This window comes from Ensifer sp. Root954, assembly GCF_001429005.1.
In the GTDB taxonomy this organism is placed as follows: Bacteria; Pseudomonadota; Alphaproteobacteria; order Rhizobiales; family Rhizobiaceae; genus Ensifer; species Ensifer adhaerens.
The window spans coordinates 363-43964 of sequence record NZ_LMJM01000018.1 but is presented as its reverse complement, the minus strand read 5'-3'; the positions used below and the strand labels follow the sequence as shown (position 1 = coordinate 43964).

Genomic DNA, 43602 nt, shown 5'->3' with positions numbered 1-43602 from the left:
AGCCGGCATGGTGATGGTCAACCTGCCGACGGCGGGCGTCGATTTCCACGTGCCCTTCGGCGGGCGCAAGGGCTCGTCCCACGGCTCACGCGAGCAGGGGCGCTACGCCGCCGAGTTTTACACCACCGTCAAGACGGCCTACACGCTCGCTTAAATGTGAGACAAGCCCCGGCGTCCAACATCCATCTCGGTGTTGGGCGGCGGGGCTGTTTCGATTTACAGATCAGGTCCGCAAGGATAATTGCCGAGGCCGCCAGCTCAGGAGGTCGCGATTTTCTCTCAGAGAACCGGATAGAGGCCTCGCGAAGACACCACGTACTGGATCGCCCCAAGCAGGATCGCGACCACAACGATCACACCGATACGCAACGTTCTTTCAAGGAAAGTTTCCTGGCCCTGCATCGTCAAACCTCGTTCTGAAACAGGTGTATCGACAATCGGCAAGGTCAGAGTATCAGGCGCGCGAGCGCGAGCACAGACCGCAATGACAAGTCGCAGAACGGGAACGACCTTTAAAAACCCGTCCGCCGCTTCAGATCAGAGACGGACGGGGGCCCCGGTGAGAAGAAGCGGCCTAGAAAGCAGCTCGCCTGTCGTATCTCGCGAGACGGGCAAGCAGATAATCCACTTCCGCCCGCGCTGTCGGGGTCAGCATCTGGGCTGGCTTGCGTTGCGCGTCGGTGGCGATAACGCCGCGACGCTTCAGAACGTGCTTGCGAATGGCAAGGCCAATCCCGAGCTGCTGCTCGTAACGGATCAACGGCAGGTGCGCGTCGAATAGATCGTGCGCTTCATCCCTTTTCCCGGCCGCAGAAAGCTCCATCAGTTCGGTAAGCATGTCCGGAAAACCGTAGCCGGTCATGGCACCATCGGCACCGCGCTCCGGCTCAAAGTCGAGGAAGAGGCCGCCATTGCCGCACAGGATGGAAAATTCGCGAAGTTCGCCCGCCTTCTGCATGGCGCGCAACTTTGATATTTTCTCAAGACCGGGCCAGTCCTCGTGCTTCAGCATCAGGCAGGACGAATGGTTGGTGATGATCTTCGCGATGACGCCAGGCGCCATGACAACCGTGAGGGTCAGCGGATAGTCCTGCAAAACCCACGGCACATCTTGGCCGACCGCTTCCACCGCACCTGCGAAATAGTTGACGATCTGATCATCCGTGCGCAGCGCAGGTGGCGGAGCGATCATGACGCCGGCGGCACCCATCTCCATCGAGTCACGCGCCAGCGAGCGCATGCTGGCAAAACCTGGAGCGGATACACCGACGATGACAGGAATCTTCGACCGGGAGACCACCCGCTTGACGATGGCTCTGCTTTCCTCCGGTTCGAGCTTCGGGGCCTCGCCCATGATCCCAAGGATCGTGACGCCGGTGCAACCGCTCTCCTCATAAAAGTCTGTCAACTTGTCGATCGAATTGAAATCGATCGAGCCGTCCTCGAAGAACGGTGTCGTCGCGATGGCGTAGACGCCCTTGGATTGCGTGCTGAACGTCATTTCTGGCTTTCCTTCCACGCCTCGTACCGGGCCTTCGTTTCAGCGTTCATCGGGTAAAGACCGGGAAGCGGCACGCCCCGATCCACTTCAGTCATGATCCAGGCTTCCATACGCTCCTGCTCGGGTGCCTCAGCGAGCACCTCTTCGAGAAGCGCGGCCGGGATCAGGACTGCGCCGTCGTCGTCGACGACGACAATATCATCAGGCAGAACGGCGACGCCGCCGCAATTGATTGGCTCCTGCCATCCAACGAAGGTCAAGCCTGCGACTGAAGGCGGTGCCGCAACACCATTGCACCACACCTTCATGCCGCTCGCCAGCACCCCCTCGGCGTCCCGCATCACGCCGTCGGTAACGAGGCCGGCAACTTTGCGTTTCGCCATGCGGGCACACAGGATGTCGCCGAAGATGCCGGCATCACTGACGCCCACTGCATCGGCGACGGCGATGCAGCCCTCTGGCATCGCTTCGATCGCCGCCCGCGTGGAGATTGGCGACGCCCAGCTCGCAGGCGTGGCGAGGTCTTCCCGGGCAGGAATGAAGCGCAGCGTAAAGGCCTTGCCGACAACCCGTCCCTGGCCGGGCTTCAGTGGTTTCGTGCCGCGCAGCCAGATGTTGCGAAGCCCTTTTTTGAGGAGAACCGTAGTGAGCGTCGCGGTGGAGACGCTCTTCAGAGTTTCAACGACGTGAGGCTCAAGTGTCATTAGAAACCTCGCACATCAGATGCTGTTGATCAGCCCGCCATCGACACGGATGACTGAGCCGGTGATATAGGATGCGCGGGGGCTCGCAAGGAAGCTGACGGTGTCGCCATATTCCTTCGGATCGCCGTAGCGGCCGACCGGGATCGACCCGGTGCTTTCAGCCGTGACATCGGCGACGGGGCGCTTCTCGCGCTTGGCCTTCTGTTCGTCCAGAAAGACGATCCGCCCGGTGGCAATACGCCCCGGCAGTACGATGTTTGCGGTGATACCGTCGCGACCAACCTCACGCGCCAGGGTCTTCGACCAGCCGACCAAGGCCAGGCGCAGGCTGTTCGATATCCCGAGATTTGCAATCGGCGCGACGACGCCGGAGGACGTCGAGGTAATGATGCGTCCCCATTTGCGCTCGCGCATACCCGGAAGCACCGCATCGGTGACCGCGATCACCGAGCGAACCATGAGGTCGAAATATTTCGACCAATCGTCGGGCGACTGTCCGGCGGCGGGCGTTGGCGGCGGCCCCCCGGTGTTGTTGACAAGGATGTCGACCGGTCCGAACGCAGCTTTTCTGGCATCGAGCTTCTGACCGATCAGGGAAAGGTCGCCGATGTCCCAAACGAGCGGAATGGCCTTGCCGCCTGCGCCGCTGATTGCCTCTGCCGTCGCCGTGGCGCTTTCCTCGTGGATGTCGGCGACAACGACGGAAACGCCTTCGGCCGCGAGCGACCTGGCGATCGCGCCGCCAAGCCCACCACCGGCGCCGAATACGAGCGCCGTCTTGCTGTTCAACTGAAGATCCAACTCTTCCTCCTGTTGTTTGACGGCACTATGCCAAGGCGGAAACGGAAGAAAAACCTTCCTTTTTATCCCTTCAGACGATAGTAAAACTAAGGATGGAAACGCGCTTTCTCGAAACCTTTCTGGCGGTGGTCCAGCATGGCTCGCTCGCCGAGGCGTCACGCCGCATGGGCGTCACGCCAGCGGCGGTCGCGCAACGGATCCAGGCGTTGGAAGACGAGATCGGACTGCCTCTTCTTGCGCGATCAGGCCGGCGGGTGAAGCCAACCGAAGCGGGCGTCGCAATCCTGGAAAAGAGCCGGCGCGTTCTGGCCGAAGTCAGGCAGCTGAAAGGCTTGGCGCGCGACGACCAGGCATTCGGAGAACTCCGTCTGGGCGCCATCTCGACGGTTCTGACCGGCCTGCTTCCGAACGCCTTGCGGAGGGTTTTCGACAGGACGCCGGGCGTCGACATCTTCCTGCTGCCGGGCACGTCGGCCGAACTCTATAACAGTGTCGCTGAAGAGAAGATCGACGCGGCAATCCTTGTCAAACCGCCCTTCCCCATTCCAAAGACGCTCAACTGGGACCTCATCCGGTCGGAACGGTTCGTACTCCTGGCCCCCCCGGACCTTTCAGAGACCCCCGTCGATCGCCTGCTTCGCGAGCAACCGTTCATTCGATACGACAGAAGCAACTGGGGTGGCCGACTGGCCGATACCTACCTTCAAACCCAGCGAATTCTCCCTCGAGAGTGGCTGGAGCTTGATTCACTTGAAGCCATATCGATGATGGTTGAGGCTGGACTTGGCGTGTCGCTGATGCCCGACTGGCGCTCGCCGCTCTTCGACAAGCTGCGCGTCGCCCGGCTACCGCTGCCGAACGCGCCGAGCCGTGAGATCGGTTTGCTCAGGCCACGCAACGCACCGTCAGGCCGACTGATACAGACCATCCTCGACGCCATCCGATCATAGAAAACGAGGGGCACGTCGGCGGTCGAGTTCTAGGAGATTTGCTCTACGCAGCGGCCTGCCGCCGGAACCGAGGCCGGCGATCCGGCAACGCGAGCACAGATTATTCGCCAACTCCGAAATAACATTTCTGTCCGTGACGGATTATCGGACCGGGCTGCACGGCACTATCGTCACTCTTGGTCGATCCGGGCTCCTAGATGAGTATGTACCTCGATCGGCCCACGGCATTTCAAACCCGTTCACACCGCACCAACCCGCAGAACCACCCCCGAGATCGTTCGCACCAGCGCCCGACGAAAGGAACCGTCATGACCACAGAAAAGGTAATCTCCATCGCGATTTTGAAGGCCAAACCGCACCAACGCGAGGCCCTCCGGCAAGGCCTGCTTGGTCTCATCGCTCCAACGCGGGCAGAACCCGGCAACCTCGACTATGTCTTGTTCGAGCTGCGGGATGAGCCCGGTACCTTCTACATGCGCGAAGCTTTCGCCGACCAGCTTGCGCTCGACGCGCACTTCGCGACACCCCATTTTCAAGCCTTCGCGACCGAAATCGATACCCTCCTTGAAGAACCTCTGCGCCTGATTTTCCTGGATCAGGTCTCCCCGTGAGCCGCGGTGACGATCTCGAACTTGCGGGCGGTATCGCCGGAGCAACTGGTTAGGAGGCGAAATTGCGCTTGTAGGTCGACGCGATCAACGCTGCAGCGCGTTCGAATGCCTTGTCCTCGTCGCGTTCTTCGATCGCGACGAGGATCGCCTCATGCTGGGCCAGGGATTGGCCGAAACCGCCTGTAGCCGCCATCGTCTTCGGGATGCTGATGGAGAGCGCTGCCCGAATGACGGAAGCAACCGGCAAGAGGAAGCGGTTGTGGGCGGATTGAAAGATGTTGAGGTGAAAGGCGATATCAGCCTCGATCGCGTCTTCGACACGAGCGTCGCCTTCCGCCATTCGTGCGAAAGCGGCCCGAATCTCTGCATGCTCGGCCGCAGATCCGCGTCTGGCGGCAAGGCGTGCAGCAAGCGGTTCGATCGACAGGCGGAGCTCGAACAGTTCTTCGGCAAGCGTTGCCTGATCCTCCGCGTCACTTTGCCACGAAAGCACGACGGGATCGAGGGTGTTCCAGTGTTCGGCCGCCCGCACGCGTGTCCCGAGCCGGGGCTTTGCCTCAATGAAGCCCTTGGTCGACAGGATCTTCAGCGCTTCGCGCAACGTCGTGCGGCTGACGCCGAGCGTCGCCAGCATGTCGGCTTCCTTCGGCAGGGTATCGCCAACCTTCAGCTCGCCGAGCGTGATGCGGCGGCCAATATCGCCTGCGATGCGAGCAGGCAGGCCGCGATCCTCCCGAGCGATTGCCTTCATGCCCACTCTCTCCATTGCATCTCCGCCCCGTTCATAGCCGGTCGCCCCGATCAGGAAAAGCCACCCATCGCGGCCGCGTAGCGGCGGGTCATCTCGATGCCAATCGCGGTCGGTCGCATGGCCGGCGCACGGTCGTGGATGGTTATGCCCGCCCGTTCGCCGAAAAGGCGCTTCCCGTAATAAAGCAGCGTCTCGATGCCCTGCATGGTGAAGACCACGCCGGGCAGCATCTGCCGATAAGCCTCTTGCGCGTGCTCGTCCCAACCGTCTGAAAAGAACTCGTAGGCGCGCACGGCATAGTCGATCGAATCTGGCGCAAGGATCAGGCCGTGGCAACCGATGCGCAGGTTCTCGAGCAGCTCAAGGCCCGCACGACCGTTAAATACCGGCAGCCGGCCCTCGGTAACCTCGATGAGATGGGCGATGTCGACGACAGGCCCCTCGCCCTTCACCAGCCGAATGTTGGGGTGTTGGCGCACCAGCTCGCGGATATCGGCGGCCGTCAGCCCTCGTCCCATCAGGGCCGGGGCGTTCTGAATGGCAAGCGGCAGCTCGGTCTGATCGGCGACACGGCCGAAGAAGCGGATGTACTCGGCGGCCGAGAACTGGCCGACCATCGGCGGCTGGAGGATCAGCCAGTCGGCGCCGGCCCGTGCCGCATGGCGCGCCTGGCGCACCTGTTCCTCGACCGACGCGCCAAAGATCGTCAGGGCGACCGGTACCTGCCCGGCCGTATCCTCGACCAGCCACTCCATGATTGCCATGCGCTCGGCCTCGTCGAGCTTGGAGGCCTCGGTCGCAAGGCCAAGCCCTGCCATGCCGTGCACGCCGCTTGCCAGGCAGATCTCCGTCTGGCGGCGCATGGCGGCGCGATCGAGCTTTTCGTCCTTGTCGAAAAGCGCGTAGAGGATGGCGTGGATGCCATGAAGGCTTTCGATGCGGAAGTCGTCCACCGTCGCCTCCTCAATGGCTTTCGCGCGGAACTGCGTGGCCGCGGCCGCCGACAAGAAAATCGAGATCCGCGCCGGTGTCGGCCTGCATCACGCGCTCGACATAGAGGCCCTGATAGCCACCGACCATTTCCGGGGGTGGCGCGGTCCAGGCGGTTTTTCGGCGCGCCAGTTCCTCGTCGCTCACGTCGAGGTGGAGGCGGCGGCCGGCAACGTCGAGCTCAATCCAGTCGCCATCCCTTACCAGGGCCAGCGGGCCGCCAACCGCAGCTTCGGGTGCCGTGTGCAGGACGACGGTGCCAAAGGCCGTCCCCGACATACGGGCATCCGAGATCCTCACCATGTCGCGCACGCCCTTTTCCAGGAGCTTCTGCGGGAGAGCCATGTTGCCGACCTCGGCCATGCCCGGATAGCCCTTCGGGCCGCAGTTCTTCAGCACCATGATCGAGGTCTCGTCGATGTTAAGATCCGGGTCATCGATCCGCGCCTTGTAGTGGTCGATGGTTTCGAACACGACAGCGCGGCCGCGGTGCTGCATCAGCGCCGGGGTCGCCGCGGAAGGCTTGATGATCGCGCCGTCAGGCGCAAGGTTGCCGCGCAGCACGGCGATGCCGCCACTCGACGTCAGGGCCCGATCGAGCGGCAGGATGACGTCGTCGTTGTAGTTCTCGACAGACTCGATGTTGGCGCCGACGCTTTGGCCGGTCACCGTCAGGGCACTGAGTTCCAGAAGCGCAGCAATCTCCTTCATGACGGCGGGCAGCCCGCCGGCATAGTGGAAATCCTCCATCAGATAGCGCCCCGAAGGCATGAGGTTGAGGATGGTCGGAATATCGCGGCCGAGCCGGTCCCAGTCGTCGAGAGAGAGCTTCGTGCCAATCCGCCCGGCGATTGCCAGGAGATGCACAACGGCGTTGGTGGAGCCGCCGATCGCACCGTTGACGCGGATGGCATTGGCTAAGGCGTCACGGGTCAGGATCTTCGACAGGCGCAGGTCCTCGGCAACCATTTCGACGATCCGCCGCCCGGTCAGCCGCGCCAGCCGGGCGCGGCCCGCATCAACCGCCGGACAGGCGGCATTGCCGGGCAGCGCAAGCCCGAGCGCTTCAACCATGGACGCCATGGTCGAGGCGGTGCCCATCGTCATGCAATGGCCTGGCGAGCGCGACATGGCGCTTTCGGCCGCCATGAAATCCTGTTGCGACATGACACCGGCACGCACGTCTTCGGAAAACTTCCAGACATCGGTGCCTGAGCCGATCGTGCGACCCTTGAAGCGGCCGTTCAACATCGGCCCGCCGGAGATGACAATCGAAGGAAGATCGCAGGAGGCGGCCCCCATCACCAGCGACGGCGTGGTCTTGTCGCAGCCCGCCATGAGCACGACGCCGTCGATAGGGTTGCCGCGGATCGCCTCCTCTACGTCCATCGAGGCAAGGTTGCGGAAGAGCATGGCAGTCGGCCGCAGATTGGACTCGCCGCAGGAAAACACCGGGAACTCCAGCGGCAGGCCACCGGCCTCGAGCACGCCTGCCTTGATGTGTTCGACCAGCGCGCGGAAATGCGCATTGCAGGGCGTCAGCTCCGAGAAAGTGTTGCAGATGCCGATCACCGGCCGCCCGTCGAAGACGTCGTCGGGCAACCCGTTGTTCTTCATCCAGCTGCGATGAATGAAGGCGTCCTTGTCCAGTCCGCCAAACCAATGCTGCGATCTTAATTTCCTGGACATGTGTCCTCCCCGATTACCTCGAGCGCTCGCGCTCTTTTCATTTCTCATATAATCGGAGTTATTGCAGGTCAAGCGATGACCGGCCTGACGTGAAGGCAAAGAAAAACCTCCGGCTGGTGAGGCCGGAGGTCGAAAAAAGTGGAGGGAAGCTGTCGAAGTGGCCCTTCAGGGATGGTGCAGCACGCTCATACCGCCATCGACCGTCAGGCAGGTGGCGTTCATGAACGGGCATTCGTCCGAGATCATGAAGAGTGCAGCCTTGGCGATTTCCTCCGGTGTTGCGATGCGGCCGCCGGGATGGAGCTTCATGGTATCGGCCTCGGCGGCGACCGGATCGGGGAAACTGTTCCAGTATTCCACGGCCTTCTGCGTGCGGACATAACCCGGCGCCAGCGCATTCACGCGCACGCCCTGCCCGGCATATTCGAGCCCCAGCGCCTTGGTCATGCCGAGAAGCGCATGTTTGGCGACCGGATAGGGGAAGGTGTGCGGGATGATGGTGAAGGCGTGGGTCGAGGCAATATTGAGGATGACGCCGCCGCCCGCCTCGATCATGCCCGGCAGCACAGCCTTGCTGCAATTCCACGCACCCTTGAGATTGATGTCGAAGCAGCGCTGCCAATCGGCATCCGAGAGTTTCAACGGCTCGAAGAAGACGTTGACGCCGGCATTGTTGACGAGCGCATTCGGCTGACCGATCTCACGGGCGGCGGCAACAACGACCTGCTCGATGGCATCGGCATCGGTGATATCGGCCGTGGCGTAGCCGACCTTCCCGCCCGACATACGCAGGCGCTCGGCTTCGCTCGCCAAGAGGTCGCCATCACGGTCGATGAGGAAGAGGCCCGCCCCCTCGCCAAGGAAGGCTTCAGCGATCGCGAGGCCGATGCCTTGCGCTGCGCCGGTGACAACGACGCGTTTTCCCTCAAGACGACCCGCCATACCCGCGCTCCCTACCACTCGGCTACGCTGCCATCGGCGTGGCGCCAAATCGGGTTGCGCCAGCGATGGCCCTCCTTTGCGCGCTCGATGACATATTGCTCATCCACCTCGATGCCGAGGCCAGGGCCTTGCGGGATAGACACGAAGCCGTCCGCGTAGTGGAACACCTCCTTGTTGGAGATGTAGTCGAGAATGTCGTTGGCCTCGTTGTAGTGGATGCCGAGGCTCTGTTCCTGAATGAAGGCGTTGTAGCTGACGGCATCGACCTGAAGGCAGGCGGCAAGCGCGATCGGTCCCAGCGGGCAATGCGGTGCCAGCGCCACGTCGTAGGCCTCCGCCATCGCAGCAATCTTGCGGCATTCGGTGATGCCGCCGGCATGCGACAGGTCCGGCTGGAGGATATCGACATAGCCGTCGGCCAGCACCGACTTGAAGTCCCAACGCGAATAGAGCCGCTCACCGAGCGCGATCGGCGTCGAGCAATGGTTGGCAATTTCCTTCAGCGCCTCGCGGTTTTCCGAAAGCACCGGTTCTTCGATAAACATCAGGTTGAAGGGCTGAAGTTCCTTCGCCAGGACCTTCGCCATCGGCCGGTGCACGCGACCGTGGAAATCGACGCCGATGCCGATATGCAGGCCGATCGCCTCGCGGATCGTCGCAATGGTTTCGACCGCCTTTTCCACCTTCTCCCAGGTGTCGACGATCTGCATCTCCTCGCAGCCATTGAGCTTGATGGCCTTGAAGCCGCGGGCGACGACGTCGCGGGCATTTTTGGCGACATCGGACGGACGGTCACCGCCGATCCAGGAATAGACCTTGATGCGGTCGCGCACCTGGCCGCCAAGCAGCGCATGCACCGGTTGGCCATAGGCCTTGCCCTTGATGTCCCAGAGCGCCTGGTCGATGCCAGCAATCGCCGACATGTGGACCGCACCGCCGCGGTAGAAGCCGCCGCGATACATCACCTGCCAGTGGTCCTCAATCAGCAGCGGATCCTTGCCGATCAGATAGTCCGCAAGCTCGTTGACGGCGGCTTCCACGGTCAGGGCGCGGCCTTCGACAACCGGCTCACCCCAGCCGACGATGCCCTCGTCGGTCTCGATCTTCAGAAACAGCCAGCGCGGCGGAACGATGTAGGTGGTGAGCTTGGTGATCTTCATGGTGCGATATCCGCTGGGTCAAACAAGGCGACGACGTCGGCCGCCGGGAAGGGGTTTCAGCGCGCCGACGGGGCGGGCCGGTGACGTTCTACGGCAAGCTTGAGGTCGCGGGCGGCAAGATCCAGCATGCGCGTGGAACAGTCGCGCGCCCTCGCCTTGTCGCGCAGACGCAGTGCCTCGACCAGTTCGCCATGGATATCGATTGCTTCGTCACGACGTTCGGCAACTTCATTGGAGGCATACAGCGAGAACTTCAGCGCCGCCTGGATGATGCCGACGAGTTGCAGGAAGACCTGGTTATGGCTGGCCTTGAGCAGGCAGGTATGAAAGGCGACGTCGGCATCGGTGAAGCCGACGACATCGCGCTCGCCGTCACGCATCGCCTGCCAGGCGCGCTCGAGGTCGGCAATTTCCTGGACGGTCGCGCGTTCGGCCGCAAACTCAGCGGCCGCCGGCTCGATCGCGCGGCGCGCCTCCAGAACGCAGTTCAAAAGATCGAATTCAAAGATGCGCTCGCCGATCCATTCGAGCACCTGGGAATCGAGGATGTTCCACTCGTCCTTGTTGCAGACGATCGTGCCCACCCGGGAACGGCCGCGGACCATGCCCTTCGATTCCAGCACCTTCAAGGTTTCGCGGATGACGGTCCGGCTGACGCCATAACGTTCGCAAAGGTCGTTTTCGCGCGGCAGGAAGGAGCCGACCGGAAAGACGTCGGCGCAGATGTCCGAGGCGATGGCGCGCGTCACATTCTTTTGAACGCGAGGGCGACGCTGGCCGCGCTCCTGCGCGCCGTTGCTGTAGTCCTGCTCTTCCACCGCCATTTTCCTCCCGCTCCCGTCTCCCTGTCGCTCCATAGCGCAGACGCTTGGAGGCGACAACGCAACGAAGCACACTATCGTTATACATCACTATCTCATTCATCATACAAAGGCAATTGACGAATATGATGATTCATCATACACAAATGCTCACTGCAGGAGGCAGTTCACCAGGGAGAGACATCATGCGCTTTATCAAGGCAGCCATTCTGGCTGGTACCGTCGCCGTGTTTGCGGCAACCTCGGCGTTCGCTGCCGACGTCAAAATCGGCTTCATCGTCAAGCAGCCGGAAGAGCCGTGGTTCCAGGACGAATGGAAGTTCGCCGACGTCGCCGCTAAGGAAAAGGGCTTCACGCTGGTCAAGATCGGTGCGGAAGACGGCGAGAAGGTTCAGTCGGCAATCGACAATCTCGGCGCCCAGGGCGCGCAGGGCTTCATCGTCTGCACCCCTGACGTCAAGCTCGGCCCCGGCATCGTCGCGAAAGCGGCCGCCAACGACCTCAAGTTGATGACGGTCGACGACCGTTTGGTCAACGCCGACGGCAGCCCGATCGAAGACGTGCCCCACATGGGCATTTCGGCGACGAAAATCGGCGAAGCTGTTGGTCAAGCCCTGGTCGACGAAATCAAGAAGCGTGGCTGGGACATGAAGGACGTCGGCGCGATCCGCGTTTCCTACGACCAGCTCCCGACGGCGGTCGACCGCGTTGAGGGCGCGCTTTCGGTTCTCAAGGCCAACGGCTTCCCGGAAGCCAACATCTTCGACGCGCCGCAGGCCAAGACCGATACGGAGGCAGCACTTAACGCCTCGACGATCGTGCTCAATAAGAACGCCGGCATCAAGAAGTGGGTTGCGATCGGCCTCAATGACGAAGCGGTACTCGGCGCCGTGCGCGCAACCGAGACGGTCGGCATTGCTCCCGACAGCATGATCGGCGTCGGCATTGGCGGCGCGGACTCGGCGATCAACGAGTTCAAGAAGCCTGCGGCGACCGGCTTCTTCGGCACCGTCATCATCTCGCCGAAGCGCCACGGCTACGAGACCGCACTCAACATGTATGAGTGGATCGCCAACGGCAAGGAACCGGAAAAGCTGACCCTGACCGCCGGCCAGCTTGCGCTGCGCGACAACTACGAGGCCGTACGCAAGGATCTCGGCATCGAGTAATCGCTGCTTGCGACACGAGATCACGATTGTTTGGGTCGGACCGACCCAAACAATCAACGTGATCGATTCTGGTAGTTTAGAGCGGGATGCGGGCGGAAAACCGCGCACACTTTCCGCATCCCGCTCTATCGGCCCGGCGGCTCGGCTGCCTGGCGTTCCGTATCGGAGCCGCATATGCAAGACTTCCTTGAATTCCAATCGATCTCCAAGGGCTATCCCGGCGTCCAGGCGCTGTCGGATGTCTCGTTTTCTGTGCGCAAGGGCGCCGTCCATGGCCTCATGGGCGAGAACGGCGCGGGCAAGTCGACGCTTATCCGCCTGCTCTCGGGCGACCAGTCCGCCGATAACGGCGAGATCCGTATTGAAGGCGAAGCACAAGGCTATCGCTCCGTGCGCGATGCGTTTCGCGCCGGTGTTATCGTCATCCACCAGGAACTGCAGCTCGTTCCGGAACTGACGGTCGCCGAAAACCTCTGGCTCGGCCACTTCCCCGGCAAGGGCGGGGTCATCGATCGACGCCAGTTGCTTCGCGTCGTCGGCGAGAAGCTTGCGGAAATCGGCATTGACGTCGATCCGTCCGCCAAGATCGCCTCGCTCTCGATCGGCGAGCGCCAGATGGTCGAGATCGCCAAGGCCGTCATGCTTGATGCGCGCGTCATCGCGCTCGACGAGCCGACCTCGTCGCTGTCGTCCCGCGAAAGCGAAATCCTCTTTGCCCTGATCGAACGCTTGCGCTCGAATGGCACCGTGATCCTCTATGTCTCCCACCGGCTCGACGAGATCTTCCGGCTTTGCGACAGCCTGACTGTGCTGCGCGACGGCAAGCTTGCCGCCCATCATCCTGACATTTCCAAGGTCACGCGCGACCAAATCATCGCCGAGATGGTCGGACGCGAGATCTCAAACATCTGGGGCTGGCGGGGCCGCGATCTCGGCGCGGAACGTCTGCGCGTCGACGCGATCTGCGGTCCGAAGCTGAAGACACCCTTGAGCTTCTCGGTCCGGCGCGGCGAGATCCTTGGCTTTTTCGGCCTGATCGGCGCTGGCCGCAGCGAGATGACCCGGCTGGTCTATGGCGCAGACAGACGCCACCAGGGAACCGTGACGATCGACGGCGCGATCGTGCCGGCCGACAACCCGCCACAATCGATCCGCGCCGGCATGGTCCTGTGCCCAGAGGACCGCAAGTTCGACGGCATCGTTCAGGGGCGCAACATCGAAGAAAACATGGCGATTTCGTCGCGCCGGCACTTTTCGCCCTTCGGCATCCTCAACCGCAAGAAGGAAGCGGAACTGGCGGACCGCTTCATCGCCAAACTTCGGGTGCGCACGCCGTCCCGCAAGCAGGACATCATCAATCTCTCCGGCGGCAACCAGCAGAAGGTCATCCTTGGCCGCTGGCTCTCCGAACAGGGCGTGAAGGTGCTGATCATCGATGAGCCGACGCGCGGCATCGATGTCGGCGCCAAGTCGGAGATCTACGAAATCCTCTACGAACTCGCCGGTCAGGGCATGGCGATCGTCGTCATCTCCAGCGAATTGCCCGAGGTGATGGGCATTACCGACCGTATCCTCGTCATGTGCCAGGGCCGGATCGCCGCCGATTTCGCGCGCACCGATTTCGACGAACGACGCATCCTCGCCGCCGCCCTTCCCGATGTTCCAACCGAGCAGGTTCAGCCGTCATGACTTCCTTGAAAAAACTTCTTCTCGGCGAACAGGGTCTGGTCGTCATCTTGGCCGTCGCCTTCGCCATCGTGGCGCTGACGGTTCCGAACTTCTTGACCGAGCGCAACATGCTCGGCCTGCTGCAGTCGGTCGTCACCATCGGCATCGTCGCCTGCACGATGATGTTCTGCCTGGCCTCGCGTGACTTCGACCTCTCGGTCGGCTCGACCGTCGCCTTCTCGGGCATGGCCGCCGTCATGGCATCGAACGCCTCGGGTTCGATCCTCGTCGGCCTGATTGCGGCACTCCTGTGCGGCGGCTTCGTCGGCCTCGTCAACGGCGTGGTGATTGCGCATTTCCGCATCAACGCGCTGATCACGACGCTTGCTACAATGCAGATCGTGCGCGGTTTCGCGCTGATTGCGTCTGACGGTCGCGCCGTCGGCATCAACGACCCGAGCTTCTATCAGTTGGCACTGTCGAAGTTCCTGGGCATCCCTACGCCAATCTGGGTGATGGGTTGCTTCTTCCTCGTCTTCGGTTTCGTGCTGAACCGCACTGTCTTCGGCAAGAACACGCTCGCGATCGGCGGCAACCCGGAAGCCTCACGCCTCGCCGGCGTCAATGTCTCCAACATGCGCATATGGATCTTCGCACTGCAGGGCCTCGTCTGCGCTGTTGCCGGCGTGCTGCTCGCCTCGCGCATCACGTCAGGCCAGCCGAATGCGGCAACCGGTCTCGAACTCTCGGTCATTTCGGCCTGTGTGCTCGGCGGCGTCTCGCTTGCCGGCGGCAGGGCGGCGATGACCGGCGTGATCGTCGGTGTTCTCATCATGGGCATTGCCGAAAACGTCATGAACCTGCTCAACATCCAGGCCTTCTACCAGTATGTCGTGCGCGGCCTGATCCTTCTGCTCGCAGTGCTGCTCGACAATCTGCGTTCGGCCGCCGCCGGTCGTCGCAGTTAGGGCATGACGGAAGACATCGTCCTCCTCGAAAACGAAGAAGGGCTCACTGTCGAGGTGAGCCCGCTTGGCGGCGCGATCCTGTCGGCCCGCTGGCGCGGTATTCCTTTACTGGCGCCGACGTCGGCACCGGGGCTTGCCTCGCAAGTGTTCGGCGCCGAGGCCTGCTTTCCGCTGGTGCCCTTTGGCAACCGCATTGAGGCCAATGGCTTCCAATTCGACGGTCGCGACTACAGGCTGGAAAGAAACACCACCGATCCGCTCGTTTTGCACGGAGACGGCTGGCTTGGACGCTGGTCAATCCTGCAGCGCGACCGGCAATCGCTCGCCCTTCGCTTGGACCAGGAGGCAAGCGTTGCCACACCCTTTGCCTATGAAGCGATAGAGACGATCGCCATCGACGGACCGCGCCTGATCCTCTCGCTCTCCATCACCAACCGCGCCGACCAGGCCCTGCCCTACGGACTGGGCTTCCATCCATACTTTCCGCGCACGCCTGAAACGCGCCTCATCGTCCGTTCCGACCGATACTGGAGCGAACGGGAAGGTCATCTGCCAGACCGCCCCGGCCCCATCCCCCAGAACATGAACTTTGCATCCGGTTCCCCCTTGCCCCCGAACTGGCTGAACAATGCCTTCGACGGCTGGGATGGACGAGCCCGCATCGAATGGCCGGAAACGGGGCTTGCCGCTTCGCTCGAGGCCGATGGGCATTTTCGGTTCTTCGTTCTCTACTCGCCGTCGGCGACAAGCAGCTTCTTTTGCTTCGAGCCGATGAGCCATCGGCCGAACGCGCACCGCGATCAACGCGACGGCGGCCTCGTCCGCCTGCAGCCTCTCCAGACTGTGACCGGAACGATCGCGCTCAGCGTCGAGGAACTGGCGAGCGGGTAACAGTTCGCAAAGAGCGGTTTCGCATCCAGCAATCGTTTACAAGTAACCCTGGGTGAAATTGCCTTAAGCGAAAATTATTGGTTGCTACCGCGGGGTCCTCGCGCCTGTGCGAACAGCCGGTGCCAGCGCGCCACAGGCGGGATAGCTGCGATCGACCGCCCGGTCGCGGGTCTCCGGTAGAGATTGTGCAGGCATTGGGGACGAAGGCGAAAAGATCAAAGACTTCGCAAGATTGCTTATACCAATGATTCCGTGGAACTTTTTTGAGCAGGCTCCGTTTAGAAGCCGCCACGACCGCCCCGGTCGGTGGCGAGACTGAACAGGAGATATGCATGAATTATTTGACCACCGCCGCGCTTTCCCTTGCCCTCGTTTCCAGCGCCGCCTTCGCGCAAGAACCCGCAGCAAACGGCGCAGATGCGATGCTGGTCGGCCCCGGCATCACGATGGGTACCGCCGCAACGATGCCGCTGAAATATGTGGAAATCAAAGACACCGATATCGTCAATTCGCAGCTCATCGGCGTCGATATCTATAACAAGCAGAACGAGACGATCGGCGAGATTTCCGACGTTGTCATCGGCGACGGCAAGTCCGTCATCGGTATCGTCGCAAGCGTCGGCGGTTTCCTCGGCCTGGGCGAGAGCTATGTCGTCATCGACCCGGCGTCAATTGCGCTTGCCAACGACAACGGCACTTGGAAGGCCTATGTCGACACCAACAAGGATGACCTCTCCAAGGCACCAAAATTCGATTACGGCAAGCTGAAGAAATAGTGACCGGCCCTGCCGCGCGCGTTCGCTTCTCCGGCGAACGCGTTTTCGTCTTCGGGCGCCTGCACATCCGCCACCGAATAACCGCATTCAGAATGCGCGAAAGCATTCCATTTTCTGCGACAAATAACGCCAGGGCTTAGTTTTCTATTCTCACAATGTGGACATTTCTGCACGAGTGTGCCAAAAGACTATCGGATGCGACATGATGTCGTATTTGCGCAGGCCTTTCTGGTCGTGCGCTTTTCCGTTTCGCTGATCGTTTCATCAGCCTTTCAAACACAAAGGAGAGTGCCCCGCTTCCGGAGCCGGGCCCAGAACATATGGCATTTCAAACTGAGAGCGACCGCTCGGCCGACGAGCAACCGGTCAAGATCAGTATCAAGAACGTTTTCAAGGTTTTTGGCGAGCGGCCGGACGAGGCGCTGAGCCTTCTTAAAGCCGGCAGCACGAAGGCGCAGATCCACGCCGAGACGGGTTGCACCATCGGCGTCAACAACGCGACCTTCGACATTCGGGCCGGCGAGATCTTCGTGATCATGGGGCTTTCGGGTTCCGGCAAGTCGACGATGCTGCGCCTCCTCAACCGCCTGATCGAACCGACCTCCGGTTCTATCGAGATCGATGGCAAAGACGTAGCACGCTTGCCGCGCAGCGAACTGATCGCCTTGCGCCGCCGCGACATAAGCATGGTCTTTCAGTCCTTCGCGCTGCTGCCGAACCGCAGCGTTATCGACAACGCGGCTTTTGGCCTCGAGGTCGCTGGCGTCGGCGAGGCCGAGCGCAAGGCCCGCGCCCGGACGGCTCTGCACGCTGTCGGGCTGGAAGGATACGACGACAGCCGTCCCGACCAGCTCTCCGGCGGCATGAAGCAGCGCGTCGGCCTTGCGCGAGCGCTCGCCGCCGAGCCCTCCGTGCTCCTCATGGACGAAGCCTTCTCTGCCCTTGATCCGCTGATCCGCACCGAGATGCAGGACGAACTTGTCCGCCTTCAGGCCGAACACAGTCGGACCATCGTCTTCGTCAGCCATGATCTCGACGAAGCCATGCGGATCGGCGACCGCATCTGCATCATGCAAAATGGTGAGGTCGTGCAGGTGGGCACCCCGGACGAAATCGTATTGAAGCCCGCCAACGACTATGTGCGGTCGTTCTTCCGCAATGTCGATGTCTCTCAGGTCTTCCGCGCCGGCGACGTGGCCCGCAAGACGCAGGTAACGATCATCGAGCGACAGGGTGTTTCGGCCGCAGCTGCACTTGAGCGCATGGAACACTACGATCGCGAGGTCGCCATCATTCTCGGCCGCGACAAGACCTATCACGGCATGATCAGCCGGTCTTCGTTGATCGCAACCGCCCGCGACGGCGCCGCCGACCCCTATCGGCGCGCCTTCCTGCCGGATATCGAGCCGATCCCGGCGTCGGAAAGCTTGTCCAACGTGCTTGGGAAGGTGGCTGCAAGCGCGTTCCCAATGCCTGTCATCGACGAAGCCAACCGCTACCTCGGCTCGATCAGCAAATCCGCGCTACTCGAAACGCTCGATCGCACCGCCTGATCCAGTCCTTCGGAGACAATTCATGACTTTCGATATCGGTGACGGCGTCGACAGCGCCGTCAACTACATCCTCGACAATTTCGCACCGCTGCTCGATCTGATCGCTGCCGCCATCGGCACCGTGACCAACAGCATCCAGGCGGCACTTCTCGCCGCCCCCTTGGCCCTCGGGCTCGCGATCTTCGTGCTTTTGTCGCTATGGCGCGTCGGCTTCGGCTTTGCGGTCTTTACCGCCCTTTCACTGATGCTGGTCGAACACATGGGCCTTTGGTCCGCGATGATGGAAACCCTGTCGCTCGTCATCGCATCGACGCTCGTTGCCATGCTCATCGGCCTGCCGCTTGGCATCGCCATGGCGCGCAGCGATCGCGTCGCGGCATCCGTGCGGCCCATGCTGGACCTCATGCAAACCATGCCGGCCTTCGTCTACCTCATCCCGGCGGCGATGTTCTTCGGCCTTGGCGCCGTGCCCGGGACGATCGCAACGGTGATCTTCTCGATGCCGCCGGTCGTGCGGCTCACCAATCTCGGCATCCGTCAGGTGCATGTGGAGTTCATCGAGGCCGGCAACGCCTTCGGCTGCACCGCCTGGCAGCTGCTCGTGAAGGTGCAACTGCCGAACGCCATGCCTTCGATCATGGCCGGCATCAACCAGACGATCATGCTTTCTCTCTCCATGGTGGTGATCGCCTCGATGATCGGTGCGGGCGGCATCGGCAACACGGTCCTGACCGGCATCCAGCGTCTCGACGTCGGAACCGGTTTCGAAGGCGGTCTCGCTGTCGTCATTCTCGCCGTCATTCTCGACCGGATCACCCAGAGCTTCGGCAAGGAGCGCGCCAGCCCGTGGCGCGTCCTGTTCCGCCGGCGACAGGAACAACCCCGGACCTCCCCCGTCACTGCCTGACGCTGCGGACTTTCCCATCCATCTGGCAGCGTTCGTGCTGTCGCTTGCAAACGTTCAAGAAAGGAACATCCATGTTCAAGACCCTTGCGACCATCAGCCTTGCGGCCAGCATTGCCGCCGGTACGTTTGGCGCGGCTGCCGCAGAGGAAAAGCCACCCGTCAGGATCGGTTGGGCCGCCTGGTCGGACGCCGAGTTCGTCACCAAGCTCGCCGCAAAACTGATCAAGGACGAGCTCGGCCAGGAGGTCGAACTGGTCCAAACGGACATCGCTCCGCTTTACCAGGGTGTCAGCCGCGGCGACCTCGATGCCATGATGATGGCTTGGCTGCCGGAAACCCACGCCGACTACTTCGCCAAGGTGAAGGGCAAGGTAACGACCCTCGGGACCGTTTACGACGGCGCCAGGCTCGGCTGGGTGGTTCCGAAATACATTCCCGAAGACGCAATCGCCTCGATCGACGACCTCAAGAAGGGCGATGTGAAGGAGAAGCTCAATGGCAGGATCGAGGGCATCGATCCCGGCGCGGGCCTTACGCGTCTGTCCGAGCAGGCAGTCAAGAACTACGCGCTCGACGGATACAAGCTGCAGATCTCCAGTGAGGCCGGCATGCTGACGACCATTGACCGCGCGATGCGCAAGAAGGATTGGTTTGTCGCCACGGCCTGGAGCCCGCATTGGATGTTCGGCAAGTACGAGCTTCGCTATATAGCGGATCCGAAGAACGCGCTCGGCAAGGCCGAACGTGTGGACGTGCTGGCACGCAAGGACATCGAAAAAGACAACCCCGAAGTCTCAGGCCTGCTGTCGCGCATGAAGCTGCCGATCGCCGATCTTGAAGCCGCGATGTTTAACGCCCAGCAGACCTCCTACGAAAAGGCTGTCGACCAGTACATCGCGGATCATCCCGACCAGATCAAAGCCTGGCTCGCCAAGGACGGTGGCTAAGCTCTGCCGCTCGCGTCCACAACCGACGCCCGCGATCTCGTTGCGGGCGTACCTCCCGACAGAAGGATCATCGACATCATGAACGACATGCTTGCACCCCGCGCCACGGCCGACGCCACCGACGACACGATCGGTGGCCGCATTTCGCTTGCCCGCGATGCCATCAAGCTTTCGATCGAAGAGATATCGGCAATCGCGGGTGTTACCGAAGAGACCTGGATCAGCTGGGAAAACGACCGCGCAGAACCGAGGGCCAACCGCCTCGACATGATGGCCGGCATCCTGCAGGTCAACATCGCCTGGCTTCTCGATGGGCGCGGAACAGGACCAGTGGAGGCGAGGTAGTCCGCAAGGACTGCCCCGTTCGGCGCGCTCAGGAAGAACACCAACACCATCACAGGCGATCGTCGCTGCGGTCGCAGCCGCCTACCTTTCGCCGATCGGGGCCGAGACGGATCCGACCCTTCTCAAGCCCCCGATGACGTTCCTTGGTCGCCCACCTTAAACGGAGGCGGCTTCCAGGCGGACGCCGTCAAAACGCGCGTTCATCGCAACGATCGATCCGGCATCAGGCATCAGGCATGCAGCCGTCGCCAGCGCGTCGGCGATGGCAGCGGATGATGCCGACACCGAGACAGAGCGCCAGTTTGCTGGCGCGGGCATTCCGGTCAGGGGGTCGAGAATATGTCCGTCTCTGGCTGCTTGATCGAAGGTCGTGCCGAGAGGGGCGGAGGTGGCGACCGCCCGCTGGCGCAGCGGCAGGCGCTCGCCTGATTCCAGCCGGACGGGCCATCCGCCGCCGCCCGGTCGTCCCCCCAGCGCACGGAACTCGCCGGTATCGATCAGAATGTCCGTCAGTCCCTCAGCTTCAAGCATTGCTGCTACGCGGTCGGCGACATACCCCTGGCCGATGCCGTTCAACGTCAGCGCCATGCCCGGATGCAACGTGATCGCTGCTGCATCGAGCTTGACCTTGCCCCAGCCGACGTTGCCACGCACGCGATCAACGTCCGCCGGGCCGGGTCGCGTGCCGTTTGCAGCCGATTGAGCCCAGAGCGTCCAGAGCGGCTGTACCGTCGGATCGAAGCGCCCGCCGCTTGCCAGGTGGACTGCGTCGGCCAGTGACAGACATTCCAAAAGCTCGAATGGCGGGTCTTGAAGATGACCGTCGCGGTTCAACCGGCAAAGCGCGCTGTTGGCACGGTAGAGGCTAAGGATGTTTTCCAGACGGTCGATCTCCGCCATGACCCTGGAGACGATCGTCTCGGCCTCGGGGTGCGCAATCCGGATCGAGGCACGCGCGCCAAGAGCCTGACCTGTCCAGAAGCGGGTTGCCGCGTTGGCGTGGGCGATGGCGGGCGCCGTTGCGAGAACTGCAGAAATTGCAATCAAGCGGCGTCGGGTCAGCAGCATGGGGTCAACCTCCGGCTGGATGGGGCAATGCGCGCAGACGGCCGAGATAGTCTTCGTCGTCCGCTCGCGGTTCCGAGCCGGTCTCCACCGGCGTCAAAACCATGGCATCGGTAATATCGGCGAGCGCAAGCACCTGGCCGCCCTCGGCAAGAACGAAGGCCGCAGCCTCGTCGCGGCTTGAAAACGGCACGGCTTCGGGCGCACCCATGCCGCCTCGCCGGGCAGAGCCGACCACGTAGAACGCCTTGTCGGCGGCGATCCAGTTGCCGTCACCGGGCTGGTCCCACGTTGCCCCCGCAGCCCCCATGTCATTGACATAGATGACGAGGATCGGCGCAATCTGCTCCGGCCCACGCGCATAGGCGATCGCATCGCGCACCTGACTGAAGAAGAGCGGCGCGGGGCTTCCTTCCAGAAAGATCTGGGCCTTCGGGCCGGGGTGCTCCAGAAGGTTCATCTGGCAGTAATGACCGAGGGTCTCGGGCGTCATGTCCTGCGGCACGATGCTTTGGGCGACGTCCTCCTTGCAGGCGGAGAGCAGCGCCAGAGCGGCCGCGACGAGCACGAAGCGAAGTCGGGTCCTCATGGGGTCACCTTTCGGAAGGCTGCGGCGGCAAGGGCTATGGCGGCGAGTGGCCAGGCGAGAAGGGAGGCTGCCGATTGCCAGAGCGGGATCGTGCCGGCGGCGCCACCCAGTCCGCCTGCGGCAGAAACGGCTTGTGCGGCCGAGAGGTTAAAGACGCGAAAGGCGTCGGCAGGGTTGGCAAGCAGCGCAACGGGCAATGCGTGTGTGGTGAAGGCACCGCCTCCATCCGTCACGATTAACGCCAACAGGGCGAGGTCGTAGAGCACCACCGCCACCAGCCAGAGCGCGATGGCCAAGCCCGCCGCCCCCGACGGCCGTCGCGCCAAAGCCGAAAGCGCATAGCCGGTGCCAAGAAAGGTCGCACCCAGCAGCACAGAGGACCAGATCAGCCGCCATAGGGCGCCAAGCCCCGCGGTTGCTCCAGGATCGAACCAGACGGCTGCGAGCGCCGCCGCGCCGTAGCCAAGCGTCACGGCAAGACCGAGGATTGCGAGATGCGCCAGCAGTTTGCCGAGCAGAATCTGCAGGCGTGAGACGGGATAGGTGAGAAGCAGTGGCAGCGTGCCGCGTTCCACTTCGCCAGCCACCGCATCGAAACTCATCAGCAATGCCAAAAGCGGAACCAGATAGACCGCAAGCGAAGTCAGCGAGGCGACCGTTACGGAGAGCCGGTCGACGCCGACATCGCCCGTCGGGGCAGAGCCGGCGGCGGCCAGCACCAGGGCGAACAGCACCATCATGCCGGTGGCGATAGAGACCCAACGATTGCGCAATGCGATACGGAATTCGCTGACGGCGGTGGCAAGGATGCGGTTCATTGCCCGTCCCTCCGGCTGAAGTGGCTGTAGATGTCCTCGAGGCTGGGCGGGATGACATCGAGATCGGCAATGGCGCTCCCAAGCGCCGCAATGCGGGCAAGGAGCGGCAGTTTTTCCGACTGCGAACCGCGAAGGCGCAAGAGACCGTCCTCCCCTTCCACACCCTCGGGAAAGGTCGCTGCCAGCGCCGACGCATGACCAGGTGCGGGGCGAACGGAAAAGGCGACCGGAAGTGCCGCGCGGGTCCGAAGATCGGCAAGCGTACCTTCTGCCACCAGTTCCCCACCGGAAAGGATGAGGATGCTGTCGGTGCGGGCCTCCACCTCGGTCAACACGTGGGAGGAGAGCAGGATGGCGGTTCCTTCTGCGGCCAACCCGTCGAGCAGGTCATAGAAGTCCCGTCGCGACACCGGGTCCAGGCCAGAGGTCGGTTCGTCCAGCACCAGGAGACGGGGGCGGCCGATCAGCGTCTGGGCCAGACCCACCCGCTGGCGCATGCCCTTGGAATAGGTACCGATCCGACGCCGCGCCGCGTGGCCAAGTCCGACCCTCGCAAGAAGCTCTGTGGCCTGCTTCGGGTTTTCGCCACGCAGTGCGAGATAGTGGCGAAGCTGTTCTTCTCCCGTCAAAGCCGGGTGAAAGGCGACATTTTCCGGCAGATACGCCACCTGGGTCCGCGCGGCGGGCGAACCGGGCGCCGAGCCGCAAACCGAAACCTCGCCGCTGTCGAAGGGGATGAGGCCAAGCACGATCTTCATCATCGTCGACTTGCCCGCACCGTTATGGCCGAGCAGTGCCGCGCGCCGTCCCGGCTCCAGCGCAAGGCACACGGACTTGAGCGCTTCCACCGATTGGAAACGCTTAGTGAGCCTGGAGATTGTCAGCGTCGGTGTCATCGTAATTTCCTTCAGTCCAGCGCCCTGCGGCCTCGGCCTCATAGGCAAGGATTTCGAGCGGGACAGGGATGGTCAGGGGGCGCATCAGCGGCGCGCTGTCGCGCACGCCTCCAGGCAGCGTGGCGGGAAAATCCCGCTGGCTCCAGCGAACGATCTGCACGGCCGGCGAGCCGGTGAGCAGGCTTGCCGCGGGCTGCGACCAGAGGATCTGGTCCATCAGGTCGTTGGGGCGGTAGAAACTGTCGGCAACGCCGTCGCCGTTGAGGTCGAAGGCCGGATGATCGGACCAGAAATTGCCCCGGCCTTCATGGCTCCATTCCATATTGCGGGTGCCGACGTATTTGACCTGCTCGCGGTTGGCGATGAAGGCGTTGCCTGTCAGCACATTCTTTTCCGAACCGGCGGTGAAATGTATGCCAATGCCGCAGCTCTCGAAGCGATTTCCCCAGACCAGGTTCTTGTGGGCGTTGTAGATGAACAGGCATTTCTTCGTGCCCCCGCGCACCAGATTGCCTGACACGTCGGCATTGTTGGCATAGTTCAGCATCAGCCCATGCTCGCGGTCGCCGAGGCTGAGATTGTTCAGGATCTTGGCGCGGTTGGAGAACATGATCGCAAAGCCCAGATGGTTTCCGATCGAGATGTTGTCGGAAACCTCGGTGTTGCGGGTGTACATGAAGTGCACGGCAAAGCGCAGGTCGCGCATGATGTTGCGGCGATAGATGCTGTCGGCGCTGGCGTTCGAAAAGATGCCGTCGCGACCGTAGCGGATAATATTGTCTTGAAGCAGCGTACCGGGGCTGTTCCAGACATAGATGCCGTTACCGCGCTCGTTCATGCGGGCGCTGCGCGTGCCGGTGATCTCGTTGCCGGAGACAATCGTGTCGCGGCCGCCATGGACGTCGATGCCGTGCATGTTGTCGGTGACGAGCAGCTTTTCGACACGGGCGCGATCGGCGCCTTGAACGATTTTGACCCCGGCGTCGAGATCCTGGTTGATACGACCCGAACCGGTGACGGTGAACCCCGTCAAGGCGACGTCCGACGCGGCAATCGTCACCACGCTACCCTGCTTAAGCCCATTCACCACCGCTCCACGCGGACCGGTGATGGTCAGTGGCCGATCGATGGAGACGGGGCCGTCATAGGCCCCGTCGGTCAACACCAGCACATCGCCGGGTTGAGCCCCGGCGATGGCTGCGGCAAGACTGCCCGCACCCGGCATGACTGCGCGCTCCGCCGCTAAGAGCGGAGAGGCGAGAAGAAAGCCGATCAGGAGAACGGACAGCCGCATCGATCAGGCGCCCTTCGGTTCCACGAACATGCGGCCGCGCATTTCCATGTGCAGGGCATGGCAGAACCATTGGCAATAGTACCAGTAGACGCCAGGATTGGCCGCAACGAAGGTAACGGAGCTCGTCTGTTGCGGGCCGACCTCCATCGCCACGCCGTGATTGCCCATGGTGAAGCCATGGGTAAGGTCATCGATTTCATCGAGATTGGTGACGATGACCGTGACTTCGTCGCCCTCCTTCACCGTAAAGCTCGGCTGGCTGAAGCTGGGTGCGACCGAGGTCATGTAGACGCGAACCTTGTTGCCGTCGCGGATCACGGCCTCGGTCCATTCGTCGATGTCGACCTCATCGGCCTCGGCCTGCTTGCGGGTTTCGGCCCACAGCGGATCCTTGCGATCCCAGACCGAGCGGATGTTCGGCAGGATCGAGGGGGAGACGGCGATGGCGTCATGCGGCTCGGCGAAGGTCGGGCCGTCATGGACCAGCACCATCTTGTCACCGGAAATGTCGATCAACTGATCGTTTTCCGGCTTCAGCGGGCCGACATTCAGGAACCGGTCCTTGGAGAATTTGCACAGGCAAACGAGCCAGTCGTTGGCGGCATCGAGCGTTTCACCCATCACCGTCTTCAAGTGGCCGGGTTGATACTGAACGTCGAGCTTGTCCTTGATCGGGTTGATCTTCTCACCGGCGTAGGCGCGGATGGCCTCATCGATGTTCCACTTTACCACCTGGCTGTCGAGGAACAGCGAGGTATAGGCGTTGCCGCGCCCGTCGAAGGCGGTGTGCAATGGGCCAAGGCCCAGTTCCGGCTCCGCAACAACCGCGCTGCGCGGCTCGGCATTGTCGTAGAACAGGGCATCGAACTTCGTCACGTCCAGCACGGTGACGGTTGGCGAAAGCTTGCCGGCAACGCACAGATGCTTCCTGTCCGGCGCCATGTTGCAGCCGTGCGGGTTGTTGGCGATCGGGATGTAGCGCGTGAAGAGCGACTTTGCTTCCTTACGCCCGTCCACCACCTTGACGCCGTTGATCTCCTCATATTGGCCGGCCTTAATGGCCTTCTCGATTTCGGCAATGTTGAAGACGACGATATGATCCATCTCGGACTTGGTCATCTCCTCCAGCGTCATGCCCATTTCCGAGTTGTAGCTGGTGGAGAACGCCCACTTGCCCTCGTAGTCGGCATCGCAATTGTCGAGGTTGCCCGAGACCTTCACCTGCCAGGCCACTTCCCACTTGTCGGCATCGACGGCGGTGAAGATGTTCACGTAGGTCGCCACGTCCGTCATCGTCGAGCCGTCGTTGACGAGCGGGGCCTCGTCCTCGCCGTTGCAGAACACATAGTTTGAACGCGGCCATTTCTGCGGACGCATGCCGTGGATGCCCTTGGCGTTGGGGATCTCCAGGATGGCGTCGGTCTTCATCACGTCGCAGCGCACGCGCGCCACGCGCGTATTGGCCTTGTCGTTCATGAACAGGTAGCGACCGTCATATTTACCGTCGGTGAAGGACATATGGACGTGATGCAGGTCGCCGTTGTCGTGGATTTTCTTGCCGTTGGCGGCAAGCTGCTTCTTCGTCTTTTCCGTCATCGTGCGCTGATGGATCCGGATCGATTCATTGGTCTGCCCCCAACCGGTGGCCGAGCAACGGTTGAACACCGGCACGCGCATCAGTTCGCGCATCGAGGGAATGCCGAGAATGCGCATCTCGCCGGTCTGACCGGAGGACCAGAAGCCGTAGTAATCGTCGAGCTTGCCCGGTGCGACCGAGCCGTCGGCACCCGTGGCCGCACGGGCCGGTGTCGCCAATCCTGCAGCGCCGAGGCTGAGTGCGGCCGGCCCTACAGTGCCCGCCAGAATGGCGCTGCCTGCAGTCGCGCTGAAAAGTGCTCGCCGGCTTAGTCCCTTGTGTTCCTTTGATTCCATGATCTGGTTCCTTTTTGCTTGAACCTTGGCTTCGATTAAACTTTGGCTGCGGGTTGATGGGTCGGCACGCCGCCCGGGCTTGCCGCAAGCTTCGCCCGCGACTTCATCTTCTTGATCACGACGGGGCAGACGGTTTCGGACTGGTAGAGCACCTGGCAGTGCAGGCAGTTGATGCACTCGTTCGGATTGATCTCGCCGGTCCGGTGGATCGCCTGCACCGGACATTGGTGGGCGCAGGTCTGGCAGGGGTTGCCGCATTCATGGTAGCGCTTGAGCCAGTCGAACATGCGTATGCGCGCAGGGATCGCGAGCGCCGCACCGAGCGGGCAGAGGTAGCGGCAATAGAACCTCTCGACGAAGAGCCCGGCGACGAGAAGTGCGACTGCATAGGCCACGAACGGCCAGGCGCGGATGAACTTCAGGATGATCGCTGTCTTGAATGGCTCGATCTCGGCCAGATGCTCTGCCTGCTCGACGCTCATCAGAGAGACCCCGAAAAGGCCGAGGAAGATCATGTATTTGATCGGCCAGAGCCGCTCGTGCAGGCCCCACGGCAATGTCCATTGCGGGATATGCAGCTTGCGTGCGATCTGGTTGGTCAGCTCCTGCAGTGCGCCGAAGGGGCAGAGCCAGCCGCAATAGGCTCCTCGTCCCCAGAACAGGAGTGCCGCGGCAACGGCAAACCACAGGATGAAGGTGAGCGGATCGAGCAGGAAAGCCTGCCAGCTGAACCCGTTGACGAGACTGCCGAAGAGCGCCATCAGATTGACGACAGAAAGCTGCGCGTTGGCATACCAGCCAAGAAAGACCAGCGTTACCGTCAGGAAGATGATGCGAAAGATGTAGAACGCTCGCGCGTTCCTGACCGCATAGGTCTGGAAGAAGAACACGCCCGTCAGCACGACCAACATGGCGCCGAGCACGACAATCTTCAGCTTCGAGTCGTCCCAGATGCGTTTCCACAGGTCGGACTGTGCAGTCCCCTCGTCACGATCAGCAACGGCTGGAACGTCCTTCACCGGTGGTGGCGCGACAGCACGCAGATACTTCTGCGGAAGCTGGTAACCCAGATCGAAGGTATGAAAGACTTTTTCGACCGGTCCAACCTCACGTTGGGCCAGGAGCTGTATGCGGAAAGGTTTTGTCGGGTCGAAGCCGAGGCCTGCTTTAATGCGGAACAGGTCCATCTCGTTGTATTCCGGCGCACCGGCAAGCGAGATTGCGCCCAGGCGACGGTGGTCGCGATCACGAAAGCGAACGGAAACATCGTCCTGGATGAGCACGATGCGATCAAAGATGCCGCCGCGCACATAGCCTGATCCCTTGAAGGAATAGAGCCCGCGTCCGACCACGGCGATCGCGTGTTCGCCTTCGCCAAGCCAAGCCTGAAGGTTTTTCTCTTCGGCTGCCCCGAGAAAGGCCTTGCCGATGGAAGGTACCGAGACCAGTGCCGCCTGCATCTCGATGAATGTCGTTTCCGGCGCTTGCGCAATCGCGCGCTCGCGGGCGCGCTCATCGGGATGGCCGGCGAAAGCAGCATTGACCTGCGCAACGTCGAGCGACAGGCGGCGCAGCGTGCCGTCACCTTCTGCCTCGACCCAGTCGGCCGGCGCGGTAGCCGCGGGATCGATTTCGAAGCGCGGGCCGGCATTGTCCGCTTCCGGTGTCAATCCGCCAAGCCCGAGCGCGCGCGCAACCTTTAGCCCGGACCGGACGATCGAATCGTCGATGACCATGACGGTCACCGTCGCGCCCGAGATGATATCTACCTCGTGGGTTGTGCCGCCGGATTTCGCCTCGGCGACGAGATCAAGGCCTGCGTAGCCGGCAACAAGCGCCTTTACCTTGGCGTCGGGAATACCGATGAGGACGATGGGTTCCGAATGTTTCACCAGCCGGACGCCGACGATCTTCGCATCCTTGTCCACCGCCACGAGCGTATGGATGGGTTTGCCGGAATAGCCGGTCGTTCCGACGAAATCCGAGGTCACGAAAACCCACGCCACCGTCTGGCCGCCCTTCAGCACCGGGGCCGCCGCCACATCATCACGCACAGCGCCAAAACCGTCCGCTCCTGGCACAAGATCGGAGGCTGTGGTGGTCGGCAAAAACGCCTGAAGCACCGATGCTGCGCTGGCGGATACAGCGCCCCACAGGCTGAGGCAGAGAAGAAGGACAAGACGGAAGAGTTTCATTCCAGGGTGTTTTCCCGCAAATCGTTGCCGGAGCATTGAAACTTTGGCGCGGGACATTCTTTGATCTAGCTCAAACAAAGACAGCTTCGTTGATTGCAATCCTTGATTGTCGCATGTCGTGCACGGATTGATGCTCAGGTGGAGCTGGGGAAAGGACTTCGCGTCAAGCCGGCGGCCGACCGGCGCAAGAACAATACCTTTGAAGTCGGATCGCCCGGCCCGTGGCCTGCCCTCCCCGCGATATCTGCCAGGGGACGGCAGGCAGCCCGCCACCCACAACTACTGCGCGTCGTGCGAATAAATTCCGCCCTGTGAGCTCGACTCGCGAAGAGCAAATTGATCGCCGCGGTGCCTCGTGGGGGCACGTCGGCGCCAGCTCAAAACAGTGAAAGTGTGCCCGGCGCTAAGCGCCGGGTAGGGTTGCGTGCAAAGAGATGTGTGAAGCTCCGCCTCCTCCCGTTGGGCAAAGCGATGCCGGAAAGACCTGTCAGGGCCTCACCCCGCAGAACGCGCTGCTGGCGAGAGAGCGGAACCCTCAAATGCATCAATGCCAGCGAACCGCGGAAACAGAACGCTGTTTTCCAGATGCATATGTGTAACGAGATCGTCGCAGAATTTTTGAACTCCGACATAGAGCGCCGTCCAGGACCTGCAGGCCCCGTCGGGAAGCGTAAAACCATGCGTCAAATGCTCGATCACGGCGAGGCTCCGGCTCTCGCATGCATGATCGTCCCGCATGCCGGCAATCAGATGTCGGATGTCCGGATCGGGCTCATGGCGCATCATCGGAAAGAGCGCAAGCTCTTCCCGCGCCATGTGGGGAAGAAGGTGGTCCTTGAGCTCGGCCAGCGCGTCGGCAAGACCAAGTGGCGCGGAGCGATGAGCACCGTGGACGTGCTCCACCTTTTGGGCAAGCGGGATCAACCATTCCAGATCGGTGCGGTGGGTCTGGTGATAACGCTCCAGAATATGAGCGATAAGCTCGCCTGTAGCATCCGGAGCCTCGCGTCTTGCGGCAAGCTCCAACGCCTGAAGCCGATCGAGCAGATCAGCGGCCTCTATGCCGGCATCCGCGGCCGCTTGCGCAAGCGGTACATCGCCACCACAGCAAAATCCGATACCGTGCTGTCTGAAGAGTTCCGCGGCACCGGGAAGCTCGCACGCAATCACTCCGACGGCTGTGTCCAATGTGTATTCGGTCAATGTGCTCTCCTTGGCGCCTAAAAGGTCATGATCCGCAATCGATTTCAAAGCGGGGCGATCCATGATCGTTGTTCAAGGGAGAAGCTGGGGCAGTTCTTCCGATCGTTCTTTGTCGAAACGCAACTTTATTCCGGAAGGATCGCAATCGTTGAAGATCTGAATGACCGTTAAGGGCCCTTGCCGCTGGTGCCGTGGCGACGGCGCCAGTTCGCCAAGCGCTCGCGATCGAACGTGAAGACTTCATCGATCACCGTACCATCGGAAGATACGGTTGCATTCCAGAGACGCCCGCCGCACCGAAGCGTCAACCGGAATGTGCCCAGGTGCTCCCCTTGACCGATCTCAACCTGGCTCTTGACTTCTCCCCGGTCGAGGCGATTTCTAAGCTCAGTCGGGGGCAGACGCAGCGCCGACGACATGGTCGCCGCCGGCACGGAGAAATCGCCACTGGCGTCGCGCTCGACGCGCAAAACTCGTCGGTTTGTCAGTGTCAGCATAGAGCTTTTCTTTCGGATGACGTGTCGTCCCTCGCGCGCGGATGAGGCCGCGTCAGACGGTCCCGTGATGCCTCAAGGCGAACGCTAAGAAGATCGAGCAAAAAGCCGTCGTCAATGCCAGCAGCCGGGATGCTGGCAAACAGTTCAGCAACCTCAATCGTGCAATCGCATAACGTTAGATCCCTCTGTTCCATCTCGACCATGATTTGAGCCCTCCAATGTGCTCGATCCGCGAAACCCGGCTGCTCCTTGCTAGATGTTTGGCGTCAGGCCTCGTTGCGCTAACGCAAGCTTTCGACGCGGTCGTCAAATTCCTCGCCATCATCGACATCCCGGTATCGCATCGGATCAAGCACGTCGGCTACTGACTACTCGACTTAAGTATTCTGCCGCAAAGCCGATACCGATGCCGGCTCCGCGCGGAGCTTGCTTGGTCTCTTGGAATGGCGATCCGTCGTCTAAAAGCGCATAGACTTGAAACCTGCTCTGATCTCCTCGACGAAGATTTCGGGCTCCTCCCAGGCGGCGAAGTGCCCACCCTTTAAGGCGCGGTTGTAGTAGACGAGCTTTGGATAAGCCTTTGACAGCCATTGTCTCGGTGGCCGATAGACCTCGCCCGGAAAGACGGTGACGGCCACAGGAACCTTGGCTGGCGTGAGCTTCGCGCCTGCCTTGACGTTCTCCCAATAGATACGCCCGCTTGAGGGCCCTGAGTTGGTCAGCCAATACAAGGTGATATTGTCGAGGATGGCGTCCTTGCCGAGCGCCTGTTCCGCATCGCCACGCGTGAACACCCAGTCGGCGATCTTGTCCAAGAGCCAGGCTGCAAGCCCCACCGGTGAATCGGCAAGGCCGTAGCCGATCGTTTCCGGGCGCGTACTGAGGATCGAGGCGTAGCCGAAACCATTGTTCAGGAAGTCGCGAGCCTCGTCAAAAACCTTCTTTTCATCGGCAGACATGGTCTCGGGAGCCGGCCCGCCGTTCTTCAACGCCTTGGCAGCGTCCGCTGGAAGCGTCGTCGAACGCTCCACCCTGTTGACGTGGATGCCAAGCAGTCCGGCTGGCGCCTGACGCGCCAGGGCATCGCTGATGATTGCGCCCCAATCACCGCCTTGCGAGACATAGCTGTTATAGCCGAGTCGCTTCATGAGGGCGTCCCAGGCACGGGCGATCCGTTGCGCCTCCCAACCGGTCGTGTCTGGTTTTTGCGAAAAGCCGAAGCCTGGGATTGAAGGGATGACGAGATGGAAGGCGTCTTCGGCCTTGCCGCCATGTGCAGTCGGATCCGTCAGCGGATCAATGACGTCAAGCAGTTCAAAGATCGAACCCGGCCACCCGTGGGTCATAATCAGCGGAAGAGCGTTCTCATGGCGGGAGCGTACGTGGATGAAATGGATGTCGAGCCCGTCGATCTTCGTCAGGAATTGGGGAAACGCGTTCAGCTTGCGCTCTGCCCGGCGCCAATCATAGGAGGACTGCCAATACTGCGCGAGTTCACCAAGCTTGCGCTGCTGGACGCCCTGGGACCGATCCGAGACGGTCGCGCTGTCCGGCCAACGGGTTGCGACCAGGCGCCGTCTGAGGTCAATGAGGGCATTTTCAGGAATGTCGACGTTGAATGGTTGGATGGCATCGCCCGTCGCCGTCGCTTTCACGATGTCGGCTGCGATGCCGGTTCCGGGCATCACCGCGGCGGCTACACCGATCGCAGCGCCCCGAAACAGAAACGAGCGTCGCGTGAGCGGCCCGTCACCAACCTTGTTTTCCAGGTTCATTTCAAAAAACTCCTGTCCGCTAATCCAGAAGGCGCATTGGAGAGATCCGCGCAGAGCTCTTGTTCAAAAGATGCGCGGAAACAGGTCGAGCGGGGGGCTCGCTCCGCGCGACGGCCCCCGCACTCCATTGATCATCAAACCTCGTCGGGGCCTTTGCGGTAGACGAGAAACTTGTTGCCTTCGGGATCTCGGAAATAGGCACAATAGGGGTCACCGCCGTCCGGGCCTCTCGGGCCGGGAGCACCCTCGTCGGAACCTCCTGCTTCCAGTGCCGTGGCATGAGCCTGATCGACCTGGGCTCGAGAGCGCGCTTCAAAGGCGACCATGGTGCCATTGCCGGCAACCGCTGTCTCTCCGTTGAAGGGCTTCGTCACACCAAATTCGAGGGTACGGTGGCCGTAATAGACAGCGCGTCCGGGCTGGACGAGCACGCGGCCGATGCCAAAGACGGCAAGGAGCTTGTCATAATAAGCTGCTGCGGCATCGAGGTCGTTCGTGCCGACGGTAGAGTGGCCGGCGAGCGCTCTTGTCTTTTCCGCGATCTCCTTGTGCGGGGAGGCCGTGATGTCGTTCATTTTCCTCAGTCCTTTCGTCGCGAGTGACGGTCTCGTCTCGCTGCTTCGTTCGGGATCGTCGCTAAACCCGGCGATCCATGAATGACGGGAATCTACGGATCGCACCTGCTGCCCGGTACTGAGCAAATCTGAGAGCCATCCTCTCGCTTGAATGCACTGGCGTCCACTCGAGAGCGAATTTGCCCGAGTTCAAGAGGGTGCCTCTCAAAAACTGCATCTGCCGACGGACTGCTCGATGCCCGATGCTCTGGTCACACTCACCATTCAGAGACCGGAAGGACTTAAAGACATGGCATCGCTCAAGACCGTCGTCGCAACAGCTTCTGCGATCATGGCATCGACCGCACCAGGACACGCGGGCCCAATCGGCTCCGCAACGCCCCTGAAAATCGACTTCATCACGATCGACGAGAACATAACGCTCCGACGAATGGTTTCCCGTCAGGGCAATCCGAACGGCACGGTTCTCTTCCTGCACGGCTTTCCCGAGACGCTGGGCGTCTGGACGAAGATCACGGAAACTATGGGCGCACAGTACGAAGTGCATGCGTTCGATTGGCCTGGCTATGGCCAGTCGTCGCGTCCTTCCCCGGAGCGGTTCTCCTATTCACCAAGAGACTACGCCAAGGTTCTCAAAGCCTATATCGACAGATCGGGCATCGACCGATTGAATTTGGTGATCTACGCCTCGGACATCGGCAGCCTTCCCGCTCTGCTTCTTGCGCTGGAAGAACCGACGGTCGCGAAGAAGATCATCGTCGGCGACTTTGCGCCGTTCAACAGGCCGCATTGGATGTACGAGAGCCTTCAAAATCTGAAGGCCGAACCGACGGCAACACCGACACGCGCCTATATGAACAAGACAAGCGACGAGATCTTGGAGAACGTACATCGGCGTGGCCTTGCACCGGAAAACCAGTTCGACTTGCCGTCCGAGGTGCAATCGGACATGAAGGAATCCTGGATGCGCGACGGTGTGACGACAGCCGACGCCTTCGCATTCTATTACGCCCACTTCACGCGGGATGAAGATTATCTTGAGGCCAATCTGTCTAGGCTCAAGACCCCGATCAAGGTGATCTGGGGCGAAAAGGACATCTACATCAAACCGGAGATGGGCAAGGAGTTCGCCGATCGAACCGGTTCGAAATTCGCCGTTCTAAAGGGTGTTGGCCACTTCCCCCACCTTCAGGATCCGTCACGAACAGTCGACGAAGTTCGCCGCGCCTTCGCCGACTAGGCCTTCAAGGCCTCACTCCGCCCGAAGACAGTGCGAAGGCGAGGCAGGGCCCAGTCAATGAAGGAGCGCACCTTTAACGTGAGCATGCCCTGACCGGAATAGACGATGTGGATCGGTCTCGACGCGCCGTCGAAACCCTCCAGAACCGGCACGAGGGCGCCTGACGACAACTCGTCCGGGATCTGGTAATCGAACAAGCGGGCGATGCCGGCTCCGCCGACCGCCGCGGCCACGCAATTGGCCGCGGTATTCACCTCAAGACGATTGCGGGGAACGGCCTCCATCGGGCGGCCGTCGACATCGAACGTCCAGAAGAACGTCCGCTTGTTGAAGAGTATTCCGTCATGGCCTTCAAGATCGCCCGGATGCGTCGGCACACCCCGGCGCTCAAGATATGCCGGGCTGGCGCAGGTCAGCAGGCGAAACTCTCCGGCCTTGACCGCATAGAGCGAACTGTCCGCGAGGTCGCCGAGACGAATGGCGATATCGACCTGCTCTTCGACAAGATGGACCGTTCTGTCGAGCGAAATGAGGTTCAGCGATACCTCCGGGTGCTTCTCCAAATAACCAAGGGCGATCGGCATGATATAGCGGGCGCCGAACTCGACCGGTACGGTGATCGTCAGCGTGCCGCGCGGTGTCTGGTATTCGCCCGAGGCTCGCCGCTCCGCCTCCTCCAGATCGCCCATGATCTTTCGGGCCGCCTCGACATATTCCCGGCCCGCATCGGTGAGTTGAAGGTTGCGGCTGGTGCGCACGATGAGGCTCGCCCCCAGGTACCGTTCGAGTTCGGCAACCTTGCGACTGACGCTTGGCAGCGGAGCATTCAATTTCCTGCTTCCTGCGGAGATGCTGCCGGCATCAACGACTGCGAGCAGCATTTTCATTGCTTCGAGGCGATCCATGATACCCCCCGCCAACGTGACCGCTGATTGTTTCGCGCCGTGACGCCCCTTTCGCCCTGCCAAAAGACAAGACACTCATGCGTCACTTCACTTGCAATTGTTCCGAAATCCGACCGGAAAGTGCGCGCTGCCCTTGCTTCACGATCGTCTCGAGGAAATCGCCAACAACACGAATGCGTTTGGTGTCGCGAACCCCTTCATGAACGACAAGCCAAATGGCTTCCTCCTGCCTGCAAAGGTCGGGTTTGACCCGGACAAGCTCGTCCTCCGTGTCGGCAAGGATACACGGCAATACGCCGAGGCCGTTGCCCGCCTTCATCGCGAGCACCTGCGCCTGCATCGTATCGACCGTCAGGTTGGCGATGCCGCTTTCGACCCACGAGCGCAGGGTCTTGGGCACGACAAGGAACGACAGGGGATCGCCCCAGGTAATCAGCCTATGGCCGGTGATCGGCAAATGATTTTCCCGGACGGGGTGGCTCTCAAGATAGGCTTTCGACGCGTAGAGACCGAACGCGATCGTGCCGATCCGGCGTACCACATAGTTGCCCTGTTCAGGGCGGCAGAGCCGAAGGCCGATATCCGTCTCTCGCTGTGGAATCTGGGCGAAGGACGTGGCGTTGACCGAAACGCCCAACGAAAGATCGGGATAGGCTTCCTGCAAAGCAGGCAGGTTTGGCATCAGCAGGTGATGTGCGAGCGTGTCGACGGTGATAATCCTAACCGCCCCCGAGACGCGCCCGTCCTGGCCGCAAAAGCTGCCTTCCAGTTCGCGCATGGCAGTTTCAATCGCCGTTGCTTTCTCGACCATCGCCCGGCCTGCGTCAGTGAGCTCGTAGCCGTCCGGCCGGCGCTCGAACAGGCGCGTCTTCAGAGCGTATTCCAGGGTCGCTATCCGTCGCGCCACCGTCGAAGCGCTCGCTTTCACTTCACGCGCAGCGCCGGTGAGGCCGCCCTGGCGTGTCACTGCAAGGAAGTAGCGGACATCGTTCCAGTTCATGTTTCTATTTTTCGAAAACCCTCTTGCGAACTTATGCGTCGAAGCGCGCGAAGGGAAGGATTATCCCTTTAAGGATCGCGTAAACGGAGCTTGGCAACGAGAAATCAGCAAAGCTCGATCAGAACTCTGAGGCTATGCTCATGTTGAACAGGCAGTTTTCGGTCGGCGTGTTTGCCGCGCTCTTTGCAGCCTTTGCCTTCTCCCTCAATTTCGTCGTGCCGTTCATAATCGGCGACTTCTCCACGTTCGACTTTGCTCTTATCCGGCATGTGGTCTCGGCGACGGTTGGGGTCTTCATTCTGTTTTCAGAACGTAAGACGGCATTGCGCCACCTGACGTTCCAAAACGCCATGGCTGCCACGGGATTGGCCTTCATCGGCTATGTCGGCTACTTCCTGACGGTAACGGGAGCGGCAATCTACGCCGGCCCGGTCATTGCGCCTGCCTTCCTTGGCCTGGTTCCGATTGTGCTTGCCGTCATTGGAAACCGGGGTCAGGCGTCACTGCCATGGCGCTTCTTGATGACACCGCTTGCACTGGTGGCGATCGGTCTCGTGCTGGTCAACGGCACGGCGTTCACCGCAGATAGTCTCGGTTCCGTTCGCTCGCTCTGGATTGGTATTCCGCTTGCTCTGGCCGCGGTCGGTCTATGGGTATGGTTCGCGATCGCCAATCAGGCAGCGCTCGCAATCCGCCCGGCGATGCCTTCGGGCATATGGTCCGCATTGATCCTGATCGGCGGTGGTCTCCAGATGCTGGTTTTCTACCCGGTCGGTGCGGCGATGGACCTTTTCCAGCTTCCGAAGCTCGGTTTCGGTTGGGAAGCCGCCGGCTCCCTCTATCTATGGGGAACGTCGCTGGCACTAATGGCGACCGTGTGCGGGGTATGGGCTTGGAATGTCGCGTCGAGGACGCTTCCTGTTGCGCTCGCGGCACAGCTGATCGTGTCGGAAACGGCCTTCGGCGTAGTTGGCGGACTTGTTGTCCATGCACGTTGGCCGACGATGATGGAGGCAGCCGGCGTCGCGGTACTCATCGCTGGTGTCGTTCTTGCCATTCGCGTGTTCTACGGTCAGCAGGCCCATATGAACGAGGCCATCGCGCAGCCATCCTGACGCTCGCGCGATGGGCTACCCCCTGGTCATGGAGACCTCGGTCGGCCGCTTTTCTTTGATGCGCGTCCTCGCGCAAAACCGATCAACCGGCCGCCGTATCTAACCAGATCGTTACAGGACCGTCATTGGCCAGTTCCACCCGCATGTCCGCGCCGAAGACGCCATTCGCAACAGCAACGCCAAGGGTCGAGACTTGCGCAGAGAAATGCTCATAGAGGCGTTTACCCTCCTGCGGCGGCGCGGCCGTAGAAAAGCCCGGCCGGTTGCCTTTCGTCTCTGCGGCCAGGGTAAACTGGCTGACGACGAGCGCTGAGCCGCCCACGTCGACCAGGGAACGGTTCATGCGATCCTGATCGTCCCTGAAGATGCGCAGGTTGACGATCTTGCGCGCCAGCCATTCGCTTTCCTTCTCGGTGTCGCCCTTCATCGCACACACGAGCACCAACAGGCCGCTGGCGATTTCTCCCGTGACCGCGCCGTCTACCGTGACACGCGCAGATGAAACGCGCTGGACAAGTGCTCTCATGGCAAGGAATCTCCCTATGGCTTGCCGGCGTTTATCCACTCCGAGGCGATCGCAATCAAGCTCTATGCGACCCGACAGCAACCGTCTGGACGACGCCGTCAGACCTGGTCGAACGATGGGCAGACCTGGCCGGCGCTCGCTACCGTGCCTGAAGGGGGTAGCATTTTCACGCGGTGGAATGGCCGTGGACGACGGCGAGCTACCGCGTTTGATCGCGACCGTCGTTGGGCTTGTCGGATCGTACGCAATGTTGAGGCAATCCGGGCGCTGTGATCTCGCCAATCAACGGAAGATTGGCGAAGGCCGGTGCTCGGCATGAAGCCGCGCACTTCAAACAGGGAGCGAAACGGCCTTGAGCATTTGTGACAGCGACACGACGCAAAACGGCACTCCGCGCGCAGAAAGAGAAACCAAGCGAGGAAATGGAATGCGCACGAGACTGGTGATGGCGGGTCTCGTGCTGCTGTTGACACCGGCAGATCCGGCCCGGTCGCAGGCGATCCAACCCGTTTGCCCTTCTCCGCACGACAGAACGGTTGCCATCACGTTCGACGATCTCCCTTATACCCGCGCAGGCGATGCGGGAGGGCAGGAACTCGCTGCGGTCGCGAGGGCCACGAACGAAGCCATTCTGGCCGGTCTCGCCGTTCGTAACGTTCCCGCTATCGGGTTTGTCGTCGAACGGCGTGTGCAGGCGCTGGGTGAGATCGGTCAGGCACTGTTGGAACCGTGGAACACTGGCCAATTCGAGCTTGGCAATCACAGTGCGAACCACCCCGATAGCAATACCTTGGACGTCGATGCGTTTCGTCGCGAAGTGATTGACGGAGAGGCGAGCATTCGGCCGATGGTGGAAAAGGCCGGCCGAACCCTTCGGTTCTTCCGGTTTCCCTACAATCACCTCGGAGACACGGATCAACGTCGCGAGGCGTTCGAACGGGTACTTGGCGAACGTGGTTATCATCTCGCGGCATCCACCATCGATTATGTGTTTGATGCTGCATATGAACGGGCATTGGCGCGATCCGATACGGCGATGGTCCGAAGGATCGAAGACGCTTACATAGACTATAGCCGCGTCGAGATTGCGTATGATGCGGATCTGAACCGCAAGGTCCTCGGGTGCGAACCGCCCGGCATTCTCCTGCTTCATGACAATCGCATCAATGCAGCCACCATCGATCGAATACTCGGGCTTTTCAGAAGTACGGGCTACCGCTTCGTCTCCCTGGAGGAGGCGCAAGCCCACCCGGCGTACAGGAAGCCGCCTCGCCACCAAGTTCGGACCAATGTGGGGGTACCGCTGGGCAAGGGAGCGGGACCTCAAGGTGGATGGAAGCAAGGAGGAAGAGCCTCCGGCGTGGGTGACCCGATACTCCGATCCCGACGCGCCGCTCTGATCCGCATCCGTGGCCAAGATCGAGCTCCAGCAATCGCTTGGCCGCGACGGCTTAACCCTGTGCTTCGCCGCAATGTTCTCGCAACGCGTGGCCCCAAGACTCCTGAACAGTCGATTCGATATTTGAAGGAGTATGTCCCATGCGTGCGTCGGTCTTCGGTAAGGTTCTCGCGCTGACCGCAGCTTTGGGCGCGACTGTGCCTGCAGCTCCAACCGTCCTTGCTGACGATTACGATGGAGGTTGGCGCCATTGTCGGGACCTTCACGGAAGAGACCGGTGGCGTTGTGAGGAGGCGCGGCGCGATCGGTGGCGCGAGCGCCAGGAAAAACAGGACAAGAAGGATATGAAGGCTGGTTTGGCCGCCGGCGCGATCGGTTTGGCGCTCGGCGCCATCATTATCGGTGCGGCACAGGAGGCCGAGCGGAAGCGCGAGGCGGAAGCTTATCGGCGCAACGATCGCGATGCGCGGTGCCTTGCGCGCTACCGCTCCTATGACCCGCGCAGCGGAACATTCATTGGGCGTGGCGGCCGGCGCTACGAATGCAGGTGAAGGCTGCGCCTCCGGCCGACTTTCGCGCAGAAACCTTTACGGACGCCTGCTTCGGCCATAGATGTGCTGCAATGGTGGGTGCGTCCTGCGTGCCGATCGTAAGGCTGGAGGGAGTTTTGACGGATTTTACCTGGTTGAATGAGCCTCGAAACTGGAACGTCGAAAATGGCGTGCTAACCCTCAAAACGGAGGCGAATACCGACTTCTGGCAGACAACCTTCTATGGCTTCAGGCGCCATTCCGGTCATGCCAGACTGCAGGCGGTGAGCGGAGATTTTACCGCATCGGTGGTCGTGCGCGGTGATTATCGCGAGCTCTACGATCAAGCCGGGCTGATGCTGATTATCGACGAAACACACTGGCTCAAGACCGGCATAGAGTTCACCGACGGCTTGATGCATTTCTCAGTTGTCGTCACGAACGGAACGTCGGACTGGTCCGTAATCCCGCTTGCGCAAGCGCAGCCGAACGCCAAAGTGCATATCCGGCTGACGCGGCACGAGGCAGCGCTCAGGGTCCAGTTTCACCTTGGCGATGGTCCGTGGCAGATGGCGCGGTTATGTCCATTCTCCGGTGAAGACGCACGGATCGGTGTCATGGCCTGCTCTCCTGAGCGCGAAGGTTTTACCGCGCAGTTCGAAGGATTTTGCCTGGGCGCTCCGATATCGCGCGACTTGCATGCCTCATAGGAACCCTTGCTGCTAGCAGCGGCGATCCGCTCGCCTTGGTCGGGCATTGAAGGGACGTCCGACCCGTGGTCGGTATTCCTTCGCGCGCGCCTTGCCGCAGTGGAACTTCAAGAGCGCATCGGGCGTTCCGCAACCTTCTGCGGCTCACAGAGCGCGTCTAACCAGAGCCGCCGTCACAACATCGTCACGAAACGCACGAACAACTCGCATCGTGTAAATGGCGGAGGCACAGATGGATTACTTCAGACGCTTCACCTTTTTGTTCGCGACACCCGCCTTCGACAACGAGGATCTAGAGGGGGCCAGGTACAAGCAGATTGTCGAGGAGATCGAGCGGTCTGGTTTCGAGGTGGTCCGCGCACGGAGCCTTGAGGACGCGGAAATCGCCGTCCAGACGGACGCGGCCATCGGCTGCATGATGGTTGACTGGGGCAAGAAAGGCATGGAAGGCAAGACCGCCTCCCTCATCAATCTGATGCGCCGACGCGGTCTCGAATTCCCGATCATCCTTCTGATCCGGCGCAAGCGCTTTGAGGACGTACCGGTCGAAGTGCTCGACTTCATCGACGGCTATGTCTTTCTATCCGAAGAGACGCCTGCCTTCATCGCGAAAAACCTCATCAGCCGCCTCAAGCAATATGCCGAGACGATGAAGACGCCTTTCTTTGGCGCGCTGGTGGATTACGCCGAGGAAGGCAACCAGCTTTGGACCTGCCCCGGACACAACGGCGGCGTGTTCTACAGCCGCAGCCCGGTCGGCCGCGTGTTCATGGAGCATCTGGGCGAAGCGGTCTTTCGCGATGATCTTGACAATTCCGTGCTCGATCTCGGCGATCTCCTGACCCATGAAGGGCCGGCGCTCGCCGCCCAGAAGGAAGCCGCCAAGATTTTTGGCGCGGAGAAGACCTACTTCGTCCTTAACGGCACCTCGACTTCCAACAAAGTTGCGCTTTCCGCCCTGGTCACCGATGGCGACCTGGTGCTGTTTGACCGTAACAATCACAAGGCGGCCCATCACGGCGCGCTGATGATCTCCGGCGGCATCCCGGTCTATGTGCCGACCGCCAGAAATGCCCATGGGCTCATTGGCCCCATGGATTTAGGCGCGCTCAATGAGGAGGCGCTGCGCGAACGCATCCGCGCCCACCCGCTGGTCAAGGACCCGGATGCCTGGCAGAAACCGCGCCCGTTTCGGGTGGCGGTGGTGGAACAGTGCACCTATGACGGCACGATCCACAATGCCGAGATGATCCTGAAAGCCATCGGCCATCTGTGCGATTACATCCTGTTCGACGAGGCCTGGGCGGGCTTCATGAAATTTCACCCGCTCTATGCCGGTCGTTTTGCCATGGGCCTTGCCGAACTCGGACCCGAGGCACCGGGCATCATCGCAACGCAATCCACGCACAAGCAGCTTGCGAGCTTTTCGCAGGCATCGCAGATCCACATGAAGGATCGGCACATTACCGGCCAGAAGCGCCGGGTCGAGCACCGACGCTTCAATGAGAGCTTCATGCAGCACGCTTCGACGTCGCCTTTTTATCCGCTCTTCGCATCCCTCGATGTCGGCGCGCAGATGATGAAGGGTCGTTCCGGCGAAGTGCTGTGGGACGATACGATCCGACTCGGCATCGAGCTTCGCAAGAAAATCCGGGCGGTGCGTAGGGAGTTCGAGGAAAAGGAGCGTCGGCCCGAGCGCCGCTGGTTCTTCGAGCCCTTCGTGCCGGACCGCGTGGCCATGCCGGATGTGGCAAGCCCCGGAGCGGTACACGACGTGCCATGGGAGAGCGTCGCCACTGATCAGCTCGCCACCAATCCGGCCTTCTGGCACCTCACCCCGGGGGCTGCATGGCACGGTTTTTCCGATATGGCGCCAGGTTTCGCGATGACCGATCCCAACAAGCTCACGCTGCTCACGCCAGGTTTTGACAGGGCAACGGGCGCATATTCAGAGCACGGCATTCCCGCCCCGATCGTTGCGCAGTACTTGCGCGAGAACCGGATCGTCGCAGAGAAAAACGATCTCAACTCCCTGCTGTTTCTGCTCACGCCCGGCGTCGAGGCAAGCAAGGCGGGTACATTGATCAGCGGCCTCGTCGCATTCAAACGGCTTCATGACGACAACGCGCCTCTGGAAGAGGTGATCCCGGAGTTCTATCGCCGCCGCCCCGGCCGCTACGCGGGGGTACGATTGCGTGATCTGTGCGGCGAGATGCATCGATTCTTCCGCGACGCCAATGTCAGCGCGCTGCAGGCCAAGCAGTTTTCCGAAGAGCATCTGCCGGATATCGCCCTTTCACCCCACGACGCGGCGCGCTGCCTTGTGCGCAACGACGTGGACTTTCTGCCGATCGACGCCATTGCCGGGCGGATCGCAACGACACCTTTTGTCGTCTATCCGCCGGGGATCGCCACAATCGTGCCGGGCGAGCGACTGACCGAGCGCGCACAGCCAATGATCGACTATCTCAAGATGTTCGAAACCTGCTTCAACACTTTCCCCGGCTTCGACGTCGAGATCCAGGGCCTTTACCGCCAAACCGACGCGTCGGGCCGCATACGACTTCATACCTACGTCGTCGCTGAATAGAATTTTGGAGTTTCGTGACCCCTCATGCCGCAGGATGAAACAATCATCATTCGCCCGTCGCGGGAGAGCGACGTTGATGCCATGCTGGCCATCTATCGCCGGCACATCCGACGCGGCATAGAAGAGGGTGTCGAAGAGGGCGACGCACCACAGCCGGACGACCTTCGCGAGCGGCGGAAAAACCTGAAAAGCCGCCGCTTGCCCCATCTCGTCGCGGTCAAGGAGGGGGTGGTGGTCGGATACGCCTATGTCGTGCTGTTTCGCAAGCGCCCCGCCTACCGTTACACGGTCAAGCACTCGATCTATGTTCACCACGAGCATCTCGGTCAAGGCGTCGGACGTCTGCTCATGCGGGGCCTGATCGACGCCTGCGCCGCAGCCGGCTTTCGCCAGATGATCGGCTACATCGACGCCGACAATGTCGCCTCCCTCACTTTGCACGATCGCTTCAACTTCGTACGCGTCGGCCTGCTTCCGGGTGTCGCTTATCGTTACGGGCGCTGGGCCGATAGCGTCATGGACCAGCGCTCTCTGGGTCCGGGCTCGACGACGCCGCCACCGCCGCCGCCCCTCTCCACCCGATGAGGGTCGCCCCTGTTGGCGT

General features: G+C 61.5%; 42 protein-coding genes. 19 read left to right on the top strand and 23 right to left on the bottom strand.

The features are described from left to right. Positions 1-154: aldehyde dehydrogenase family protein (locus ASE71_RS35045; RefSeq protein WP_156411753.1), on the top strand; the 154-nt coding region annotated here is incomplete at its 5' end. A gap of 420 nt (positions 155-574) precedes the next feature. On the opposite strand, the gene ASE71_RS10645 is transcribed toward ASE71_RS35045, so the two are convergent. Genes ASE71_RS10645 through ASE71_RS10635 form a run of 3 tightly spaced genes read right to left on the bottom strand, consistent with a single transcriptional unit; the run spans position 575 to position 3006 of the window. Further along, entirely contained in the window at positions 575-1501 is a 927-nt protein-coding gene (locus tag ASE71_RS10645) for a dihydrodipicolinate synthase family protein (protein WP_060520876.1), read from the bottom strand. Next, positions 1498-2205, bottom strand: coding sequence for a ribonuclease activity regulator RraA (locus ASE71_RS10640; protein ID WP_060520875.1), 708 nt, complete (start codon positions 2203-2205; stop codon positions 1498-1500). The genes ASE71_RS10645 and ASE71_RS10640 overlap by 4 nt, the downstream gene beginning before the upstream one ends. 15 nt (positions 2206-2220) lie before the next feature. After that, complete coding sequence (locus ASE71_RS10635) at positions 2221-3006, bottom strand: SDR family oxidoreductase (protein ID WP_060520874.1); 786 nt, start codon at positions 3004-3006, stop codon at positions 2221-2223. 92 nt (positions 3007-3098) lie between these two features. On the opposite strand from ASE71_RS10635, the gene ASE71_RS10630 reads away from it, so the two are divergent. Both ASE71_RS10630 and ASE71_RS10625 read left to right on the top strand, forming a co-directional pair. After that, positions 3099-3956 (top strand): LysR family transcriptional regulator, encoded by an 858-nt coding sequence (locus tag ASE71_RS10630; RefSeq protein ID WP_060520873.1) that lies wholly within the window; start codon positions 3099-3101, stop codon positions 3954-3956. 308 nt (positions 3957-4264) lie between these two features. Next, positions 4265-4567 carry a putative quinol monooxygenase gene (locus tag ASE71_RS10625; RefSeq protein WP_060520872.1) on the top strand — a complete coding sequence of 101 codons (303 nt, stop codon included), beginning with the start codon at positions 4265-4267 and terminating at the stop codon, positions 4565-4567. Between the two features lie 49 nt (positions 4568-4616). Here the strand turns inward: ASE71_RS10625 and ASE71_RS10620 are convergent, their stop codons facing one another. The 6 genes from ASE71_RS10620 to ASE71_RS10595 all read right to left on the bottom strand — a co-directional run bounded on the left by ASE71_RS10620 (position 4617) and on the right by ASE71_RS10595 (position 10923). Beyond that, positions 4617-5318 (bottom strand): FadR/GntR family transcriptional regulator, encoded by a 702-nt coding sequence (locus ASE71_RS10620; protein ID WP_060520871.1) that lies wholly within the window; start codon positions 5316-5318, stop codon positions 4617-4619. Positions 5319-5368: 50 nt separating this feature from the next. Next, a complete protein-coding gene (locus tag ASE71_RS10615; protein WP_060520882.1) occupies positions 5369-6271 on the bottom strand; it encodes a dihydrodipicolinate synthase family protein in 903 nt (300 codons plus the stop codon). Between the two features lie 10 nt (positions 6272-6281). Further along, the gene (araD, locus tag ASE71_RS10610) at positions 6282-7997 is read right to left on the bottom strand and encodes an L-arabinonate dehydratase (RefSeq protein ID WP_060520870.1); all 1716 of its coding nucleotides are present in this window, start codon (positions 7995-7997) and stop codon (positions 6282-6284) included. A 165-nt stretch (positions 7998-8162) separates the two neighbouring features. Beyond that, entirely contained in the window at positions 8163-8939 is a 777-nt protein-coding gene (locus ASE71_RS10605) for an SDR family oxidoreductase (protein WP_060520869.1), read from the bottom strand. Positions 8940-8950: 11 nt separating this feature from the next. Continuing rightward, the gene (dgoD, locus tag ASE71_RS10600; protein WP_060520868.1) at positions 8951-10099 is read right to left on the bottom strand and encodes a galactonate dehydratase; all 1149 of its coding nucleotides are present in this window, start codon (positions 10097-10099) and stop codon (positions 8951-8953) included. Between the two features lie 56 nt (positions 10100-10155). Beyond that, the gene (locus ASE71_RS10595) at positions 10156-10923 is read right to left on the bottom strand and encodes a FadR/GntR family transcriptional regulator (RefSeq protein WP_090301412.1); all 768 of its coding nucleotides are present in this window, start codon (positions 10921-10923) and stop codon (positions 10156-10158) included. A gap of 182 nt (positions 10924-11105) precedes the next feature. Here ASE71_RS10595 and ASE71_RS10590 point away from each other — a divergent pair, with 182 nt between their 5' ends. The 9 genes from ASE71_RS10590 to ASE71_RS10550 all read left to right on the top strand — a co-directional run bounded on the left by ASE71_RS10590 (position 11106) and on the right by ASE71_RS10550 (position 20144). Further along, positions 11106-12089, top strand: coding sequence for an arabinose ABC transporter substrate-binding protein (locus ASE71_RS10590; protein WP_029742701.1), 984 nt, complete (start codon positions 11106-11108; stop codon positions 12087-12089). 174 nt (positions 12090-12263) lie between these two features. Then, a complete protein-coding gene (gene araG / locus ASE71_RS10585) occupies positions 12264-13778 on the top strand; it encodes an L-arabinose ABC transporter ATP-binding protein AraG (protein ID WP_060520867.1) in 1515 nt (504 codons plus the stop codon). Beyond that, positions 13775-14725: an L-arabinose ABC transporter permease AraH gene (gene araH / locus ASE71_RS10580; protein ID WP_060520866.1), complete on the top strand. Its 951-nt coding sequence runs from the start codon at positions 13775-13777 to the stop codon at positions 14723-14725. The genes araG and araH overlap by 4 nt, the downstream gene beginning before the upstream one ends. 3 nt (positions 14726-14728) lie before the next feature. Further along, positions 14729-15616 (top strand): aldose 1-epimerase, encoded by an 888-nt coding sequence (locus ASE71_RS10575; RefSeq protein ID WP_060520865.1) that lies wholly within the window; start codon positions 14729-14731, stop codon positions 15614-15616. 332 nt (positions 15617-15948) lie between these two features. Further along, the gene (locus tag ASE71_RS10570; protein ID WP_244496952.1) at positions 15949-16392 is read left to right on the top strand and encodes a PRC-barrel domain-containing protein; all 444 of its coding nucleotides are present in this window, start codon (positions 15949-15951) and stop codon (positions 16390-16392) included. A gap of 320 nt (positions 16393-16712) precedes the next feature. Then, the gene (gene proV, locus ASE71_RS10565) at positions 16713-17945 is read left to right on the top strand and encodes a glycine betaine/L-proline ABC transporter ATP-binding protein ProV (RefSeq protein ID WP_060520864.1); all 1233 of its coding nucleotides are present in this window, start codon (positions 16713-16715) and stop codon (positions 17943-17945) included. Between the two features lie 22 nt (positions 17946-17967). Beyond that, positions 17968-18852, top strand: a complete 885-nt coding sequence (locus ASE71_RS10560) for an ABC transporter permease (RefSeq protein ID WP_029742707.1) — start codon at positions 17968-17970, stop codon at positions 18850-18852. 71 nt (positions 18853-18923) lie between these two features. Next, on the top strand, positions 18924-19799 hold the full coding sequence (locus ASE71_RS10555) for a glycine betaine ABC transporter substrate-binding protein (protein ID WP_060520863.1): 876 nt from the start codon (positions 18924-18926) through the stop codon (positions 19797-19799). 78 nt (positions 19800-19877) lie between these two features. Next, positions 19878-20144 (top strand): helix-turn-helix domain-containing protein, encoded by a 267-nt coding sequence (locus ASE71_RS10550; protein ID WP_226020894.1) that lies wholly within the window; start codon positions 19878-19880, stop codon positions 20142-20144. A gap of 156 nt (positions 20145-20300) precedes the next feature. Here ASE71_RS10550 and ASE71_RS10545 read toward each other — a convergent pair whose 3' ends face one another. The 11 genes from ASE71_RS10545 to ASE71_RS10490 all read right to left on the bottom strand — a co-directional run bounded on the left by ASE71_RS10545 (position 20301) and on the right by ASE71_RS10490 (position 32983). Beyond that, complete coding sequence (locus ASE71_RS10545; RefSeq protein ID WP_082566530.1) at positions 20301-21212, bottom strand: FAD:protein FMN transferase; 912 nt, start codon at positions 21210-21212, stop codon at positions 20301-20303. A 4-nt stretch (positions 21213-21216) separates the two neighbouring features. Next, positions 21217-21798: a nitrous oxide reductase accessory protein NosL gene (locus ASE71_RS10540; RefSeq protein WP_029742711.1), complete on the bottom strand. Its 582-nt coding sequence runs from the start codon at positions 21796-21798 to the stop codon at positions 21217-21219. Next, positions 21795-22616, bottom strand: a complete 822-nt coding sequence (locus ASE71_RS10535) for an ABC transporter permease (protein ID WP_034799004.1) — start codon at positions 22614-22616, stop codon at positions 21795-21797. The genes ASE71_RS10540 and ASE71_RS10535 overlap by 4 nt, the downstream gene beginning before the upstream one ends. Then, positions 22613-23512, bottom strand: coding sequence for an ABC transporter ATP-binding protein (locus ASE71_RS10530; RefSeq protein ID WP_060520862.1), 900 nt, complete (start codon positions 23510-23512; stop codon positions 22613-22615). Before ASE71_RS10530 ends, ASE71_RS10535 begins: the two co-directional genes overlap by 4 nt. Further along, the gene (locus tag ASE71_RS10525) at positions 23478-24806 is read right to left on the bottom strand and encodes a nitrous oxide reductase family maturation protein NosD (protein WP_060520861.1); all 1329 of its coding nucleotides are present in this window, start codon (positions 24804-24806) and stop codon (positions 23478-23480) included. The genes ASE71_RS10530 and ASE71_RS10525 overlap by 35 nt, the downstream gene beginning before the upstream one ends. A gap of 3 nt (positions 24807-24809) precedes the next feature. Then, positions 24810-26738 carry a TAT-dependent nitrous-oxide reductase gene (gene nosZ / locus ASE71_RS10520; RefSeq protein ID WP_060520860.1) on the bottom strand — a complete coding sequence of 643 codons (1929 nt, stop codon included), beginning with the start codon at positions 26736-26738 and terminating at the stop codon, positions 24810-24812. 35 nt (positions 26739-26773) lie between these two features. Next, positions 26774-28933 (bottom strand): NosR/NirI family protein, encoded by a 2160-nt coding sequence (locus tag ASE71_RS10515; RefSeq protein ID WP_060520859.1) that lies wholly within the window; start codon positions 28931-28933, stop codon positions 26774-26776. 495 nt (positions 28934-29428) lie between these two features. Further along, positions 29429-30136: an iron-sulfur cluster repair di-iron protein gene (gene ric, locus ASE71_RS35040; protein ID WP_060520879.1), complete on the bottom strand. Its 708-nt coding sequence runs from the start codon at positions 30134-30136 to the stop codon at positions 29429-29431. A gap of 167 nt (positions 30137-30303) precedes the next feature. Next, entirely contained in the window at positions 30304-30633 is a 330-nt protein-coding gene (locus ASE71_RS10505; protein WP_060520858.1) for a DUF6522 family protein, read from the bottom strand. Positions 30634-31091: 458 nt separating this feature from the next. After that, positions 31092-32408: an epoxide hydrolase family protein gene (locus ASE71_RS10495; RefSeq protein ID WP_060520857.1), complete on the bottom strand. Its 1317-nt coding sequence runs from the start codon at positions 32406-32408 to the stop codon at positions 31092-31094. 134 nt (positions 32409-32542) lie between these two features. Further along, on the bottom strand, positions 32543-32983 hold the full coding sequence (locus ASE71_RS10490; RefSeq protein ID WP_029742721.1) for a VOC family protein: 441 nt from the start codon (positions 32981-32983) through the stop codon (positions 32543-32545). Positions 32984-33272: 289 nt separating this feature from the next. Here ASE71_RS10490 and ASE71_RS10485 point away from each other — a divergent pair, with 289 nt between their 5' ends. After that, positions 33273-34223 carry an alpha/beta fold hydrolase gene (locus ASE71_RS10485; RefSeq protein WP_060520856.1) on the top strand — a complete coding sequence of 317 codons (951 nt, stop codon included), beginning with the start codon at positions 33273-33275 and terminating at the stop codon, positions 34221-34223. Here ASE71_RS10485 and ASE71_RS10480 read toward each other — a convergent pair. Then, positions 34220-35128, bottom strand: coding sequence for a LysR substrate-binding domain-containing protein (locus tag ASE71_RS10480; RefSeq protein WP_060520855.1), 909 nt, complete (start codon positions 35126-35128; stop codon positions 34220-34222). The two genes, ASE71_RS10485 and ASE71_RS10480, sit on opposite strands and share 4 nt — an antisense overlap. 82 nt (positions 35129-35210) lie before the next feature. Beyond that, entirely contained in the window at positions 35211-36128 is a 918-nt protein-coding gene (locus tag ASE71_RS10475; protein WP_060520854.1) for a LysR family transcriptional regulator, read from the bottom strand. A 143-nt stretch (positions 36129-36271) separates the two neighbouring features. Between ASE71_RS10475 and ASE71_RS10470 the strand changes: the two genes are divergently transcribed. Further along, a complete protein-coding gene (locus tag ASE71_RS10470) occupies positions 36272-37243 on the top strand; it encodes a DMT family transporter (RefSeq protein WP_060520878.1) in 972 nt (323 codons plus the stop codon). An 82-nt stretch (positions 37244-37325) separates the two neighbouring features. Here the strand turns inward: ASE71_RS10470 and dtd are convergent, their stop codons facing one another. Then, positions 37326-37769 carry a D-aminoacyl-tRNA deacylase gene (dtd, locus tag ASE71_RS10465; RefSeq protein WP_034799023.1) on the bottom strand — a complete coding sequence of 148 codons (444 nt, stop codon included), beginning with the start codon at positions 37767-37769 and terminating at the stop codon, positions 37326-37328. Between the two features lie 427 nt (positions 37770-38196). Between dtd and ASE71_RS10460 the strand changes: the two genes are divergently transcribed. The 5 genes from ASE71_RS10460 (at position 38197) to ASE71_RS10440 (ending at position 43583) form a co-directional block, all read left to right on the top strand. Further along, the gene (locus ASE71_RS10460) at positions 38197-39345 is read left to right on the top strand and encodes a polysaccharide deacetylase family protein (protein WP_060520853.1); all 1149 of its coding nucleotides are present in this window, start codon (positions 38197-38199) and stop codon (positions 39343-39345) included. A gap of 167 nt (positions 39346-39512) precedes the next feature. Further along, a complete protein-coding gene (locus ASE71_RS36890; protein WP_060520852.1) occupies positions 39513-39719 on the top strand; it encodes a BA14K family protein in 207 nt (68 codons plus the stop codon). A gap of 71 nt (positions 39720-39790) precedes the next feature. Further along, on the top strand, positions 39791-40408 hold the full coding sequence (locus ASE71_RS10450) for a DUF1349 domain-containing protein (RefSeq protein WP_060520877.1): 618 nt from the start codon (positions 39791-39793) through the stop codon (positions 40406-40408). 232 nt (positions 40409-40640) lie between these two features. After that, positions 40641-42998 (top strand): Orn/Lys/Arg decarboxylase N-terminal domain-containing protein, encoded by a 2358-nt coding sequence (locus tag ASE71_RS10445; RefSeq protein ID WP_060520851.1) that lies wholly within the window; start codon positions 40641-40643, stop codon positions 42996-42998. A 24-nt stretch (positions 42999-43022) separates the two neighbouring features. Beyond that, a complete protein-coding gene (locus ASE71_RS10440; protein WP_060520850.1) occupies positions 43023-43583 on the top strand; it encodes a GNAT family N-acetyltransferase in 561 nt (186 codons plus the stop codon). Positions 43584-43602: the final 19 nt, after the last annotated feature.

Bases quoted from the DNA above. Each gene is read 5' to 3' on its own strand.
- ASE71_RS10645 (WP_060520876.1), bottom strand. From the start codon at position 1,501: ATGACGTTCAGCACGCAATCCAAGGGCGTCTACGCCATCGCGACGACA.
- ASE71_RS10640 (WP_060520875.1), bottom strand. From the start codon at position 2,205: ATGACACTTGAGCCTCACGTCGTTGAAACTCTGAAGAGCGTCTCCACC.
- ASE71_RS10630 (WP_060520873.1), top strand. From the start codon at position 3,099: ATGGAAACGCGCTTTCTCGAAACCTTTCTGGCGGTGGTCCAGCATGGC.
- ASE71_RS10625 (WP_060520872.1), top strand. From the start codon at position 4,265: ATGACCACAGAAAAGGTAATCTCCATCGCGATTTTGAAGGCCAAACCG.
- ASE71_RS10620 (WP_060520871.1), bottom strand. From the start codon at position 5,318: ATGAAGGCAATCGCTCGGGAGGATCGCGGCCTGCCTGCTCGCATCGCA.
- araD (WP_060520870.1), bottom strand. From the start codon at position 7,997: ATGTCCAGGAAATTAAGATCGCAGCATTGGTTTGGCGGACTGGACAAG.
- ASE71_RS10605 (WP_060520869.1), bottom strand. From the start codon at position 8,939: ATGGCGGGTCGTCTTGAGGGAAAACGCGTCGTTGTCACCGGCGCAGCG.
- dgoD (WP_060520868.1), bottom strand. From the start codon at position 10,099: ATGAAGATCACCAAGCTCACCACCTACATCGTTCCGCCGCGCTGGCTG.
- ASE71_RS10595 (WP_090301412.1), bottom strand. From the start codon at position 10,923: ATGGCGGTGGAAGAGCAGGACTACAGCAACGGCGCGCAGGAGCGCGGC.
- ASE71_RS10590 (WP_029742701.1), top strand. From the start codon at position 11,106: ATGCGCTTTATCAAGGCAGCCATTCTGGCTGGTACCGTCGCCGTGTTT.
- araG (WP_060520867.1), top strand. From the start codon at position 12,264: ATGCAAGACTTCCTTGAATTCCAATCGATCTCCAAGGGCTATCCCGGC.
- araH (WP_060520866.1), top strand. From the start codon at position 13,775: ATGACTTCCTTGAAAAAACTTCTTCTCGGCGAACAGGGTCTGGTCGTC.
- ASE71_RS10575 (WP_060520865.1), top strand. From the start codon at position 14,729: ATGACGGAAGACATCGTCCTCCTCGAAAACGAAGAAGGGCTCACTGTC.
- ASE71_RS10570 (WP_244496952.1), top strand. From the start codon at position 15,949: ATGAATTATTTGACCACCGCCGCGCTTTCCCTTGCCCTCGTTTCCAGC.
- proV (WP_060520864.1), top strand. From the start codon at position 16,713: ATGGCATTTCAAACTGAGAGCGACCGCTCGGCCGACGAGCAACCGGTC.
- ASE71_RS10560 (WP_029742707.1), top strand. From the start codon at position 17,968: ATGACTTTCGATATCGGTGACGGCGTCGACAGCGCCGTCAACTACATC.
- ASE71_RS10555 (WP_060520863.1), top strand. From the start codon at position 18,924: ATGTTCAAGACCCTTGCGACCATCAGCCTTGCGGCCAGCATTGCCGCC.
- ASE71_RS10550 (WP_226020894.1), top strand. From the start codon at position 19,878: ATGAACGACATGCTTGCACCCCGCGCCACGGCCGACGCCACCGACGAC.
- ASE71_RS10545 (WP_082566530.1), bottom strand. From the start codon at position 21,212: ATGCTGCTGACCCGACGCCGCTTGATTGCAATTTCTGCAGTTCTCGCA.
- ASE71_RS10540 (WP_029742711.1), bottom strand. From the start codon at position 21,798: ATGAGGACCCGACTTCGCTTCGTGCTCGTCGCGGCCGCTCTGGCGCTG.
- ASE71_RS10535 (WP_034799004.1), bottom strand. From the start codon at position 22,616: ATGAACCGCATCCTTGCCACCGCCGTCAGCGAATTCCGTATCGCATTG.
- ASE71_RS10530 (WP_060520862.1), bottom strand. From the start codon at position 23,512: ATGACACCGACGCTGACAATCTCCAGGCTCACTAAGCGTTTCCAATCG.
- ASE71_RS10525 (WP_060520861.1), bottom strand. From the start codon at position 24,806: ATGCGGCTGTCCGTTCTCCTGATCGGCTTTCTTCTCGCCTCTCCGCTC.
- nosZ (WP_060520860.1), bottom strand. From the start codon at position 26,738: ATGGAATCAAAGGAACACAAGGGACTAAGCCGGCGAGCACTTTTCAGC.
- ASE71_RS10515 (WP_060520859.1), bottom strand. From the start codon at position 28,933: ATGAAACTCTTCCGTCTTGTCCTTCTTCTCTGCCTCAGCCTGTGGGGC.
- ASE71_RS10505 (WP_060520858.1), bottom strand. From the start codon at position 30,633: ATGCTGACACTGACAAACCGACGAGTTTTGCGCGTCGAGCGCGACGCC.
- ASE71_RS10495 (WP_060520857.1), bottom strand. From the start codon at position 32,408: ATGAACCTGGAAAACAAGGTTGGTGACGGGCCGCTCACGCGACGCTCG.
- ASE71_RS10490 (WP_029742721.1), bottom strand. From the start codon at position 32,983: ATGAACGACATCACGGCCTCCCCGCACAAGGAGATCGCGGAAAAGACA.
- ASE71_RS10485 (WP_060520856.1), top strand. From the start codon at position 33,273: ATGGCATCGCTCAAGACCGTCGTCGCAACAGCTTCTGCGATCATGGCA.
- ASE71_RS10480 (WP_060520855.1), bottom strand. From the start codon at position 35,128: ATGGATCGCCTCGAAGCAATGAAAATGCTGCTCGCAGTCGTTGATGCC.
- ASE71_RS10475 (WP_060520854.1), bottom strand. From the start codon at position 36,128: ATGAACTGGAACGATGTCCGCTACTTCCTTGCAGTGACACGCCAGGGC.
- dtd (WP_034799023.1), bottom strand. From the start codon at position 37,769: ATGAGAGCACTTGTCCAGCGCGTTTCATCTGCGCGTGTCACGGTAGAC.
- ASE71_RS10460 (WP_060520853.1), top strand. From the start codon at position 38,197: ATGCGCACGAGACTGGTGATGGCGGGTCTCGTGCTGCTGTTGACACCG.
- ASE71_RS36890 (WP_060520852.1), top strand. From the start codon at position 39,513: ATGAAGGCTGGTTTGGCCGCCGGCGCGATCGGTTTGGCGCTCGGCGCC.
- ASE71_RS10450 (WP_060520877.1), top strand. From the start codon at position 39,791: ATGGTGGGTGCGTCCTGCGTGCCGATCGTAAGGCTGGAGGGAGTTTTG.
- ASE71_RS10445 (WP_060520851.1), top strand. From the start codon at position 40,641: ATGGATTACTTCAGACGCTTCACCTTTTTGTTCGCGACACCCGCCTTC.
- ASE71_RS10440 (WP_060520850.1), top strand. From the start codon at position 43,023: ATGCCGCAGGATGAAACAATCATCATTCGCCCGTCGCGGGAGAGCGAC.